General features: G+C 43.5%; 52 protein-coding genes and 1 riboswitch (1 of these 53 cut by a window edge). Of the genes, 36 read left to right on the forward strand and 16 right to left on the reverse strand.

Annotation, left to right across the window (positions count from 1 at the left end; genetic code table 11):
- On the reverse strand, nucleotides 1–143 hold the 5' end (the start) of the coding sequence (locus tag AC07NA_RS06580) for a glycosyltransferase family 2 protein (RefSeq protein WP_494896701.1). Its footprint begins 808 nt before the window's first position; the window shows 143 of its 951 coding nt (coding positions 1–143); its start codon is at nucleotides 141–143; its stop codon lies beyond the left edge, outside the window.
- Nucleotides 144–299: 156 nt separating this feature from the next.
- Between AC07NA_RS06580 and AC07NA_RS06585 the strand changes: the two genes are divergently transcribed.
- Both AC07NA_RS06585 and AC07NA_RS06590 read left to right on the forward strand, forming a co-directional pair.
- A complete protein-coding gene (locus AC07NA_RS06585) occupies nucleotides 300–2,906 on the forward strand; it encodes a M1 family metallopeptidase (protein WP_494896703.1) in 2,607 nt (868 codons plus the stop codon).
- 66 nt (nucleotides 2,907–2,972) lie between these two features.
- A complete protein-coding gene (locus tag AC07NA_RS06590; protein ID WP_494896704.1) occupies nucleotides 2,973–4,067 on the forward strand; it encodes a toxin-antitoxin system YwqK family antitoxin in 1,095 nt (364 codons plus the stop codon).
- 111 nt (nucleotides 4,068–4,178) lie between these two features.
- Here the strand turns inward: AC07NA_RS06590 and AC07NA_RS06595 are convergent, their stop codons facing one another.
- Nucleotides 4,179–5,675, reverse strand: coding sequence for a malate:quinone oxidoreductase (locus AC07NA_RS06595; RefSeq protein ID WP_494896705.1), 1,497 nt, complete (start codon nucleotides 5,673–5,675; stop codon nucleotides 4,179–4,181).
- Nucleotides 5,676–6,236: 561 nt separating this feature from the next.
- On the opposite strand from AC07NA_RS06595, the gene AC07NA_RS06600 reads away from it, so the two are divergent.
- Both AC07NA_RS06600 and AC07NA_RS06605 read left to right on the forward strand, forming a co-directional pair.
- Nucleotides 6,237–7,244, forward strand: a complete 1,008-nt coding sequence (locus AC07NA_RS06600) for a glutamine synthetase beta-grasp domain-containing protein (RefSeq protein ID WP_345210046.1) — start codon at nucleotides 6,237–6,239, stop codon at nucleotides 7,242–7,244.
- Nucleotides 7,245–7,473: 229 nt separating this feature from the next.
- Nucleotides 7,474–7,836: a DUF5655 domain-containing protein gene (locus AC07NA_RS06605; protein ID WP_494896706.1), complete on the forward strand. Its 363-nt coding sequence runs from the start codon at nucleotides 7,474–7,476 to the stop codon at nucleotides 7,834–7,836.
- A 149-nt stretch (nucleotides 7,837–7,985) separates the two neighbouring features.
- Here AC07NA_RS06605 and AC07NA_RS06610 read toward each other — a convergent pair whose 3' ends face one another.
- On the reverse strand, nucleotides 7,986–8,390 hold the full coding sequence (locus AC07NA_RS06610; RefSeq protein ID WP_494896708.1) for a gamma-glutamylcyclotransferase family protein: 405 nt from the start codon (nucleotides 8,388–8,390) through the stop codon (nucleotides 7,986–7,988).
- 90 nt (nucleotides 8,391–8,480) lie between these two features.
- On the opposite strand from AC07NA_RS06610, the gene AC07NA_RS06615 reads away from it, so the two are divergent.
- The 7 genes from AC07NA_RS06615 (at nucleotide 8,481) to AC07NA_RS06645 (ending at nucleotide 16,045) form a co-directional block, all read left to right on the forward strand.
- Nucleotides 8,481–9,839: a glutamine synthetase family protein gene (locus AC07NA_RS06615; protein ID WP_494896710.1), complete on the forward strand. Its 1,359-nt coding sequence runs from the start codon at nucleotides 8,481–8,483 to the stop codon at nucleotides 9,837–9,839.
- Nucleotides 9,840–10,054: 215 nt separating this feature from the next.
- On the forward strand, nucleotides 10,055–10,453 hold the full coding sequence (locus AC07NA_RS06620; protein WP_494896712.1) for a GxxExxY protein: 399 nt from the start codon (nucleotides 10,055–10,057) through the stop codon (nucleotides 10,451–10,453).
- A gap of 229 nt (nucleotides 10,454–10,682) precedes the next feature.
- Nucleotides 10,683–11,720, forward strand: coding sequence for a hypothetical protein (locus tag AC07NA_RS06625; protein ID WP_345210039.1), 1,038 nt, complete (start codon nucleotides 10,683–10,685; stop codon nucleotides 11,718–11,720).
- Nucleotides 11,721–11,723: 3 nt separating this feature from the next.
- Nucleotides 11,724–12,593 (forward strand): HAD-IIA family hydrolase, encoded by an 870-nt coding sequence (locus AC07NA_RS06630; RefSeq protein ID WP_345210038.1) that lies wholly within the window; start codon nucleotides 11,724–11,726, stop codon nucleotides 12,591–12,593.
- A 135-nt stretch (nucleotides 12,594–12,728) separates the two neighbouring features.
- Nucleotides 12,729–13,763 carry a glycoside hydrolase family 43 protein gene (locus AC07NA_RS06635; protein WP_494896714.1) on the forward strand — a complete coding sequence of 345 codons (1,035 nt, stop codon included), beginning with the start codon at nucleotides 12,729–12,731 and terminating at the stop codon, nucleotides 13,761–13,763.
- 14 nt (nucleotides 13,764–13,777) lie between these two features.
- Complete coding sequence (locus AC07NA_RS06640; RefSeq protein ID WP_345210036.1) at nucleotides 13,778–14,854, forward strand: glycoside hydrolase family 2 TIM barrel-domain containing protein; 1,077 nt, start codon at nucleotides 13,778–13,780, stop codon at nucleotides 14,852–14,854.
- Nucleotides 14,855–14,872: 18 nt separating this feature from the next.
- Nucleotides 14,873–16,045, forward strand: a complete 1,173-nt coding sequence (locus AC07NA_RS06645) for an aldose epimerase family protein (protein ID WP_494896716.1) — start codon at nucleotides 14,873–14,875, stop codon at nucleotides 16,043–16,045.
- 80 nt (nucleotides 16,046–16,125) lie between these two features.
- On the opposite strand, the gene AC07NA_RS06650 is transcribed toward AC07NA_RS06645, so the two are convergent.
- Nucleotides 16,126–16,653, reverse strand: coding sequence for a hypothetical protein (locus AC07NA_RS06650; protein ID WP_494896718.1), 528 nt, complete (start codon nucleotides 16,651–16,653; stop codon nucleotides 16,126–16,128).
- A 219-nt stretch (nucleotides 16,654–16,872) separates the two neighbouring features.
- Between AC07NA_RS06650 and moaA the strand changes: the two genes are divergently transcribed.
- The 5 genes from moaA (at nucleotide 16,873) to AC07NA_RS06675 (ending at nucleotide 21,879) form a co-directional block, all read left to right on the forward strand.
- Nucleotides 16,873–17,862: a GTP 3',8-cyclase MoaA gene (gene moaA / locus AC07NA_RS06655; RefSeq protein WP_494896720.1), complete on the forward strand. Its 990-nt coding sequence runs from the start codon at nucleotides 16,873–16,875 to the stop codon at nucleotides 17,860–17,862.
- Between the two features lie 5 nt (nucleotides 17,863–17,867).
- Nucleotides 17,868–19,073, forward strand: coding sequence for a molybdopterin molybdotransferase MoeA (locus AC07NA_RS06660; protein WP_494896722.1), 1,206 nt, complete (start codon nucleotides 17,868–17,870; stop codon nucleotides 19,071–19,073).
- 139 nt (nucleotides 19,074–19,212) lie between these two features.
- On the forward strand, nucleotides 19,213–19,683 hold the full coding sequence (gene moaC, locus AC07NA_RS06665) for a cyclic pyranopterin monophosphate synthase MoaC (RefSeq protein ID WP_494896724.1): 471 nt from the start codon (nucleotides 19,213–19,215) through the stop codon (nucleotides 19,681–19,683).
- Complete coding sequence (locus tag AC07NA_RS06670) at nucleotides 19,643–20,827, forward strand: NTP transferase domain-containing protein (RefSeq protein WP_494896726.1); 1,185 nt, start codon at nucleotides 19,643–19,645, stop codon at nucleotides 20,825–20,827. The genes moaC and AC07NA_RS06670 overlap by 41 nt, the downstream gene beginning before the upstream one ends.
- Complete coding sequence (locus AC07NA_RS06675; RefSeq protein WP_494896728.1) at nucleotides 20,827–21,879, forward strand: ThiF family adenylyltransferase; 1,053 nt, start codon at nucleotides 20,827–20,829, stop codon at nucleotides 21,877–21,879. The genes AC07NA_RS06670 and AC07NA_RS06675 overlap by 1 nt, the downstream gene beginning before the upstream one ends.
- A 141-nt stretch (nucleotides 21,880–22,020) precedes the next feature.
- On the opposite strand, the gene AC07NA_RS06680 is transcribed toward AC07NA_RS06675, so the two are convergent.
- Nucleotides 22,021–22,413, reverse strand: a complete 393-nt coding sequence (locus AC07NA_RS06680) for a molybdenum cofactor biosynthesis protein MoaE (protein ID WP_494896730.1) — start codon at nucleotides 22,411–22,413, stop codon at nucleotides 22,021–22,023.
- A 137-nt stretch (nucleotides 22,414–22,550) separates the two neighbouring features.
- Nucleotides 22,551–22,793, reverse strand: a complete 243-nt coding sequence (locus AC07NA_RS06685) for a MoaD/ThiS family protein (RefSeq protein ID WP_345210028.1) — start codon at nucleotides 22,791–22,793, stop codon at nucleotides 22,551–22,553.
- 371 nt (nucleotides 22,794–23,164) lie between these two features.
- Between AC07NA_RS06685 and AC07NA_RS06690 the strand changes: the two genes are divergently transcribed.
- The 6 genes from AC07NA_RS06690 to AC07NA_RS06715 all read left to right on the forward strand — a co-directional run bounded on the left by AC07NA_RS06690 (nucleotide 23,165) and on the right by AC07NA_RS06715 (nucleotide 28,390).
- The gene (locus AC07NA_RS06690) at nucleotides 23,165–23,791 is read left to right on the forward strand and encodes a peroxiredoxin family protein (RefSeq protein ID WP_494896732.1); all 627 of its coding nucleotides are present in this window, start codon (nucleotides 23,165–23,167) and stop codon (nucleotides 23,789–23,791) included.
- Nucleotides 23,792–23,821: 30 nt separating this feature from the next.
- Nucleotides 23,822–24,430 carry a beta-class carbonic anhydrase gene (locus AC07NA_RS06695; RefSeq protein WP_345210026.1) on the forward strand — a complete coding sequence of 203 codons (609 nt, stop codon included), beginning with the start codon at nucleotides 23,822–23,824 and terminating at the stop codon, nucleotides 24,428–24,430.
- 101 nt (nucleotides 24,431–24,531) lie between these two features.
- A complete protein-coding gene (locus AC07NA_RS06700; protein WP_494896734.1) occupies nucleotides 24,532–25,983 on the forward strand; it encodes a phytoene desaturase family protein in 1,452 nt (483 codons plus the stop codon).
- 26 nt (nucleotides 25,984–26,009) lie between these two features.
- On the forward strand, nucleotides 26,010–27,272 hold the full coding sequence (locus tag AC07NA_RS06705) for a putative sulfate exporter family transporter (protein WP_494896736.1): 1,263 nt from the start codon (nucleotides 26,010–26,012) through the stop codon (nucleotides 27,270–27,272).
- A gap of 126 nt (nucleotides 27,273–27,398) precedes the next feature.
- Nucleotides 27,399–27,764, forward strand: a complete 366-nt coding sequence (locus AC07NA_RS06710) for a hypothetical protein (RefSeq protein WP_345210023.1) — start codon at nucleotides 27,399–27,401, stop codon at nucleotides 27,762–27,764.
- A 95-nt stretch (nucleotides 27,765–27,859) separates the two neighbouring features.
- Nucleotides 27,860–28,390, forward strand: a complete 531-nt coding sequence (locus AC07NA_RS06715) for a ferritin (RefSeq protein WP_345210022.1) — start codon at nucleotides 27,860–27,862, stop codon at nucleotides 28,388–28,390.
- A 7-nt stretch (nucleotides 28,391–28,397) separates the two neighbouring features.
- Here the strand turns inward: AC07NA_RS06715 and AC07NA_RS06720 are convergent, their stop codons facing one another.
- Complete coding sequence (locus AC07NA_RS06720) at nucleotides 28,398–28,664, reverse strand: (2Fe-2S) ferredoxin domain-containing protein (RefSeq protein WP_494896739.1); 267 nt, start codon at nucleotides 28,662–28,664, stop codon at nucleotides 28,398–28,400.
- A 180-nt stretch (nucleotides 28,665–28,844) separates the two neighbouring features.
- On the opposite strand from AC07NA_RS06720, the gene AC07NA_RS06725 reads away from it, so the two are divergent.
- Nucleotides 28,845–30,062 (forward strand): sterol desaturase family protein, encoded by a 1,218-nt coding sequence (locus AC07NA_RS06725; RefSeq protein ID WP_345210020.1) that lies wholly within the window; start codon nucleotides 28,845–28,847, stop codon nucleotides 30,060–30,062.
- 9 nt (nucleotides 30,063–30,071) lie between these two features.
- Here AC07NA_RS06725 and AC07NA_RS06730 read toward each other — a convergent pair whose 3' ends face one another.
- Nucleotides 30,072–31,268 (reverse strand): PAS domain S-box protein, encoded by a 1,197-nt coding sequence (locus tag AC07NA_RS06730; RefSeq protein WP_494896741.1) that lies wholly within the window; start codon nucleotides 31,266–31,268, stop codon nucleotides 30,072–30,074.
- A 286-nt stretch (nucleotides 31,269–31,554) separates the two neighbouring features.
- Between AC07NA_RS06730 and AC07NA_RS06735 the strand changes: the two genes are divergently transcribed.
- Nucleotides 31,555–34,452: a DEAD/DEAH box helicase gene (locus tag AC07NA_RS06735; protein WP_494896743.1), complete on the forward strand. Its 2,898-nt coding sequence runs from the start codon at nucleotides 31,555–31,557 to the stop codon at nucleotides 34,450–34,452.
- A gap of 109 nt (nucleotides 34,453–34,561) precedes the next feature.
- Here AC07NA_RS06735 and AC07NA_RS06740 read toward each other — a convergent pair whose 3' ends face one another.
- From AC07NA_RS06740 to AC07NA_RS06755, 4 genes are all read right to left on the reverse strand, one after another.
- The gene (locus AC07NA_RS06740; protein ID WP_345210017.1) at nucleotides 34,562–34,726 is read right to left on the reverse strand and encodes a hypothetical protein; all 165 of its coding nucleotides are present in this window, start codon (nucleotides 34,724–34,726) and stop codon (nucleotides 34,562–34,564) included.
- A 292-nt stretch (nucleotides 34,727–35,018) separates the two neighbouring features.
- Nucleotides 35,019–36,458 (reverse strand): RagB/SusD family nutrient uptake outer membrane protein, encoded by a 1,440-nt coding sequence (locus AC07NA_RS06745; RefSeq protein ID WP_494896745.1) that lies wholly within the window; start codon nucleotides 36,456–36,458, stop codon nucleotides 35,019–35,021.
- A gap of 24 nt (nucleotides 36,459–36,482) precedes the next feature.
- Complete coding sequence (locus AC07NA_RS06750) at nucleotides 36,483–39,533, reverse strand: SusC/RagA family TonB-linked outer membrane protein (protein WP_494896747.1); 3,051 nt, start codon at nucleotides 39,531–39,533, stop codon at nucleotides 36,483–36,485.
- A gap of 339 nt (nucleotides 39,534–39,872) precedes the next feature.
- Nucleotides 39,873–40,580 (reverse strand): DsbA family oxidoreductase, encoded by a 708-nt coding sequence (locus AC07NA_RS06755; RefSeq protein ID WP_494896749.1) that lies wholly within the window; start codon nucleotides 40,578–40,580, stop codon nucleotides 39,873–39,875.
- 249 nt (nucleotides 40,581–40,829) lie between these two features.
- On the opposite strand from AC07NA_RS06755, the gene AC07NA_RS06760 reads away from it, so the two are divergent.
- The 6 genes from AC07NA_RS06760 (at nucleotide 40,830) to AC07NA_RS06785 (ending at nucleotide 45,251) form a co-directional block, all read left to right on the forward strand.
- Nucleotides 40,830–41,309 carry a response regulator transcription factor gene (locus AC07NA_RS06760; RefSeq protein ID WP_494896751.1) on the forward strand — a complete coding sequence of 160 codons (480 nt, stop codon included), beginning with the start codon at nucleotides 40,830–40,832 and terminating at the stop codon, nucleotides 41,307–41,309.
- A gap of 113 nt (nucleotides 41,310–41,422) precedes the next feature.
- Complete coding sequence (locus AC07NA_RS06765; protein ID WP_494896753.1) at nucleotides 41,423–41,959, forward strand: DUF4199 domain-containing protein; 537 nt, start codon at nucleotides 41,423–41,425, stop codon at nucleotides 41,957–41,959.
- 176 nt (nucleotides 41,960–42,135) lie between these two features.
- Nucleotides 42,136–42,639 (forward strand): RICIN domain-containing protein, encoded by a 504-nt coding sequence (locus AC07NA_RS06770; protein WP_494896755.1) that lies wholly within the window; start codon nucleotides 42,136–42,138, stop codon nucleotides 42,637–42,639.
- Between the two features lie 18 nt (nucleotides 42,640–42,657).
- Complete coding sequence (locus AC07NA_RS06775) at nucleotides 42,658–44,112, forward strand: PQQ-dependent sugar dehydrogenase (protein ID WP_494896757.1); 1,455 nt, start codon at nucleotides 42,658–42,660, stop codon at nucleotides 44,110–44,112.
- 369 nt (nucleotides 44,113–44,481) lie between these two features.
- Nucleotides 44,482–44,925: a hypothetical protein gene (locus AC07NA_RS06780; RefSeq protein WP_494896759.1), complete on the forward strand. Its 444-nt coding sequence runs from the start codon at nucleotides 44,482–44,484 to the stop codon at nucleotides 44,923–44,925.
- 26 nt (nucleotides 44,926–44,951) lie between these two features.
- Nucleotides 44,952–45,251 carry a hypothetical protein gene (locus AC07NA_RS06785; RefSeq protein WP_494896761.1) on the forward strand — a complete coding sequence of 100 codons (300 nt, stop codon included), beginning with the start codon at nucleotides 44,952–44,954 and terminating at the stop codon, nucleotides 45,249–45,251.
- Between the two features lie 17 nt (nucleotides 45,252–45,268).
- On the opposite strand, the gene AC07NA_RS06790 is transcribed toward AC07NA_RS06785, so the two are convergent.
- On the reverse strand, nucleotides 45,269–45,664 hold the full coding sequence (locus tag AC07NA_RS06790; RefSeq protein WP_494896763.1) for an iron chaperone: 396 nt from the start codon (nucleotides 45,662–45,664) through the stop codon (nucleotides 45,269–45,271).
- Entirely contained in the window at nucleotides 45,664–46,113 is a 450-nt protein-coding gene (locus AC07NA_RS06795) for a VOC family protein (RefSeq protein WP_494896765.1), read from the reverse strand. The genes AC07NA_RS06790 and AC07NA_RS06795 overlap by 1 nt, the downstream gene beginning before the upstream one ends.
- Before the next feature lie 246 nt (nucleotides 46,114–46,359).
- On the opposite strand from AC07NA_RS06795, the gene AC07NA_RS06800 reads away from it, so the two are divergent.
- The 3 genes from AC07NA_RS06800 to AC07NA_RS06810 all read left to right on the forward strand — a co-directional run bounded on the left by AC07NA_RS06800 (nucleotide 46,360) and on the right by AC07NA_RS06810 (nucleotide 49,510).
- A complete protein-coding gene (locus tag AC07NA_RS06800) occupies nucleotides 46,360–47,538 on the forward strand; it encodes a DUF5005 domain-containing protein (RefSeq protein WP_494896767.1) in 1,179 nt (392 codons plus the stop codon).
- A 36-nt stretch (nucleotides 47,539–47,574) separates the two neighbouring features.
- Entirely contained in the window at nucleotides 47,575–48,393 is an 819-nt protein-coding gene (locus AC07NA_RS06805) for an alpha/beta hydrolase (RefSeq protein WP_494896769.1), read from the forward strand.
- A 100-nt stretch (nucleotides 48,394–48,493) separates the two neighbouring features.
- Nucleotides 48,494–49,510, forward strand: a complete 1,017-nt coding sequence (locus AC07NA_RS06810; protein ID WP_494896771.1) for a LacI family DNA-binding transcriptional regulator — start codon at nucleotides 48,494–48,496, stop codon at nucleotides 49,508–49,510.
- 297 nt (nucleotides 49,511–49,807) lie between these two features.
- On the opposite strand, the gene AC07NA_RS06815 is transcribed toward AC07NA_RS06810, so the two are convergent.
- Both AC07NA_RS06815 and AC07NA_RS06820 read right to left on the reverse strand, forming a co-directional pair.
- Nucleotides 49,808–51,250 (reverse strand): SusD/RagB family nutrient-binding outer membrane lipoprotein, encoded by a 1,443-nt coding sequence (locus tag AC07NA_RS06815; protein WP_494896773.1) that lies wholly within the window; start codon nucleotides 51,248–51,250, stop codon nucleotides 49,808–49,810.
- Between the two features lie 5 nt (nucleotides 51,251–51,255).
- Nucleotides 51,256–54,438, reverse strand: a complete 3,183-nt coding sequence (locus AC07NA_RS06820) for a SusC/RagA family TonB-linked outer membrane protein (protein ID WP_494896775.1) — start codon at nucleotides 54,436–54,438, stop codon at nucleotides 51,256–51,258.
- A gap of 455 nt (nucleotides 54,439–54,893) precedes the next feature.
- A riboswitch (SAM riboswitch) is annotated at nucleotides 54,894–55,002 on the reverse strand.
- A gap of 190 nt (nucleotides 55,003–55,192) precedes the next feature.
- Between AC07NA_RS06820 and AC07NA_RS06825 the strand changes: the two genes are divergently transcribed.
- From AC07NA_RS06825 to AC07NA_RS06835, 3 genes are all read left to right on the forward strand, one after another.
- Complete coding sequence (locus tag AC07NA_RS06825) at nucleotides 55,193–55,537, forward strand: hypothetical protein (protein WP_494896777.1); 345 nt, start codon at nucleotides 55,193–55,195, stop codon at nucleotides 55,535–55,537.
- Nucleotides 55,538–55,691: 154 nt separating this feature from the next.
- Nucleotides 55,692–56,141, forward strand: coding sequence for a KTSC domain-containing protein (locus AC07NA_RS06830; RefSeq protein ID WP_345210001.1), 450 nt, complete (start codon nucleotides 55,692–55,694; stop codon nucleotides 56,139–56,141).
- A 946-nt stretch (nucleotides 56,142–57,087) separates the two neighbouring features.
- A complete protein-coding gene (locus AC07NA_RS06835; RefSeq protein ID WP_494896779.1) occupies nucleotides 57,088–57,594 on the forward strand; it encodes a cupin domain-containing protein in 507 nt (168 codons plus the stop codon).
- Nucleotides 57,595–57,671: the final 77 nt, after the last annotated feature.

Genomic DNA, 57,671 nt, shown 5'->3' on the forward strand with positions numbered 1-57,671 from the left:
CACGATCCATCCTTGCTGCCATCATCAACCAATAAAATTTCGTACGAAAACTTATTGTCGTCCATTACCTTGCTTATCCATGAGGTTAGCTCGGGCAATGATTCTACTTCGTTGTAAAGAGGTACTACTACTGATATATCCATTTATAGGGATGTACTGTGCGATGCTGTTATTATTTCGCCACAATTGGCAAAAATATAAAAAACAAATAATGCTTTGGCAAACCTTAATATAAATCTGCATCTACTAAACTTAAACAGACGCTAAATATTTTTATCTTGGCGTAAATTATTAACGAAATGAAACTCATCCGACCTCTTTTATCACTTTTATTTTGTGCCGGGGCCATCAGCAGCTATGCCCAAAAGGCCGAAAAGCCTAAAAACGAATCAAAATACGATCAGCACAAAGTGTTTAACCCGCTTTTTTATCCCGGCAGGGGTAACGAGGTGCGCACAGCCGGTGGTTCGCCGGGGGCCAAATACTGGCAAAACCGTGCCGACTACAAACTAAACGTTACCCTTGATACGGCAAAACACCGCATCACAGGTTCAACGGTAATTACCTACACTAATAACAGCCCCGATCCGCTGCCCTTTGTTTGGTTACAGGTAGATCAGAACATTTACCGCGAAGATTCGCGCGCTATTGCCGTTACGCCGGTAACAGGCGGTCGTTTCACCACTAAGGCTTATACCAAAGGCGCCGAAATTAGTTCGGTAACGCTTATTAAAAACGGCAAGCCGGTAAAAGCCAACTACCTGGTGAACGATACCCGTATGCAAATTAAACTGCCCGATACCCTGAAAGCAGGTGGCGGTAAATTGCAGATACAAATTAACTACGCTTTTGACGTGCCCGAATACGGTACCGACAGGTTAGGCCGCTTAAAAACCAAGAACGGCTGGATCTATGAAATTGCCCAGTGGTACCCACGCATGGAAGTATATGATGATCTTTCCGGCTGGAACACCATTCCTTACATGGGCGCATCCGAGTTTTACCTGGAGTATGGTAATTTCGATTATACCATTACCGCGCCTGCCGACCTGTTGATTGCAGGTTCGGGCGAATTGCTAAACCCTAATGAAGTACTTACGCCAACCGCTATTGCACGTTTGGCTACCGCTAAAGCGAGTGAGAAAACGGTATTTATTAAAGATACTGTTGATGTAAAAAGCGGAACGGCTTATCTGAAAAAGCCATCGTTAACCTGGCACTTCTTCTGTAAAAACTCGCGCGATGTGGCCTGGGCTGCTTCAAAAGCATTTATATGGGATGCCGCGCGCATTAACCTGCCAAGCGGTAAAAAAGCGCTGGCGCAATCAGTTTACCCGGTTGAAAGTAAAGGCAATATCAAATGGGGCCGCTCAACCGAGTATGTAAAAGCTACTATTGAGCAATGTTCAAAAAACTGGTTTGAGTATTCATACCCTGTAGCTACCAACGTAGCCGGTATTGTTGGCGGTATGGAGTATCCGGGTATCGTATTTTGCGGTTATACCAGCAGCGGCGGCGGTTTATGGAACGTAACCAACCACGAGTTCGGTCATAACTGGTTCCCGATGATCGTTGGATCAAACGAGCGCAAATTTGCCTGGATGGATGAAGGCTTTAATACCTTTATCAATGATGTGGATACCCGCATTTTCAACAAAGGCGAATATTATGAAAAGGAAGATGTAAACGCGACCGCGAGCTACATGTTTGGCGATGGGGTAGAGCCTATTATGAACACGCCGGACGTAATACAACCTAATAATCTTGGTATTGATGCTTATCAAAAACCTGCGTTGGGTCTGACTATCCTGCGCGAGCAGATCTTAGGCCATGAGCGTTTTGATTATGCTTTCCGTACTTACATCAAAAGATGGGCATTTAAACATCCGTCACCTTACGACTTTTTCCATTCAATGGATAACGCGGCCGGTGAAGACCTGAGCTGGTTTTGGAATGAGTGGTTCTTTACCTCGTTCAAGCTTGACCAGGGTGTGAAAGATATTAAGTATATTGATAATGATGCAGCTAAAGGCTCGCTGATCACCATTGAGAACCTCGAAGAAATGGCCCTGCCGGTAACCATTGCTATTAAACAAGAGAATGGCAAAACAGATACCGTTAAATTGCCTGTAGAAATATGGCAGCGCGGCGGTACCTGGACATTCGCGCACAAATCAACCTCAAAAATTGTTTACGCCATTATTGACCCCGACCATAACCTGCCGGACATTAACCCGGATAACAACTCGTTCAGCGGGGTAGCCGTTCCGCAAGGTACTACAGCCGAAAGCATTATTAAAAAATACCTGGATGCTATTGGCGGTGCCGATAAAATAAAAGACCTGAAAGATTTAACCATCACGTCTACAGGTAGCATACAAGGCACAGAGGTGAATAAGGTAGCTAAGTACAAAGCGCCGAATTCGGTATTTCAGGATGTTACCTTGCCACAGGCAGGCGGCAGGCAGGTGTTTCATTTGGTATCTGTAGGTGATAGTATCACCATTACGCAGTTCGGCCAAAAATCGCCAATGGATAAAACAACCAGTGCCAATGTACGTACTAAAAATAAACAGTATCCTGAACTTGATTATAGCAAAGCGGGTTACAAGCTGGAGCTATCACCAAATGCCAAGGTAGTGAACAAACAACCGGCATACCTCATTACTGTAACTACGCCTGAAGGTGTACCTGTGAAAAACTACTACGATATACAAACCGGCTTAAAAGTTAGGCAATTGCTTGATGTACCTAACGCGGCGCCAATAGAGTGGGATAATTATACCGATGTAAAAGGTATAAAAGTACCTTATACCGAAAAAACAAGTGTGGCCGGTTACCCGATAGAATTTAAAGTAAAAACAGCGGATATTAATACCAATATCACTGCCGATACTTTTAAATAATATTTTTAATTACTTTTGTAATACCCGTGTGCGCTAACTGCATGCGGGTATTTTTTTGATTGAATTATGCCTAAACTATTAACTGCTTTTCTTTTTGCGATGTTCTTCGCAAATTCAATACATGCCCAGGAGGATACCAGTAAGGTTGCCTATACCGTAAACGTTGGATTTAGTGCCGGCAATAATGTTGCTGATGAGCCCAGTAATACTATTATATTAATGAATGGTGATGATAATCCGGTTAATACTATAGAAGAAGCCGTGTTTGTCCGTACAATATCGCACCAAGCCGGCGACTCATTTTACAACGTTACAGACGTATTTACCGATGGGCGTTTGCGTGCCAAAAATAAGGCACTAAATAATAATTGGCGAAATCTTTCCTACATAGGCGATTATGTGGAATATTACCCAAGTGGTAAAACCCATATTGTAAAAAATTACCAGAATGGGGTGATTTGGGGAACCACTACAGAATACTTTGAAGATGGAGCGATAAAGCTGCTTGCAAATTATAAGAATGGTATGCTGGTTGACGATGTAAAGGCATTTTATCCTACCGGAAAACTTCATACTATTAAACGGTTAGACGACAATAAGTGGCTTGTAATGGAAGAATGCAGGGATTCAACAGGTAATATATTAGCAAAAAAAGGTAAAGGGCGTTGGATTGAATATGATAACGATTATAAAAAAATAATTAAACAAGGCGAAATTAGAAACGGACGACGTAATGGAACGTGGACCATACAAATTGTTGATTCTTTGAAAACCGTTGTGAATTATAGTGATGGAATGTTAGGTTCAGGTGTGAGTTATCATGATAATGGAAAAAAATTTCCTTTTAAATATGAGAATGAACATGTACAATCAAAATCTGTGCTTTCAATCATCAAAAAAGTAGTAAGTAAGTATGTTTACCTGGCAGAGCGTGATAGCGAAATCGCTAAAATTATTGGAAACATAAGTATAAACATCACGGTAGGCGATAACGGTTTAGTAAGCGATGTTGAAATTAAAAGTGTATTGCCAGAACAGGTTAATACAGATATATCCAATTCGATAAAGGCAATAGCTGATTGGGAGCCTGCAAAATATGTGGGTTACCCGATAGAGGGTAAGCTCGAAATGTTGTTAAATTATTATAAGTTGAGAAATTAAGTATTTTAAACACTATCGTTAATTTAACGTTTGCTTCTTTATTATTAAATTGATCCATAAAAAAAGAGCAGCTTTTGTACAAGGCTGCTCTTTTATGATAATCTGCTTTTTTTAAACCAACTCCAATACTTTGCTTGTGCGTGCGCGTGTGGCATCTGCCAGTTGCTCGTCCTTAACCATCGACAGGCCGTACGACGGTATCATTTGCTTCAGTTTAGCCTGCCATGCCGCTGATGTCGCTTTGCCTTTAAAGCAGCGCTCTATCAGTTGTATCATGATAGGTACTGATGTTGATGCGCCCGGCGATGCCCCCAGTAGGGCTGATATGCTGCCATCGGCAGAGGTTACCACCTCGGTGCCAAACTCCAGCTTGCCACCCAGTTTGTCGTCTTTTTTAATGATCTGTACACGCTGACCGGCATGTTCAAGTACCCACTCGCCTTGTTTGGCGTTAGGGAAATACTCTTGCAGGGCCTTCAACCTGTCGGCAGGCGATTGCAGCACCTGGCTGATGAGGTATTTGGTCAGCTTCATTTCGTGCATCCCTACTGATAGTAGCGGTTTTATGTTATTGAACTTGATAGATTTGAAAAGATCAAGCAGCGAACCCTTTTTAAGAAAACGGGTAGAGAAACCCGCATACGGGCCAAACAGCAATTCTTTTTTGTTATTTACGGTACGGGTATCTAAATGCGGTACCGACATTGGCGGCGAACCCACCGATGCCTTACCATATACCTTGGCATTATGCTGCGCTATAACGGCCTCATTGGTACAAACCAGCCATTGCCCGCTCACCGGGAAACCGCCAAAGCCTTTACTCTCCGGTATGCCCGATTTTTGCAGTAACGGTAAAGCGCCGCCGCCTGCACCCACAAATATAAATTTAGTGTTCAGCTTGCGCGATGCACCTCCGGTTTTATCGGTTACTTTAACCTGCCAGCTGCCATCGGTAGCTCGCTTTATATCATCAACCTCATGGTTGAGGCTTAGGCTAACGCCCGGTAATTGTTTCAGTTTATCAAAAAGGGCACGGGTAAGGGAGCCAAAGTTTACATCGGTGCCAATATCCATATAAGTTGCCGATACCTTTTCGTTAGCCGCGCGGCCTTCCATTACCAAAGGGATCCACTGTTTTAACTGCGCGGCATCTTCCGAGTACAGCATATCTTTAAAAAAGTGGTGTTTGGTTAAGGCCTGCTGGCGTTTTTTAAGGTATTCAACATTTTCGGCACCCCAAACAAAGCTCATGTGCGGAACTTTGGTAATAAATGCCTTTGGCGATGTAATGTATCCGCTTTCAATCAGGTACGACCAAAATTCCTTGCTTATTTCAAATTGCTCGGCAATATTGATAGCTTTTTTTATTTCGATGCTACCATCAGGTAATTGGGGGGTGTAGTTGAGCTCGCAAAACGCGGAGTGACCGGTGCCCGCGTTGTTCATAGCATCCGAACTTTCGGCAGCAATAACATCCAGTCGTTCAAAAATCTCTATTGTAAGATCGGGCTGAAGCTCTTTTAACATTACGCCCAAAGTAGCGCTCATTATTCCGGCGCCTATTAAAACCACATCTACCGTACTGTTTGAAACTGTGCTGTTATTCATTATAAATATAAAAGCCTTATGTAAAAGGACTGCTCAAAATAAACTGATTTATGATAGAACGGTTTGAGGGCAGATGTAATAAATGCTAACCCCGGGTATTGAGGCAACCGAAAATTTAAATCAGGCAATTTTAAGAAAATTTTATAAAAGATGTTTCCTGATTTTGTAAAAATATACCATGTATTTATCTCCTTTTACTATGCAGGCAATGGATTGTTTTGAATAAAAAAGTTGTGCATAGCACTTTTTGTTAATAAGAAGCATTGACTTTACATTAATATAATATATAAGTCAGTGCATTATTTGTTGTTATCATTCTTTTTGATAAATTATTTTGATTAGTCGGCAATATTTTAACTATTAATGATGTTTTGGTAATTAGAATAATGGCTTTTGTGTATTTGTGAAGGTTGATTGTCAGAATTTCAAAAAAAATATAATTTATTTAACATTTTGTTATGAATTTTATAAAAATAATTTAAATTCGCCTCTATAATTAGTTGCAGAAATGCAAAAGCTATATTAAACCCCAACAACAATAAATAAAAACGACAAAAAACAATGGCAAAACTTGAGTACATCTGGCTTGACGGCTACAAACCAACACAAAGCCTTCGTAGCAAAACAAAAATTGAAAAAGATTTTAGTGGTAAATTAGAAGATCTGCCACTTTGGAGCTTTGATGGTTCATCAACCGAGCAGGCACCGGGTGGTTCATCTGATTGTGTATTGAAACCTGTTTACGTAGTACCTGATCCGCAAAGAAAAGACGGTTATTTAGTAATGTGCGAAGTATTGGATTCAACCGGTGCTGCACACGAATCAAACGGCCGTGCTTTGATCCAGGATGATGATAACGATTTCTGGTTTGGTTTTGAGCAAGAGTACTTCCTTTGGGATCCTGCAACCAACAAACCACTTGGTTTCCCGGCTGGTGGTTACCCGGCTCCGCAAGGCCCTTACTACTGTTCAGTAGGCGCAAACAATGCTTACGGTCGTGAAATTGTTGAAGAGCACTTAGATGTATGTTTAGAAGCAGGCTTAAACGTTGAAGGTATCAACGCTGAGGTTGCTGCCGGTCAGTGGGAATTCCAAATTTTCGCTAAAGGCGCTAAAGAAGCTGGTGACCAAATCTGGATCGCTCGTTACCTGTTAGAGCGTATCGGCGAAAAATTTGGTGTATCAATCAACTGGCATTGCAAACCGCTTGGTCAATTAGACTGGAACGGTTCTGGTATGCACGCTAACTTCTCAAATACTACTTTACGTACTGCTAACAGCAAAGCTACTTTCGAAGCTATCTGTGAGTCTTTCCGTCCGGCTGTTGCTGAGTGTATCGCTGTTTATGGTGCTGATAACGATCAACGCTTAACCGGTAAACACGAAACTGCTTCTATCACCGACTTTAGCTATGGTGTATCTGACCGTGGTGCTTCTATCCGTATTCCACTTTACACTGTAGATCACGACTGGAGTGGTTACCTGGAAGATCGTCGTCCTAACTCTGCTGCTGATCCATACAAAGTAGCTGCAGTGATCATCAAAACTGTAAAATCAGCGAAATTATAATATTCGCTTTTACAATACTTAAAAGTCCTCTTCTCTTAATTGAGAAGGGGATTTTTTGTTTTTGGGACTGACATAAACTAAAAAAAAACGCGTCATTGCTGGCACGAAGCAATCCCCAACTTACCGAGCGGCTCTGCAAGTCGGGGATTGCTTCACTACGTTCGCAATGATGACAATGCTGGCATATTAGCCCAATTCACTATCTTTAAATGCACCAATTGCCAACAAAATGAGCACCGATGAACAATTAAACGCTTTTTTACAAGGAAAATCGGAATATACGCTAATGTTGTTTGATCATTTTATTACAGCATACAAAAACTTAAGTGATATCGGCATTTATCCAACAAAAAGCATGATCGGTATTACAGCGCCTGACGGACGACGAATTGCCTGGGTAACACAGTTAGGCAAAAGCTTTATTCATGTGGTGTTCCCGTTTAAGCAACCGTATAATGATAACACCTGCTTTCAGAAAATTGCACAGGTACCGGGCGATGATCAGTATAATCACCATTTCAGGATGTTGCAGGTTGATGATATTAATGATGAAGTGATCGGTTTTATGAAGCTGGCCTTGCAGCAGGAGTGACTCACCCCGACATCGCTTCACTGGTCGTCCCTCTCTTCACAAGTGAAAAGAGGGTTAGGCTTATGTTGAATTGTATCTTCAAAACTTACAAATCCCTCTTTACGAAGTAGAGAGGGAAGTCGAGGCGAAGCCAAAGACAGGGTGAGTCCCTAAAATTTATGCTTCAAATAATCTCCACGCTCAATAAATACCTTACCTTCCAGTGGCCAATTGTATAGGTATACCCAGGACGGGTAGCTGCCGTCAGTTGTATCTACCTCCAATATTTCCCGGGTATATAAATTGGGTTGTATCTCGTTTTCGCCTACGCCTTCGTATTCATCTAAAATTTTCAATACTTTATCGGCATTATGCAGTTTATAAATGCTGCCGTGTACATAATGTTCTCCGGATTGATCAATGATGGCTCCCGGGTATTCTCCGATATCAAATAATTTACCTTTGAAACTGCCGTGGCTAAAAAATGTGCAGTTATTTTTAAGATATCTTCCAAATTCGTTATCGCTTAACAGCAAAGTTCCGTATACAAACAAAAATGGAGTGGCTATCGGCATCAGCATGATTTGAAGCCACAATTTATTACTATTGCATCGCGTTTACAATTATCTTGCTTAAATTAAACCGGGCATATACCTTTACACTATATGAATACAGACCAGATCCTTACTTATATTAAGGAAAATAACATCCAAAAAATAAAATTCGCTTTCGCTGATATTGATGGCGTTTTACGCGGAAAAATGATCCACCCTAAGAAGTTTACCGAAGGTTTGCAGGATGGTTACGGTTTTTGCGATGTTGTTTTTGGCTGGGATGTAAACGATGCCGCTTATGATAATGTAAAACTGACCGGCTGGCACAGCGGTTACCCCGATAAAGATTGCCGTATTGATCTGTCAACACTGCGCAACATACCGTGGCAGGATAATATCCCGTTCTTTCTGGCCGATTTTAGCAAGCCCGATGGCAATGATCTGCCTGCTTGTCCGCGGAGTTTGCTGAAACATATTGTTAAGCAATGTAGCGAGATGGGCTTCCACGCCGAGTTCGCGCAGGAATTTGAATGGTTCAATTTTAAAGAAACACCGCAAAGTCTGCAAGATAAAAACTTTACCAATCTTGAGCCGCTAACGCCGGGCATGTTTGGTTATTCTATATTACGTACCTCGCAGCAGAGCGCGTTTTATAATGATTTGTTCGATCTGCTTACGCAATTCAATATCCCGATAGAAGGTTTGCATACCGAAACCGGTCCGGGAGTATATGAAGCCGCCATAATTCACGATGAAACTTTGGCTGCCGCCGATAAAGCCGTTTTGTTTAAAACCGCGGTTAAAGAAATTGCCAGCAAACACGGCATCACCGCCACCTTTATGGCTAAATGGAACGCTGATCTTCCCGGATGCAGCGGCCACATTCACCAAAGCTTATGGGATAAAGAGAAAAAGAATAACCTCTTTTATAATCCTGAAGATGAGCATAATATGAGCGATTTGCTGAAGCATTACCTGGCAGGTCAGCTATATTGTTTTCCGCATTTATTGCCAATGTACGCCCCAACCATCAATAGCTACAAACGACTGGTTGAAGGTGCCTGGGCACCCACCACTATTACCTGGGGTATTGATAACCGTACCACGGCTATCCGTATCCTTAACGCAAACGAAAAATATACCCGCCTCGAAACCCGCATCCCGGGATCGGATACTAACCCATACCTTGCCATAGCGGCCTCGCTGGCATCGGGTTTATATGGTATCAAAAATAAGCTTCCGTTAAATATACCTGCAACCGAGGGCAATGGTTACCAGGATACCCGCAACGGCAAACTGCACAGCAACCTCTTTGATGCATCCATCGCCATGAAAACTTCGCCTGTAGCCCAGGAACTCTTCGGTGCCGGCTTTGTAGACCACTTTACCAACACCCGCCTATGGGAATATCGCCAATTTGCCAAAAGCGTAAGCGATTGGGAGTTGAAGAGGTATTTTGAGGTGATATAAGTTGTTTTACCGCTGAGGTAGCGGAGGTTTACGCGGAGGACGGGGAGTTTTATATGAGAGTGATTTTTGAGGAATGGAGTTTGCATGGTGTTTTTTTACCGCTGAGGTAGCAGAGGTTTTCGCGGAGGGCGGGGAGTTTTATATGAGGGCAATTTTTCGAGAATGGAGTTTTGGGAGGTACATTTAAATGGAAGTTATATTACGTGAATGAAATTATGGGAGATAGTGAATTAACAAGTAATATTATAGGTATTGCAATTGAGGTACATAAAGCGTTAGGTCCCGGATTGTTGGAGAGTGCATATAAAGAATGTTTGTTTTATAAATTGGTTAAAGCCGGCTTCTATGTTGAAAAGGAAAAACCTATGCCACTGATATATGAAGAGGTTAAGCTTGATGTAGGTTACAGAATAGATCTGTTAGTTGAAAATAAAATAGTGATAGAAACTAAAAGTGTTGAGGCTATTAGTGATGTGCACATGGCACAGGTGTTAACTTACATGAAATTGGGTGGATACAACTTGGGCTACCTGATGAATTTTAATGTCACCCTTTTAAGAGATGGAATAAAACGTGTAGTAAATAATTATAAAGAAAGCCCAAAACCTCAATAAACTCCATAAAACTCTAATTATTCAAACTCCCCGTCTTCTGCGTAAACCTCCGCTACCTCAGCGGTAAAAAAATATCACTCAAACTCAAGACCTCAAAAAACTCTAATTATTCAAACTCCCCGTCCTCCGCGTAAAACTCCGTTATCTCAGCGGTTTTAAAAATGTGCTTATCCCTCCACCTATCAAACTAAATAAAATGCTTTCCTTTGCAATCTATTATAAATTCTAAATGGACTATTCAATTATTATTAAGAAGGCCTGGGAGGGATATGACGCTTCGAAAACCATTCGTACTATAGAAGATATCAGCGCGAGGGTTTCAACCAATCATGTTTACCGTATCACCTTTGATGACGACGATATCATCATCGCCAAGCTATCGTACTTTGGTAAGTACGAGCATTTTAAAGAAGACCACCGCCTTATTCACTCCTTATCAAACAACCTGCTTTATCCGTTCGAGAACCTGCTTGCCAAATCGCTGTTAAAAAACAACAGGGTATATATTTACCGTTACAAGCAGGGCAAAACCGACGCCTGGGTGGTGTTCTACAACCCAACCCGCATACTCGACAGGTTGCCGCGCCAGCTGGAAGAAAAACATATCCGCAAGCTGGGTCAGCAGGTCGGTAAGTTTCATAAAGCCTGTTCAAGGGTAAAGAACGTACTGCCCAAATCATCTAAAACATTACGTACCGATATCAATATATTGCTCGATCAGCTGGCGACCAACGAGAAGCAGTTTGGCTCGCGCATGCAGGCCGATTACCTGAAATACCAGTGTGAAATGTTCCTGAAAAACAGGTCGAAATATAACCTGAACTCGTTCGAGATCATCCCCGTATTTATCGACTGGAACATCGGCAATTTTTCGGTAACGCCCGATCTGGAACTGTATTCGCGCTGGGATTATGATTGGTTCCGGATGAGTTACCGGATATTGGATTTTTACTTTTTCAGCCGCGTGGTATCATCCATTGGCGACCGCACCGTGTTTAGCTACGTAATTGATACCATGATGGAAGACAGGTTTATCCTCTTCCTGAAAGAGTACCATAAAGTGAACCCGCTAAAAGCGGATGAGATAAGGTTTTTGAAAGAAAGCTACCGCTTTTTTATATTGAACTATGTAATAAAAGATGGTAAACACTTCTTCCATGAGCAATATGCCAAAAAGCTGCAAGCCGAAGCCTTTGATATTTACCTGCCATCTGTTGACAGGGATTTTGATGCCGAAAAGATAATAAGCGCCCTAAAACTAAAATAATAAATGAAGCGGATAGATAATTTTAAATCCATAATAGATCGTTACGAGATAGTTTTTTTTGATGCCTTTGGTGTACTTAAAACCTACAAAGGTTTGTTGCCGGGTATTGAAAAAACGTTTGAATACCTGGAACAGCAGGGCAAAGAGTACTACATAGTAACTAATGATGCCTCGCGCAGTCCGCTGCAATTGGCGCAGTCGTATCATAAATATGGTTTAAACATTATCGATCCGGAACGTATTGTGTCTTCGGGGATGCTTACCAAAGAGTACCTCGACCTTAAAGTTAACGGCGGTATTGTTGCCTACCTGGGTACGCCCGAGTCGGCACATTATATTGACGCGGAGGGCAGGCAAACCCTGCCTGTAAGCGAGGTGAACAGCACCAATATTGATAAAGTGAACGCGCTGGTGTTTATGGATGATGAGGGCTTCGACTGGTTTGAAGATATCAATAAAACCGTTAACCTGCTGCGTAAACGCACCATTCCGGCTATTGTGGCCAATACCGATTATGCTTACCCGCTGTCAAAAAATGACATATCAATAGCCGTTGGCAGTATTGCCAACATGGTGGAGAGTATAGTGGGTAAAGAGTTTATCCGCTTTGGTAAACCCGATTCGCAGATGTTCATGTTCGCGTACGATCTGATTCGCGAACGCAGGCCGATCAACAAAAAGAATATAGTAATGGTGGGGGATACCCTGTTTACCGATATTATAGGCGGCAACAAATTCGGGTTAGATACCGTGCTGGTATTATCGGGCAATACGCTGCCGGGCGATGCTGAATCGAGCATACATGCTACAGGCATAGTACCTACCTACATTTGCGAAAACGCTGTAGTTGAGACGGATGGCTTCGGATTTTAGCAAATCCGTTTTAGCAATTTACATGCAGGCCGCGGCGGTAGCAAAAAATTAGGCGACTATATATAAATTAAATGTATGATTTACATTTGTTTTTGCCCGAATAATATATATTTGCACTACCCGATTTAGCCTGATATGAAAAAAACTACCGTTTTCCTCTTTCTTGTATTGCTATCTTCTTTTGGTTTTGCACAAAATGCACCCTCAAATACGTTCACTAATCCCTTGTTACCCGCAGGGCCTGATCCGTGGAATATTTACAAGGATGGCTATTACTATTACACCAACTCTACAGGTGGTAACCTGGTTATCTGGAAAACAAAAGACCTGACCGACCTTAAATCGGCAGAGAAAAAAGTAATATGGGTACCGCCAACCGGTAAAGAATATTCTAAAGAACTTTGGGCTCCCGAGTTGCACTTCATCCGGGGGAAATGGTATATGTATTTTGCTGCCGATGATGGCGATAACAATCATCACCGCATGTACGTGGTCGAAAATCCATCTCCCGACCCAATGAAAGGCGAATGGACGTTTAAAGGCAAAGTGGCCGACGATACCAATAAATGGGCCATTGATGGTTCTGTTTTTGAAAACAAAGGGAAACTCTATATGATATGGTCGGGCTGGGAAGGCGATAAAAACGGTATGCAAAACATTTACATAGCCGAAATGAGCAACCCATGGACAATCAGCAGCAAACGTGTTAAACTATCATCGCCAACGTACAAATGGGAAACTAACAGCGGTATAGGCGTTTTGGTGAACGAAGGCCCCGAGATACTGGCACACGGCGATAAGCTTTACCTGATCTACTCGGCCAGCGGCTGCTGGACAGATTTTTATGCCCTGGGTATGCTTACCGCGTCAAGCAAAAGTAACCTGTTGGACGTAGCCTCATGGAGAAAATCGGCAGAACCGGTGTTTCAGCAATCACCAAAAAATGGCGTTTATGCGCCGGGGCACAACTCCTTCTTTAAATCGCCGGATGGTAAGGAAGACTGGATCTTATACCATGCCAACGCTAATGCCGGTGATGGCTGCGGTAACAAAAGATCGCCAAGGGCGCAAAAGTTCACCTGGAATAAAGATGGCAGCCCAAATTTTGGAACGCCTGTAAAGTTGGGTACAGCACTGGCGCTTCCATCGGGTACTAAAAAGAGTAAATAACACATCAAATTTATATGAACCTATTAAAAAAACTAACCATCGCGGGTGCCTTACTGGTATCAACAACGTCGCTTTGGGCGCAAAAAGTAGAAGATGTAGCACCGGGTAAAAGGTGGTCTATAGAAAAAGCCAACACCTGGTATGCGCAACACAAATGGATCAATGGTGCCAACTTTATACCAAGCAGTGCCATTAACCAGTTAGAAATGTGGCAGGCCGATACTTTTGATCCTACCACTATTGATCGTGAACTGGGCTGGGCCGAAGGGATTGGCTTTAACACCATGCGCGTGTTCTTGCACAGCATCGCCTGGAAAGAAGATCCGCAGGGATTTAAAAAACGTGTGGGCGATTACCTTACCATTGCCGATAAGCACCACATACAAACCATTTTTGTATTTTTTGATGATTGCTGGAACGCTACGCCTAAAGCGGGTAAACAACCGGAGCCAAAAACCGGAACGCATAATTCTGGCTGGGTACAGGATCCTGCCAATATCGAAACCAAACCCGCAGACTACCCTGCATTGCAAAAATACGTAACCGATGTGCTTAACACGTTTAAAAACGACAAACGCATCCTGTTATGGGATTTGTACAACGAGCCAGGTAACTCTAATAAAGGCAATAAATCTTTCGATCTGCTGAAACAGGTATTTACCTGGGCACGCGCGGTTAACCCGTCACAACCTATCAGCGCCGGTCTATGGACATGGGATGCATCAGACCTGAACGCTTTACAGGCCATCAATTCGGATGTGATCACTTACCACGATTACGAAGCACCAGACTGGCACAAACGCGTGGTAAAAATGCTGAAATCGCACGGTCGCCCGCTGATTTGTACCGAATATATGGCCCGTACCCGTAACAGTACCTTTGCCAATACTGCGCCTTTGCTTAAAGAGGAAAATGTTGGCGCTATTAACTGGGGACTTGTTGCCGGTAAAACCAATACCATGTACGCCTGGGATACCCCAATGCCTGACGGAGCCGAACCTAAAGTTTGGTTTCATGATGTGTTCAGGAAAAACGGCGAGGTATTTAGCCAGGAAGAAGTTGACCTGATAAAGAAACTAAACAACAAATAATAAACCTGATTTAAAGTTATGAGAAACAAATTAATCAAAGGCTTGTCGGCTGTGATCATACCGGCCATTATGCTATCGGCTTGTGATCAATCCGGCAAAAAAAAAGAAAATTCTGATATGACTGATTCAACATCTGCTGCCGCCCTGCCAGCGGCATCTGCATTCGAAAAAACAATAGATGGCAAAGAAACTCACCTGTACGTATTAAAGAACAGCAAAGGGGCCGAAGCTGCCATCACCAATTATGGCGGCCGTATAGTTAGCCTTTTAATACCCGACAAAAACGGTAAACTTACCGACGTTATAGTAGGTTTTGACAGCGTTGAGGGTTTCAAAAACTCAACTGAGCCTTACTTTGGTGCTACCATCGGTCGTTATGGTAACCGTATAGCTAAAGGTAAATTTACTTTAGAAGGTAAGCAATATACCCTGTTCACCAACAATGGTGTTAATACGCTGCACGGTGGTAAAAAAGGTTACCAGGATGTAGTTTGGGATGGTAAACAAGTAGATTCAACTACTTTAGAGCTTACCTATCTTTCAAAAGATATGGAAGAAGGTTTCCCTGGCAACCTGAAAGTGAAGGTAACTTACCAGTTAACTGATGATAACGCGGTTAAAATAAGCTACGAAGCTAGTACCGATAAAACTACAGTGGTTAACTTAACCAATCACGCTTTCTACAACCTTAATGGTTCAGGCAGCAGCGAGATTTTGAAACATACTTTATACATCAATGCTGATGGTTATACCCCGGTTGATTCAACTTTGATCCCGACAGGTAAAATTGAAAAAGTTGCCGGTACCCCGTTCGACTTTAACAAATCAACCGAAATTGGCGCACGTATTGAAACTGATAACGAGCAATTGAAAAACGGTAAAGGTTACGATCATAACTACGTGTTGAACAAGCACGATGCCACCAAACCGGTTGCAGCTATCACCGGCGATTTAAGTGGTATCACTATGGAAGTTTACACCGAAGAGCCGGGCTTGCAGTTTTATAGCGGTAACTTTATGCAAAGCAAAAACACGCTTAAATTTGGTAAAAAGGATGATCTGCGTACTGCCTTTGCGTTAGAAACTCAGCACTTCCCTGATTCACCTAACCAACCGCAATTCCCAACCACGGTATTAAAACCGGGTGAAACTTATAAAACCAGCACTACTTACAAATTCTTTGTTAAGTAATGAAGGGTTTTAAATTAAAAAAAGCGGATGGCATTATAACCATCCGCTTTTTTTATGGGATTTTGATAGATAGATTAAAGCTATTTTTTGCCTATGAAAATTTCTCCCTTCTTTTTTCTATCCCTCATACTTTTAACTTCGGGGTAGTCTATAGTTATAAGATTTGTGAAAAGACCCTTGCTGTTCTTTATCATTTGAACCGAGGTTATTTGGTTTGGGGAGGCCAATAGCGTTTCAGGTAGATTCAGAACCTCATCATTAAGCATAATTGTCGCTTTTTGGTACGCCTCAGGAATGCTGCATATCCGGAAAATATCAGCTAAAGTAAATAAGCGGCTTTTAGGCTTCAGTTTTATAACGGCTATTATATCTACTTTTAGATATTTGCTCAATCCCCAGTATTGATCTCCATGTAAAATTTTAATATACTCACGTGCTTTTGGATCTACCAACGCATTTAACGTAATAGCAGAAGGTTTATCATCAGAATTAATGATCCATAAAATTTTGACATCCTTCTCTGTGTGGGTGTCCTGCGGAAATTGCTGCGCTTTGCAAATGCAACTGATAATAATAAAGCAATGTATTAAAAGGAATCTTTTCTTCATGATAAGGTTTTGTTGGGTATTGCAAATAATGTTATGATAAATATATCAATGAGTTATGTTATTGTAACACGCTATGTTTAATTTTTTTAATAACCATAGAAATTGAAAATATGGCCTTATTTGTTAAAAATACGTAATCCTTACAAACAAACACGGCCTTAAAATAATTACTAAGGCAGTATTTTGTACTTTTACACAAAGCGTTTAAACGGATACCCATTGCTAACAGATAATCACGGTCGGCCAATAAATTACCTTCGCCTCGCGGTGACAGACAGGTGTAACCTGCGCTGTTTTTACTGCATGCCCGAGCATGGTTTGGATTGGCTTTCGCGTACCGAATTGATGAGCTACGAAGAAATGCTGCGCTTAAGCAGCCTGCTGGTAAAAATGGGGATTCAAAAGATCCGTATTACCGGCGGCGAACCTTTTGTACGCAAGGATATTATGCAACTGCTTACCGCGCTTTCAAAATTGGATGGGTTGGACGAGTTGAGTATTACCACCAATGGGGTACTTACCGCGCCTTACATTCCGGAGTTGAAAAGGATAGGGGTGAGGTCGGTAAATTTAAGTTTAGATACTTTGGATGCCGGCCGGTTTTTCGCCATTACCCGCAGGGATGAATTTGATATGGTGATGAATACCCTACACCAGTTGTTAAAGCACGATATAGAAGTAAAGATAAACGCGGTGGTAATGGCCGGTCAAAACACGCAGGACATTATCCCGATGGTTGAACTGACGAAGGAGTTGCCGGTGAGTGTGCGTTTTATTGAAGAAATGCCGTTTAACGGCGACAGCCATATTTATACGGGTTTGCCCTGGGATCATCTGCGGATACTGGAAGAGATCAGGGATGGGTTTCCGGATATTAAAAAATTGATCGATCCGGCACATTCAACATCATACAATTATCATGTACCCGGCCACAAAGGCGATGTGGGTATCATAGCAGCTTACTCGCGCACTTTTTGCGGCACGTGTAACCGTATTCGTATCACTCCGCAGGGCACGTTGAAGAATTGTTTGTATGATGATGGCGTGCTTAATATTAGGGATGTGATGCGTAAGGGCATAACAAATGAAGAACTGGAAAAGGTGTTGACCAATGCCTTTAACCACAGACCGCAGGATGGCTACGAAGCTGAGCGGTCGCGAATAGAAAAAACAGGTGTTCACGAATCAATGGCCACAATAGGAGGCTAATACTTATGATAACAGTTGCAGAAGCTGAAGAAATAATACAGGATAACAAAGGCGATTTTGGTAAAGAGATAGTGCTCTTTAACCAGGCCGCGGGCCGTATACTTGCCGAAACCATTAAAACCGACCGCGACCTGCCGCCTTACAACCGCATTACTGTGGATGGTATAGCGGTGAGTTACCAGGCATTCGCAAGCGGGATGAGATCGTTCAGGATAAAGGCCACCCAGGCCGCGGGTGATGAACCCGTGGATACAGAAGCTCCGGACGAATGTATTGAGGTGATGACCGGCGCCGCCTTACCGGCAACGCTGGATACGGTGATACGCTATGAAGACATCGAGATAAAGGATGGTATTGCTACCATTTTAACCGACAATATTGCGCAGGGCGGAAGTATCCATTATAAGGGTGCCGACAGGAAAGAAGGTGATGTTGTAGCGATACCCGGCCAGGTGATCAGTCCGGCGGTGATCAGTTTGATCACCTCTGTTGGCGAAACCGAAGTAAGGGTGAAGAAAACACCGCGTGTGGTAGTTATTTCATCGGGCGATGAGTTGGTGCCGGTAGATAAAACACCTACTGAATACCAGGTAAGGCAGTCGAACAGTTTTACTGTACAGGCGGCTTTGAAGTTGCAGGGAGTAAATGCCGATGTACTGCATGTACCCGATGATGTGGAGAAGATAACCGACCACTTACAGCAATGCCTGCACGCGTACGATGCCATTATTTTAACCGGCGGCATATCAATGGGTAAGTTTGACTACATTCCGCAGGTATTAAAAAATTTAGAGGTAGAGCAGCTTTTTCATAAAGTGCAGCAGCGCCCCGGCAAGCCGTTTTGGTTTGGCAGGCACGAGGGCGGTTCGTTCGTTTTCGCGTTCCCCGGTAACCCGGTAGCGGTATTTTTGTGTATGCAGAGGTACTTTTTGCCTTGGCTGCATACCTCAATGGATATGCCCGAGAAACCACCTGTGTACGCCATGTTAGATAACGACCTGGAGTTTAAACCCGATCTGCAATACTTTTTGCAGGTTAAACTACGGGTGAACGAGCAGGCGCAAGTAACAGCCATCCCCTTAAACGGAAATGGTTCAGGAGATTTCTCTAACTTAGCCGACGCGGATGCCTTTATGGAACTCCCCGCCGAAAAAACATTGTTTAAAAAAGGCGAGGTCTACAGGGTATACCTCATCTCATCCATCACATAACAAACAGGCAATATCATCCCGAATCAGCATAATCAATCAAAAAAGAATCGGGTAATCAAAAAAGTATAATCGGCGTAATCCAACAAAAAAATCGGTGAAATCGCCAAACAACAAATCGGTGTAATCCAAAGAAAATAATATGTTAACCCACCTCGATACTAACGGCAACCCAAACATGGTAGATGTAAGCGAAAAGAAAGTTTCATTACGTACGGCTGTGGCACGTAGTGTGGTGGTGTTGCCCGATGAAGTATTGGTGCTGTTGGCCGATGGCGAATTGCAAACTAAAAAGGGTTCGGTATTTCAGATAGCTATAATTGCAGGTATAATGGCCGCTAAAAAAACCGGTGATCTGATACCGCTTTGCCACCCGTTGGGTTTGGATAACTGCAATATCAGCATCAGTTTAAACGAGCAGCAGGAGGTGTTAATTGATTGTACGACCAGCATCACCGCTAAAACCGGGGTGGAAATGGAGGCCTTGGTTGGCGCAAGTATGGCGGCACTCACCATTTATGATATGTGCAAGGCCATGAGCCACGATATAGTGATTAAAGAAACCCGTTTGATTGAAAAGACAGGAGGGAAGCGTGACTTCAAAAGAGCATAAAAAACATACCGCGCTGGCTAAACCGTCTATCGGTAACTATGGGCGCAACGAGTGGGCTATTGTTGGCGCGCCTTGTACGGTGATTAAGCTATTGGCCGATGAAGTGATCAAATCACTATCAACCAATTACAAGTGCGCTTACATTGATACCACCCATACCGATGATATTGTACTGCCGCCGGGCAGGCTTGCAGCCGGTGCCAATATGGAATATACCGATCAGATCGATTACCGGCAGATCAACTTTGCAGGTCAGCTGAACAGTTTTGAGATGAAGCAACAATTGGCACAGGCCGATGTAGTACTCATTAACGGTAACCATCATAAAGCTGCGGCGCAGATTGTTATTATCGACGAAAATAAACGGGCATCGCTAAAAAAACGTGTAGCGGAGCTTACTAACGTGAAGATGATTTTACTGGCCGCTAACAGTACCGAAGTTTTTGAGTTTATACAGGAGGCTATTCCTTACTGGCAAAATTTGCCTATATATAGTTTAGACGAAACGGGCAAGAGCATCGCTTTTTTTGAGCGGCAAATGCAGGAAGCCAAACCCAAGCTGAACGGACTGGTCCTTGCAGGTGGACAAAGCCTGCGTATGGGTTTTGATAAGGGATCGGTAAAATGGCATGGCCGCGAACAGCGCTACCATGTTGCCGATATGCTGAAATCTTATTGCAAGGATATCTTCATCTCCATCCGCAGCGAACAGAAAGATGATATTTACGGCTATCAAACGCTGGAAGATACCTTTACAGGTTTAGGGCCTTATGGCGCTATACTGTCGGCATTCAGGGCGCAGCCCGATGCGGCCTGGCTGGTAGTGGCAAGCGATTTGCCTTTGCTGGATGATGGTACGCTGCAATACCTGTCGGCAAACCGGAATACGGCATCTGTGGCCACGGCCTTTAATAGTGCTTTCGATGGTTTTCCGGAACCTTTGATCACTATTTGGGAGCCTAAAAGTTATCCTGTTTTATTATCCTTTTTGGCGCAGGGCTACTCGTGCCCGCGTAAGGTGCTCATCAACAGCGATACTACTTTGCTTAATGCCCCCAACCCCGATAGCCTTACCAATGTTAATACACCTGATGAACTCGACAATATAAAACGCCGGCTTCATCAACAAATAGCTGCTGAATAATGGAAACCGGTTTTGAAAGATATAGTTGCCAAATAGCCCTGCCGGGCTTTAGCGAAACTTCGCAACGTTTGTTACAACAGGCCAAAGTGCTCGTAGTAGGCGCAGGCGGACTTGGCTGCCCTGCCGCTCAATATTTAGCCGCGGCCGGTATAGGCACGCTGGGTATTGCCGATCATGATAATGTATCGGTAAGCAACCTGCACAGGCAGGTATTGTTCGGTCCGGCGGATGTAGGCCGTAACAAAGCCGAAGTAGCCGCCGAAAGGTTACGCTTGCAAAACCCGGCGATAACGATAGTGCCCTACAACCAAAAGATCGTCCACGAAAACGTATTGCAATTGGTCGCGGAGTATGATATAGTAGTTGATTGTACCGATAACTTCGCCACCCGTTACTTATTGAACGATGCCGCCGTGTTGGCAGGTAAGCCGGTAGTGTACGGCGCTATTTACCAGTTTGAAGGGCAGGTGGCTATATGGAACGTACGTAACAGCAATGGTTACTACACACCCAACTACCGCGATCTGTTCCCGAAGGTTAATGAATCACAGATACCAAATTGTACCGAGGGCGGGGTTATCCCGACACTGGCCGGTATTATAGGTTGTATGCAGGCCAACGAGGTGATCAAATACATCAGCCAAAACGGCGAGTTGCTTACCGGTAAGGTGCTGATATTTGACGCGCAAAGCATGCGCAGCCACATTATTAAAATTGGCAATATTACCCAAACTTATATTACGGCATTACCCATCAGTATAGAGCAACCTGTAATTACAGTAGCCGATTTGAAGCAGGCACTCGCCGCTAACTCGGTTGAATTGATAGACGTACGCAATGCCGACGAGCGCGAACTGTTTGATATTGGCGGCAGGCATATCCCTCTAAACGAACTCGAAAATAATATCGATCAGTTAAATACTGATACCGTGAAGGTGTTCTACTGTGCATCGGGCATAAGAAGCGCCGAAGCCGTACGCTTGTTTAAGCTGAAATATCCCGAAGTTAAAGCGTTTTCTTTAGAAGGCGGGTTAAAGGCGTGGCGGGGGTAAAGGGAAATATATTTTTCTCTTACCTGTCATCTTGAACGTAGTGAAAGATCTTCTTCGCCATGTAAGTCGGCTACTTGTTCGAAGCAGAAGATTTCTCCTCGTTCCTCGTCGAAATGACAAGATTTTATATGGGTGAGTTCTTCACGGGTGCGCAGCCACCCAAATTTCACCATCCTCAAACACTTCTTTTTTCCAGATGGGAACAGTTTGTTTCAGTGTATCGATAACGTAGCGGCAAGCCTCAAAAGCGGCATCGCGGTGCGCGCATGATACGGCTATGATCACCGGTATTTCGCCAACTTGTAAAACACCCGTACGGTGTTGGATCAGTAATTTCTGCACCGGCCATTTCTCCATTGCTTGTTGCGCTATCTTTTCCATCTCACGGATAGCCATGCTTTCGTATGCTTCAAACTCCAGCCTTAATACTGTTTTACCTTTGGTAGCATTGCGCACGGTACCAATAAATACATCAATGCCGCCGCTTTCGGGAGTGATCACCCAGTTAATACAAGCCTGGGGATCTAAGGGCAAGGGCGATATACTGATTTGGGTGGACAAATTGAGTTGTAAGTTGTGGGGTGTGAGTTGTGAGGAGATGGTTAATGTTGTATAGTTAGTGGTGGGTGGTCAATCGTCAATACGCTTAACCGGTTGATCGGGCTCCTGTTCTATCCGCCGCTTACGGGGGGGATGATGGCTATTTCGTCGCGTTCGTGGATGGTATCGCCGGGTAATACGTATTCGTTATTAACGGCTATCATATATGATGATAGTTGCTTCAGGCGCGGATACTGGTTTTCCAGCAGGTATTTTAAATTATATACGGTAGCGTCGTTGGTGATCTCCATACTGATGGATGGTTGGCCAAATATATCCTTAGCTACACCAAACGCTAAAATGTCTACCCTCATTATCTGTTGTTTTTTAGTTTTTGATAGGCGCAAATTAATCAATTTGATGTTAAATCAACATGATTATTGTGCATCCGCCTAAATAACAAACGCTATAACTAATTGTTATTTTATCCATATCTAAAAATTTAGTTTAAAATATTCTACTAAATATATAGACAATATAGTATATTTGACCATTCAATACTCAAATGTCACTTTACAATAGCAATATCAGCCATTTAAGCTTTACATATCTTTACACTGCTAAAGGTATAATGTGTTGTTGTCACTGTTGCTAATACAAGCCTTTCTGCGCTGTATTTACCTATGTTGCCTGCGGGCAATCATCCAATTAAAGTTTATTCTATATCTATACCTGTAACACTACCATGTTAGCATCTGTCAATTATCCTGTTTTTGAACATCCAACTGAAATTTCTGCTTCGGCTTACACTTATGATCATGCCTTTAGCCCGGTACGGGAGGGGCATTTTGTATCCTTTAACCTGCTGAACGATCTATCGCGCTGGCAGCATTTTTATAATGGCGCCGAAATCCGCGGACCATTTATCACTAAAAATCTTTTCGCACGGCCGCTGGTTATCGCGTTCTATTCAAACTATTGGGGCAAGGGTAGTTTAGAGCAGTTAAAGCACTTCAACGAAATTCAGCACGAAATAAAAGTTTACGGCGGTAACCTGCTGGTAATTGCCGATGAGCGCGATATTAAACTGGAAAAACTGGCATGGGAACATAGCCTTAGTCTTAATTTTTATTTTGATACCGATGGTGGCGTGGCCGAAAAATTCCGGGTTTACCCGGGTGGTACCACAGCTTGGAACCGGCTTTCGGTGATCGATCCGCATATTCATTTACCCGCTGTTTACGTGCTAAATACTGCAAGGCAGGTAGTTTATCACCATATAGATCATGATCTGCAAGGTAACTATCCCGAAAAGGATATCATCAACGCGGTGCACCAGGCAGTATTGACCGATAATAAACGATCTGCATAGAAAATCATATAAACCCTTAAATCATCAAATATGGCATCCCTACTCCAAAAAGAAAACAGCGTTGTTCATCAACAGGTGCTAAGCGCCAATAGTGAATATGTTAAGCATTTTGGCGATAAGTCAAAACTGACCATTCCGCCGGCAAGGCAGTTCGCTATTTTAACCTGTATGGATGCCCGGTTAGACCCGGCCCAATATGCCGGACTTGCCGAAGGCGATGCCCACGTGATACGTAACGCAGGCGGCCGCGCAAGCGACGATGCCATCCGTTCGCTGGTGATATCGCATAAGTTATTGGGTACAAAAGAGTGGTTCGTTATCCATCATACCGATTGCGGCATGGCCTTGTTTACCGATGATATCATCCGCGATTTGTTAGCTACCAGTTTAAAAACGGCTACGGTTGATGAAAATGGCTGGCGAAATGTGCAGGAAGAAGGTGGTACCGACGAAGCGCGTTATATATCTTTCCTTACCTTTAAAAATTTGGAAACCAGTGTTACCGATGATGTGGTACGGATAAAGAATCACCCGCTGGTAGCGAAAGATATACCCGTTTATGGCTACATTTATGATGTTAAAAGCGGCAGCCTTATTGAAGTGCCCGAGGCTACAAAAGCCGGCGTGGCAGTAAACTAAATGCACAATTGTTCAATTATTAAACAAAATATACCTGTAAGGGGTAAATATTACATTGGCCCCTTACTTAAAAAGGAATATATCTTTACCACCGGATATAAATGAAGCTTGAAAAACGTGATTACGATGCGGTAATAGTGGGTTCGGGGCCAAACGGTTTGGCGGCAGCTATCTTATTGCAGCAAAACGGATTATCAGTACTGGTACTTGAAGCCAAACCAACCATAGGCGGTGGCTTACGCACAGCCGAGCTTACACTGCCCGGTTTTAAACATGATATTTGTTCGGCCGTTCACCCGCTGGCGGTGGGTTCGCCATTTTTTAAAACGTTGCCGCTGGAGCAGTTTGGCCTGGAATTTTTATACCCCGAGGTTGATGCAGCCCATCCGTTTGATAATGGAACAGCAGCTTTGCTGAAAGGCTCGGTAGAGGATACCGCGCGGCTTTTAGGTGCGGATGAACAAAATTATCTCGATCTTTTTAACCCCATAGTACGCGACTGGCCTTCGCTGGCAGCCGATGTATTGGGGCCGTTGCATTTTCCGAAGAACCCGATAGGCCTGGCAAAGTTTGGTTTATCTGCACTACAACCGGCTACCCTGCTGGCCAAACGCTTTAAAACGGTGGAAGCCAAAGGCCTGTTCGCGGGGATGGCGGCACATTCCATTCAGCCATTAACCAATATCGCTACATCGGCCATTGCACTGGTGCTGATGGCTAACGGGCACCTGAAGGGCTGGCCAGTACCCAAAGGCGGTTCGCAGCAAATAGCCAATTCGCTGGCGGCTTATTTTGTATCATTAGGGGGCAAGATAGAAACAGATACTTATGTACGGTCGCTCAACCAGCTGCCTTCATCACATGCGGTGCTGTTTGATATAACGCCCAAGCAACTGCTGCAAATAGCCGGGCACAAATTTTCATCACTATACAAATGGCAGCTGGAACGTTACCGCTACGGCGATGGCGTGTTTAAGGTAGATTGGGCGCTTGACGAGCCTATTCCGTTTACCGCTGCCGAAGTACACAAGGCGGGCACGGTGCATATTGGTGGCACCATTCAGGAATTGGTACTATCCGAGCAAACATCGGCCAACGGCCATCATGCCGAAAAACCTTACGTGTTACTGGCGCAGCAAAGCCAGTTTGATGCAACACGGGCACCGGCGGGTAAGCACACCGCATGGGCCTATTGCCACGTACCCAATGGTTCAACTAAGGACATGACCACCATCATCGAAAACCAGGTAGAGCGTTTCGCGCCCGGGTTTAAGGACACCATACTGGCCAAACACACCTTTAATACCCAACAGATAGAAGAGCACAACCCCAACTACATAGGCGGGGATATCAACGGGGGTATTATCGATATAGGCCAGTTGTTTACCCGGCCTGCATTGCGCTGGTCGCCGTACAAAACATCGGCCAAAGGCCTGTATATCTGTTCCTCATCAACCCCTCCGGGTGGTGGCGTGCATGGTATGTGCGGTTATTATGCCGCCAAAAAAGCGCTGGCCGACGTGTTCGATATCAAAATAAAACCACTCAATTAATCACAATTACCACACACTAAAATTTTATGTCAACTAATGAAAGTAAGTTTACACTGCACGAAGACTGGACGGTTGTAATACTTGGCGCGCTTGTTATTATTCTCTTGCTTTCGGGCGTATTGTTGCCCGTTCCGGTTTTTAGCTGGGCCACCGGTGCCGATCTGGCCGATAAAGTATTTAGCATAGCCAACCTTCAAATATTCGGTCTGCAATTTTTATTTGTACTGTTTATAGCTGGTTTAGGTGCTTTGCTTACCGGCAAAAACCTTAAAAACTACCTACTGGGCTTTCCGGCGGTGTACGTGCTTACCATTATCGCTTTAATAATTGCAGGCAGTAAGGAAGCCAAGGCATTAAATCTGGAAGGGGTGATCTTCAGTTTGGGATTGGGCCTTATCATCGGTAACTTTTTTAAGCTGCCCGAATGGTTTAAATCTATTTTAGCCACTGAATTATACGTTAAGATAGGCCTGGTGCTGTTGGGTACCAGCGTTATCTTTTCAGATATTTTAAAGGCCGGTTCACTGGGGCTTATCCAGTCGCTGGTGGTGGTTACTTCGGTTTGGTATTTTGCCTACTGGGTATGTAAAAAACTAAAGGTTGATGATGAGATAACCATGATGATCTCCAGCGCGGTATCTATTTGCGGTGTATCGGCCGCCATTGCTACTGCTGGAGCTATTAAAGGCGACCCTAAGAAGTTATCTTACGTAATATCATTGGTGTTGATCACCGCTATACCTATGATGGTTTTTATGCCCATTATCGCAGCTTACTTCCATTTTCCGCAGCAGGTAACGGGGGCATGGCTGGGTGGTAGTATTGATACTACCGGTGCCGTAGTTGCATCAGGCACGCTGGTAGGCGAGGAGGCATTGAAGATCAGTACTATTGTTAAGTTCTCACAAAACGTACTATTGGGTTTAGCAGCTTTCGCTATCTCTGTTTACTGGACGTATACCAAGCATCCCGCCGCTAAAGATGCCGACAAGAAACCAACCCTTAAAGTGATATGGGAACGCTTCCCTAAATTTGTGATAGGCTTTATAGCCGCATCGCTGCTGTTCTCTTTCTTTTTACCAGAAACCGCAATAGCCGAGGTAAAAGGCAGTCTGAAAAATTTGCAGGGCTTATGGTTCGCGCTGGCCTTTACCAGTATTGGTTTAGAAACCAACTTTGCCGACCTGTTTAGCCGCGAGAACAAGAAACCTTTATACGCTTTCCTGATAGCGCAGGGCTTTAACGTGGTGGTAACACTGGTAATTGCCTTTGTGTTGTTTAACAAATAGTTAGCCATACATGCCTCCGGTTGTATAAAACAATTGGAGGCATGTTGATAATTTCTTTAGATTAATTCTCGATAGTGTTTGGATTTAATCTAAATAGTGTTAGTTTTGCATTACACATTTAAGTTAATGCAGGTAAGAGAAGTAGTAGCAAGCACAAATTGGACAGATGTATTCGCCACCAACGCGGGGGCTATTTACCAATGTGATGCAGAAAATTGCTGGTATATTGATTTTGCAGGCAAAGTAGCCAGGTTTGATTACCGCTGCCTCATGAAACTGCGCAAAGCAGTTAACAACATCGATATTGAAGGCCTTCTTTTAGATAATACCAAATCGCCCGATCTGGAAATTATATTTATTTGCGCTTGTGATGATACCTACGTGTTAACCCTTACCGAGATCATCAAATTTAAAGAGTTACTGCAAGGTACTTTCGTGATGCTGGACCTGAATCACATCATCTACAACAGACTGTATAGAGTAGCCGTTTAACTATACTTAGATTGTTTCCATATTGTTAATATTTGGTTGCTTTATTGTATATAGCACTATTTTTGTATTGTTATAAATGATTAAACAATCAGATCATGAAAGATATTATCAGAATAAAAAGTTTACTATCTACCGAGATAGAAACTGTTTTAAATCAACAAATTAAAAAAGAAGCAACTTCTTCATCTATATATTTAGCCATGGCTTCATGGTGCGATCGTAACGGTTTTGATAACTCAGCTGACTACTTTTTTAAACAAGCTGAAGAAGAAAGACAACACCAGCTTAAATTTTACAAATATGTGCTTGATATGGGCGGTACCGCTATATCACCTGAAGTAACCAATATCAAAATTGAGTACAACTCTTTCCGCGAAGTATTTGAGGATGCTTTGGATCAGGAGATCAGCGTAACCGAATCAATCAAGAACATTGCAGGCCGTTGCTACAAAGAGCAGGATTTTGTAACCCTTGAATTTTTAAACTGGTTCTTTAAAGAGCAACGCGAAGAAGAGTACAAAGCCCGCCGCGCGCTGGAACTGTTCGAAATTATTGGCGAACAAGGTACTGGCAACTGGGAAATTGACAAACACGTTGGCAAAATTCACTATAGCAGCGAAGCTTAATACTCCGCTACTTTTCCATAATGCCGGCTAAAAGCCTGAGCACTTCTCTTTCAGAATATTCTTTTAACCAGATATTATCTGGTTGAATGTTACAGACCGGTGCAAACTTGCACCGGTCTGTGCATTCTATACGTACCACTTCTACTTCGTATTTTCCCTTCACATGTTTCACCATGCTGCCGGCCATCTTATAAAGATCTTTCCCTCCGCGCTTACCGCATTTGCTCCCGGTGCAAACGTATAACACCTTATCTGGCACTTCAAACTTCCCCATACTACAACAAAGTTAGTTAAACGTATCAACAATAATAAATTTTAAACCCTGAGCGTTAATAAGATGTCCAATTAAAAATCACACTTTTTATAAATTTGACAAGTATTGATTTATATTTGACGGTTTTTTAGGTGAACTGTTTGCCACAAAATTGCCCATGACAAACGAAAAATTGACATCATGAAGCTCAATATTCTCGCTTTTGCAGTACCGCTCTTCGTAGTATTTATGCTATTGGAGTATTATGTAGCGCGTCGCAGAAAGATGCAGTTATTTGATCTGCACACCTCAATTGCCAATGTAAGTATTGGTATAATGGAGCGCCTTACCGATGTGCTTACAGCAGGCACCTTCTATTTTGTATACGATTATCTCCAAAAGAATTTCGGTATTTTCGACATAAAGCCCGGCGTAGCCGTTTGGATCCTGCTTTTGCTCGGTACCGATTTTATATGGTACTGGTATCACCGCCTCGCGCATGAAATGAATGTGTTTTGGGCTGTGCACGTGGTACATCACCAAAGTGAAGATTTTAATTATACCGTATCGGCACGTATCACGCTGTTTCAGGCTATTGTACGTACCGGTTTTTGGTGCGTGCTGCCTATTATCGGCTTCCCTGCACCCATGATCACCGTAATGCTGCTGATCCACGGTTTATATCCTTTCTTTGTGCATACACAGGTAATTGGTAAGCTGGGTATATTGGAGTATTTTTTGGTAACCCCATCGCACCACCGTGTGCACCACGCCTGTAACGATCAATACCTGGATAAGAACTACGGCGATGTACTCATTATTTGGGATAAGCTGTTCGGTACATTTGAAAAGGAAGACGAAAAGCCTGTTTACGGCTTAACCAAACAATTGCATACATACAGCTTTTTATGGCAGCATTTTCACTTTTTGGTGGAGCTGTGGCTTACCGTAAAGCAGCAAAAAACCTTTAAGGATAAATTTAAAGTAGTATTCGGCAGCCCTAATCTCATAGACCCTGAAGTGCGCGGCAAGGCCGAAATAATATTCGGCATTGAAGAGCACCACGAGCCTTTACAGCAGCGCCTGAGTAATTATGTGGTATGGCAGGTGATAGTGATGCTGGTGGCCTTATTTGCCTTCATATTGTTTGAACACCAGTTTGGCTACAGCGCCAAATTCCTGTTTACATCTTTCACTATACTTACGCTTATTAATTGCGGCGCTATAATGGAGCAAAAGCAGTGGATCTTCGCGGTGGAGTTTTTACGTATGCTGGTAGTGGGCAGCGCCCTCTGGCTGTTTAATGCCGATTACCATATCGTTACCTTCTTTATTGTTACCGCGTTATTACTGTTGGTATTGTTCTACCGCACGGTGGAGGAACGTTATCTTTCGGTAGTGTATACGGTTAAGGAATAAGCAGGCTAATTATTCAGCCCGTTTATTCTGCTCAATGGTATTGATCTTGGCGGTAAAGTGTCGCACAATATTGTCGAGGTCTTCTACGCATGATACCAGTACATCCACGTATTCATCTTTTTCTTCGCGACTTGAGGCATGTTTGGATAGTTCGGCAAGGGCGAGTATAGACGCTACCGGTTTCCTGATCTCGTGCGATGTCATCCAGGCTACTTCATTTAACAAGGTGTTTTGATGTTGTAGCTTTTCCTGGTAGGCCTTTTTCTCGGTAATATCTACCTGTATAGTAATAAAACCACTTAACCTGTTATCGGTAACAATAGGGGTAATGTTCACTTCAACCCAATATTTCTCACCCGTTTTAGTATAGTTCAATATCTCTACCTTGGTATAACGCTCGTTTATAATGTCCTGCTGAATGGCATTAAATGCTTCTGCCGAAGTTTCCGGTCCGTGTAATACCTGGCTGGGGCGCTTGCCTGCCATATCTTCCAGTGTATAACCTGTGCGTTTGGTAAAAGCCGGGTTTATCCAGGTTACCAAACCGTTCTTATCGGTAATGATCACCATGCTTTTTATTTTGCTCATAATATCCAGCAGGTGCTGATTTTCCTGGCTGGTTTTGGCGAGGGTATCGCGCAGCTCAATAGTTTGTGTAATGTCCTGTACGGTACCTCTTACGAGGTATGGTAAACCATCTGCATATTCAATTTTGGCAATTTGTTCAACAAACAGTACCTGCTCATCGCCTGTAATGGCGCGGTGCACCAGCCGCAGGTTGGTATGGTTGGTAACGGCTGCGCTAAATTTGTCCCTTACCAGTTTAATATCGTCGGGGTGTACATAATCAGCCACGTCGGTAACGTCAAAGTCGCTTTTGTGGTTTGCTATTTTAAGTATGCGGCGCAGTTCTTTTGATATCACCATCCTGCGTTCGGCAGGGAAATATTCCCAGCCGCCAATATGGGCCAGCTCTTCGGCATCGGCTATAAACTTTGTCTTTTTTAAAAGCAACTTATTATTGCTTTTCACCATGGAGTGCAGCAATACAGATATTACTATCATAAAGAAATACCCCTTGTATAAATTTACCTCTTGCAGGATAGTTTTATCGTTTATAAAATAAAAAGCCAGCGCATCGCTAAGCGTTACCCACAATAAACCTATAAATAAAAAGATCAGGCTAATTCGTAATGCACCAGACATAGTTTGTTTTTCAGCAATGATAAGATAGTTGGCCGAAATATAGCCAAAAGTTGTAAACTATCTTTTTCTAATTAAGAAAAACGATTTATCAATTATTAACTCATTGCCTATTAAACAGGCATAATTATCATTTTGTTAAAAATTTACAGCCTTGCATTCAGTAATTTAAACAGACAGCCGAGAAATGTTTAAAAAATATTAACGCCAAAAGTTTTTTTTGAGATAAATTCTATTTACGTTTGAATTTTTTGTTGATGTAGCTTGCATTAATTTTTAATATAAATTGATGTTACGCGTAGATAGTACCAAGCCCTGCCAAATAATTTATGCCATTGCAAAGCATGAATACCTGGGCTATGTTATTGAACCGCATATTGTTCAGCTAAACCCCAACGGCGAGTTTTCGCTAACCCACCAGCGCTTATTCAGTAATACAGCCAAAGAGTTTGTACACTGTATTGATGAGGTTGATATTAAGCTGGTTAAGGTGCTTGAGGAGATGGAGCAGGGCAATGTTATTAAAAAGTATTACAAAAAGCCAATCCGTCCGTTCGAGTTTTTTTCCAAGATATTTAACGAGCAACTATACGATGTTATACGCCCCAAAATGGAGAAGCGTATGGCCGAAGCTTTGGGCTTATTAGGCACTAAAGAAATTTACCTGATGAGCAAGGAGGGCTACCCAGCCGAACGCAAGTTGCACATTGCGGCAGAAGCGGCTTCTGTTCTTTTCCATTTCAGGCGTGATGATACCGAGATCCGTTATTTCCCTACCATAAAATACCAGGGAATGCGTATTGAGTTTATGTTTAAGAACGCCGAAGTTATATGTAACCACCCGGCATGGATGCTGCTCGATGATACCCTTTACTTTTTTGATAAAGAGATTGAAGGTAAAAAGCTGGTGCCTTTCCTTAATAAACGCTACATCGCAATACCGCGCTCATCAGAGCAATCATACTTTGAACGCTTTGTTGCCCCGCTGATAGAAAAACACAACGTATACGCCGAAGGCTTTACCATTAATACCGAAAAGTACGATGCCAGGCCGGTGCTTAAACCTATTTATATTGAAGGCGGCACTTCGCAGCTGCAATTGTATTTTAAATATGCCGGTTATATTTTCCCTTACGGGGATGGCAGGCATGTATCGGTACGTATTGAGCGTAATGGCGATGAGTACCTTTTTCATCGCATAAAGCGCTCCTTAACCTGGGAGCGTAATAAAATGGCTTTGCTGGAAGAGAAAGGCCTTAAAACAACCTCTTCTCTGTTCCAAAACCTGGAGGTTGCCGCGGCCGATGATGAGTCGGCAGATCAATCTTTTTCGGTATTCGAGTGGATGAACCATTACCACGATCAGCTGATTGAGGAAGGTTTTGAACTGGAGCAGCCCGAAGGGCAAAAACGTTACGTTTTCGGCAATACCAAAATTGATTTGGAGGTAAAAGAAAATAACGACTGGTTTGATATCAACGCTGTTGTTTATTTCGGGCCGTACCGCATCCCGTTCATCGAACTTAAAAATCATATTTTAAATAATAAGCGCGAGTTTACACTGCCATCGGGCGAGGTTGCCATAATACCCGAAAAATGGTTTTCGCAATATGGTAACCTGCTGCACTTTACCGAGGGGACTAACGAACTTAAATTGCGCCGCCATCATATAGGCCTGGTAAACGAACTGGCTGAAGGCGAAATGGCGCACGTTACCATGAACCGTAAGCTGCAAAAGCTGAACGATTTTGAGGAGCTGGAAGAAATACCTATGCCGGTTGATTTTGCAGGCACACTACGCCCATACCAAAAGGCGGGTTACAACTGGTTCCACTTTTTAAAGCAATACCATTTTGGCGGTTGCCTTGCCGATGATATGGGTTTGGGTAAAACCATACAAACGCTGGCGCTGCTGCAAAAAAATAAAGAGGATATAGAGGCCGCAGGCGGCAAAAGCACATCGTTACTCATAATGCCTACCTCGCTGATATATAACTGGCTTAATGAGGCTAAAAAGTTTACACCTAAGCTTCGTATGATGGTGCACACAGGCACGTTCAGGTATAAATCGCCGGAGGTGTTTAAAAACTACGATGTAATTGTTACCACCTATGGCATCAGCCGGATAGATATAGAACTGTTTAAGGAGTACTTTTTTGATTATGTGATACTGGATGAAAGCCAGAATATCAAAAATCCGTCGTCTAAATCGTACCAGTCGGTTAAGCAGCTGCGCTCACGCTTTAAGCTGATATTGAGCGGTACCCCGGTAGAAAATTCGGTGAATGATTTGTGGACACAAATGTCGTTCATTAACCCCGGCTTATTGGGTTCGCAGCAGTTCTTTTTGAACGAATTTGTAAACCCTATAGAACGCAAAAAGGAAGAAGATAAGGCCCGCCGTTTACAGGCGCTGATAAAGCCTTTTGTAATGCGCCGTACCAAAGAGCAGGTAGCTACCGAGTTGCCGCCAAAAACCGAGAACCTCTTCTACAGTAAAATGAGCGAAGAACAGGCTGAGGTTTACGAAAAAATAAAATCAGAATACCGCAACGAGTTGCTGAAAAGCATTGAGGATGGTACTTACGCCAAGCAACAGATACAAGTATTGCAAGGCCTCATCAAGCTTCGCCAGATAGCCAATCACCCCATCATGATAGATAATGATTACGAGGGCGATTCGGGTAAGTTTGAAGATGTGGTGCATACGCTGGCTAACGTGCTGGAGGGCGGGCATAAGGTGCTTATCTTCTCGCAGTTTGTGAAACAGCTGTCTATTTACCGTGCTTATCTGGAAGAAAAGGGAACACCGTTCGTATACCTCGATGGCAGTACCCAAAACCGCGGCGACGTGGTGAAACGTTTCCAGGAGGATGAAAAAACACGGGTGTTCTTGATCTCTATAAAAGCGGGTGGAGTAGGCCTTAATCTTACCCAGGCAGATTACGTGTTCATCCTCGACCCATGGTGGAACCCGGCTGTGGAACAACAGGCTATTGACCGTACACACCGCATTGGCCAAACCAAAAACGTGTTTATCTATAAGTTTATCACCAAAGATACTGTAGAAGAGAAGATACTTGCCCTGCAACAACGCAAGCTAAGTGTGGCGCGTTCGCTCATCACTACCGAAGAGAGCTTCATCAAGTCGCTGTCTGCCGAGGATATTAAAGAAATTTTAGGCTAAGGGCAAAGAGAGTAGAGGTGAGGCAAAATAGTTGACCAGGCTGTTTGCTGCCGGCCTGATCAACCTTTGTAGTGCATTATTTATACAATGCCATAAACTTTTGTAGCGTTTAGCAATAAACAGTGGTTTTATGAGGTGCCACAACAGCTGTTGATTTTTTGTAGTGTTTTGTCGATTTGCAACGTGGTTTAGGGTTGTCGCGCTCTGAACTATCCGGACTGTACGAGTATGCGAACATACTTCCGGCTGCAGCTATAATTATAAACTTTTTCATGTAAGGGTTGATTTATTTAAAGAGACGCACAAAAAAATTAAATGTTACACTAAGGGTGCGAAAAGTGATTTTCGCACATTTTTAAATGAGGAGGACGAGCATAAAAAAAAGTCAATCACCTCGCGTAACTGACTTCTTTAATTAACTATTAACTGACCAAATGTTTTAACGATAACTATCTGGTTCGGTAGCAAACATACTAAGATGCGATGCGGCGCTATATGTGAAAATCACCTATTCGCAACGGTATAATAACGATAGGGCCTAAACCCTACCGTTAATTGTGCTTGTATTAATACCCTGTATTTTGCGAAATGTTTTTGTTGGCGTTAATTTCTGCCTGTGGTATAGGCAGCTGGAACAACTTATCCTTAGCGGCTACAGTTTTTACACTGGCCGGTATACCTGCGCCATCAGCTTCGTCGCCAAAATTAGAGCGTTGTACAGGCAGGTTCAAACGTTTTAAATCAAAAAACCTTGAGCCTTCAAATGCCAGTTCAAGCCTGCGCTCCAACAATATGGCGTTATATAAAGCCGTGCCGGTTTCGTTAGCCGTAGCCGGATCGAAGTTGGTATAACGGTTGCTGCGCAGCTTGTTAAGCGCTGTAAGCGCATCACCTTGTTTGCCTAAGTTATACTCCGCTTCGGCAAGGTTAAGATAAACTTCACCCATACGTATCAGCTTCACATCCACCACATCGGCATCACCCGCTGCGCGGCCATTGTACTTGTATACGTAGTAATAGTCGGTTTCGTTATAATTTGATTCATCAATGTAAGCGGCTTTGCGTACGTCTTCATCTTTAAACAAATTGTAAAAAGCGAAATCAACACTATACTCCGGTATTACACCGTTAGGGCTGCCTTGTTTATAGCCTACACCTATAGGGTCGTTATCACTATCCAGGTTTTTCAGTTTTAAAAGCACATCCTTCTCCGTTCCATCTAACCATATAGCCGCAAACTCACCGGTGGTAGCCAGGTCATTACTTGCATCAACGTTGGTGATGGTACGGTTTGCAGCATCAGCCGCTTTTTGCCAGTCGCCCATATACAGGTACACTCTCGAAAGCAAACCTTCAACAGCCGCTTTTGTAAAATGCCCTACCGAATTTTCAGTAGCGATAATACCTTCTGCCTTAACCAGGTCGGCCACTACGGCATTATAAGCTTGCTTAAGCGGTGTACGCGATGGTAGCTGGGTATAATCGGTAGAGGTAACAATTGGCACTCCCGGATCAGCATCTGTGGCTGATGTGTATGATTTAGCGTAAACCCGCAGCAGATCAAAATGCGCCAGCGCGCGTATAGCCAAAGCTTCGCCTTCTATATTATCCTTAAATTCATCTGCTGGTAGTTTGTCTACATTTTCGAGAATAAAATTGGTGCGCAATATGGTTTTGTAGGCGTCGCCCCAAAGATTCCAGGTATTGCTGGCCACGTATTTAAAGTTAAAGAATGTAGATTGCGATTTACGGCCCGATTGATTCAGAATAAGGTTATCCGCCAAAATATCAGGCGTGCTGATCATGGCGCCACCATCCTGACCGCCGTAGTAAACCGATCCTCTTAACGCTACATAAGCGCCTCTTACGGCATAGGTATAATCCTCGGGAGTTTTAAATGTATCACCGTAAGGTATGGCGTTGTGCGGTTTCTGATCTAATTCCTTTTTACATCCGCCTGCAATTAAAAGCAGTGCTGCCGATGCGTATATATATATCTTTTTCATCTTTATTTCTCTGTTAATGGATGGTTAAAAGGTTAAATTAACTCCAAAGGTGAACTGGCGGGTATTAGGATAACCGAATAAGGTTGCCTGGCCCGGTATGGTAGTAGTAAAGCTTTCGCCGCTGCCTACACCCACTTCAGGGTCGCCAAAAAAGTGGTTAGGGTTAATGGTAAGTAGGTTTTGGCCTGTAACAAATACTCTTAAACCCTGTACTTTATATTTTTTGGTGATCTCGGCCGGAATGGTGTAAGCCAGCGTTACGTTACGCAGCCTGATGAACGATGCTTTTTGCAGGTAGAGGTCGGTATCGTAAGTGGTATTGTTCGGGTCGGCTTTTGGCAACAGGGTTTTGTCTCCCGGTTTCTTCCAGTAATTTAAGGCTTCTTTTGCCTGGTTAATGTATACTTGGTCGCCCCATGCTACTAAGGTTTCTTTGTTGTAATTGAAAACATAGTTACCCAAAGTGTAAGTGAAATCAGCAGATAGATCAATGCCTTTATAGCTTACATTGCTACCAAAACCACCAAAGAATTTAGGGTTAGGGCTTTTGCCTTTCAGTATAACGGCATCATCGCTTGAGTAATCTTCGGTGATGTTGCCATCTTTATCATAATACTGCGCCGCGCCTGTTTCTGAATTTACACCCGCGTACCTCACCAGCTTAAAGGTATTGATAGCGTAGCCCGGTTTAACCACACCAAGGTTGTTGGCATCTACAATTTCGGTAGAACCGTTGTTAAGTTCGGTAATTTTGTTGCGGTTGTAGTTGATGTTGCCATACACGGTCCATTTTACCTCTTTGTTGCGTACCACATCAACGCTGATGGCCGCGTCGATACCGCTGTTGTTCATTGAACCAACGTTTTTGATAACCGATTTATAACCTGTGGTTTGTGAAAGCGGTACATCCAGTAATAACGAGGTAGTGTTCTCATTATAATAATCTAATGAACCGATTACCCTCGAAGTAAACAATTCAAAGTCGATACCGATGTTACGTTTCAATTTTTTCTCCCAGGTAAGATCGGGGTTAGGCAGTTGCGACGGGAAAGCGGTAAGCAGGTTGTTGTACTGCCCGAAAGTAAATAAACCCAGCGATTGGTAATTGCTGATGCCGCTGAAGTTACCGGCAGTACCGATAGATCCGCGCAGTTTCAACACGTTGATCCAGTCAACTGATTTTAAAAAGCTTTCTTCACTTACCAGCCACGATAAACTGGTTGAGTAGAAGTTACCATATTTATTATTTTCACCAAACCTTGATGAACCATCGCGGCGTAAGCTACCGGTTACAAAATACCTGTTCTTGTAGTTGTAATCCAGTTCGCCCAATAATGAGCTGATGGTCCAGTTGGTTTTATTGGTAGTGTTAACACCGGTGTTGGCAGCGCCTGCACTTTGTGTATCTACATAATCGCTCAGTACGAAGCCTTTTTTCTGTAAGCCATAGCTGCTGAACATGTCTTTTTGAAACTCTTGTACAGCAAGTATATTGAAGTGGTGATCGCTTTCTACATCAAATTTGTAGGTCGCCTTGTTCACCCAGTCATACGAAAACTCGGTAGAGCCATTGTCAACCTTTGAGCCGGGAGCTGTAGAGTCGCCAATGTATTGATCAAGTATCGAACCCGGTTTAATGTAATTTTCGCGTTTATAATCATCGTATGTCATACCGAATTGGGTGGATACATTCAGTCCTTTAATAGGGTGAACATCCAAAGTGGTGGTATTATAACCGTTGATGTATTTCTGCGTTTCAGGGTTGTTCTTTATTGCCTCCAGAATAGGAAAGCCCTGGTTGGTTAAGTTAAAAGTACCATCGCTGGCGTAAACTGGCTCGTAAGTATTATAACCGTATACCGCGAAGAACGGATTTTGCGCGTTGTAAATATCGCGCAGCTCGTTAGTAGCTCTTTGGCCAAGGCTTAGGTTATTGCTTAAAGATAACCAATTGTTTACATCGGTTTTCAGATTGATCTTACCGGTATACCTCCTGAAATCAGAACCTACGGTAATACCATCGGCATCATATTTTTGGAAAGATACGTAGTAACTGGTTTTGCCTTCGGCACCGCTGATGGCAATTTGATGCTGCCTTATTTTACCGGTGCGCAAAATGTCGTTTTGCCAGTTGTGCGATTGACCGATCAGGCTATTCCAACCGGCCTGTCTTTGTGCCGAGGTAATATTAAAAAGGGTAGCCGTAGCCGGGAAGTTATTATCGGCAAGGTAGGTAGTGAAATCGCCGTTCTCGTAACCCAAATCGTACTCGTATTGCAGCTTTTCGGCAGGCGACATCAGCTTAAAGTTATCAGCAATTTTGGCATTGGTACCATACTGAAAGCTATAAGTGATCTGGCTTTTGCCTGCTACACCTGTTTTAGTGGTGATCACCACAACGCCGTTTGAACCACGTGCACCATATAATGATACGCCCGCGGCATCTTTCAGTATCGAAATATTCTGAATGTCGTTGGCGTTAAGGGTGGTATAAACCTGTGGCGCTACATCGTCAGGTATTTGAACACCATCAACCACCAACAGCGGTTGCTGACCGGCATTTACCGAACCCACACCACGTATACGGATAAAGGCGTTAGCACCCGGGCGACCATTTTCGGTAGTGATCTGCACACCGGCTGCTTTACCTTGTAACAGGTTATCAATGCTTGGTACAGGCTTATCGGCCATTTCGCGACCGTTAACTACCGATACCGCCGACGATACATCTGAACGGGTTTTGGTTTGATAGCCGGTTACCACCACCTCGGAGAGCTGGCGGGCATCACTTACCAAAGCAAGGTTGATCTGCGTTTTGTCGCCAACGGGTACTTCGGTAGTTTTGTAGCCTATGTAGGTGAATAACAGCACTGCCGATTCAGGCACCGAAATGCTGAAAGCGCCATTGGCATCGGTTTGGGTGCCGGTTGAGCTGCCTTTAATAATAACGGTTACGCCGGGCAGGGGTAAGCCATCGTCGGCACCGGTTATGGTGCCCTTCACAGTTTTGTTTTGTGCCCATGCCGACGTAAATGCCAGCAGACAAAACAGTATAGAAAGTAATTTTAGTTTCATAGTGTTAATAATTATCAGTTAATAAATTATAGCCAAATGGCCTTGCGAAGAATGGTTTGTGGTGTGGTTTAGGTAGGGTGATCTTTTGTCATAGAGGATTAATAGTTAATATAAGCGGATGATGTATACCCGATGTGGCAGTATTACATATATGCGTTAAATGTAATTGTAGCGAAAACGCCGTTATGCGGATATGCGATAATCACCCTTTTCACAGTTTTCGCACATCCGTGAGAAGCAAGTGACAAATGGATAGGTTTCTTTGTAAGAAAATAAAGGGCACAAAAAAAGCCGGATGCATTTGCACCCGGCTTTTTTATAAGCGGAGAATATTAAGTATTAGTTACAAACACCATCGGGCGTGCAAAAGCCGCCGTCGGTAGCTTCTTCTACCGGTTTTTCTTCGGCCCAAACTTTGTCCAGTACCTGTTTGAACAATTCGGTAGGCTGAGCGCCGGATACGGCGTATTTACTGTTGAATACAAAGAATGGTACACCTTGCGCGCCTACCTGGTTTGCCTGGTATTGGTCTTGCCGCACATCATCTTTATAAGTGTCGCTTTGCAGCATAGTGCGTATTTCGGCTGCGTTGAGGCCGAATGAAGTGCCAATTTCTACAAGGGTTTCGGTATCGCCAATGTTTTTGCCCTGCGTGTAATAAGCAGCAAAAAGTGCTTCCTTTAATTCGCTCTGTACGCCATGCTCTGCTGCCAGGTGCAATAAGCGGTGAGCATCAAGTGTATTATTAAGGATGGCTTTATCGAAATTGTATTCCAGGCCAACTTCTTTAGCTACGCCGCTAGCGTAATTGTTCATTTCGCGGGCTTTATCTACGGATACGCCTTTTCTTTTCGCCAAATATTCGCTTACCGATTGCCCTTCAACATACTCCATATCAGGATCTAACTGAAAGCTTCGCCAAACTATTTCAACCTTATCTTTCTGATCAAAATCTTTCAAAGCGTTTTCAAATTTACGTTTACCTATATAACAAAACGGACAAACCACATCCGACCATATCTCTACCTTCATCGTATACTTTTTCATTGTAACCTAAAGATACGCAAAGCCCTAAACTGTTTGGTTATGGCAATGTAAGGTTTGTGAGTTGTGAGTTGTGAGTTGTGAGTTGTGAGTTGTGAGTAATTTGGGGAGTGTAAGTTAGGTAAATGGCAATGTGGTTCAAAATCCCCTCCTCGGAGGGGCGAGCGTAGGCCTGTGAAGTGGCGGGGTGGGTTCTCTGCGCAAAACCTCAACAAATTTCTTATTTTTGAGATACGAGCCACATTCCCATACATGCAAACCAAAGCCAATATATTCAATCGTAACAAGCAACTGATATTATATGGTATATCGCTGGCTTTGTTGTTGTTTTTGCTGCGGTGGCTGGAGCTGAAGTTTATAATTATTGATAACGCCTTTGAAATTTACGCGGGTGCTATCGCGATAATTTTTACCGCTTTAGGTATTTGGCTGGCGCTAAAGCTGACGAAACCCAAGGTGCAAACAGTGATTGTAGAGAAGGAAATCTATATTAATCAAAACAACGATTTTGTACTGAATGAGGATGAGCTCAGTCGCTTAAACCTGAGTAAGCGCGAACTGGAAGTATTACAGCTGATGGCCACAGGCCTGAGTAACGATGAAATTGCCGAACGTTTGTTTGTATCGTTAAATACCATTAAAACCCATTCGTCAAAAGTATTTGAAAAGCTGGACGTGAAACGCCGCACACAAGCCGTTGATAAGGCCAAAAAACTAAGCTTGATTCCCTGAAAAGCATCATGCTTTAGTACTAAACAGGACGTTTTTAAGCAAAATCACCCTAAAGTATGAGCCCATTTACAAACCGATAGAAGACATTTGAGCCATCAAAAACATAAAACAACATGAAAAAAAATGTAATTGTATTTGGCCTTATTGCCGGTGTGATCGTATCGGTTTGGATGGCTATAACTACACTGAATTGTCACGACAGTAAAACGTTCGACCCGGGGAACAGCATGGTGCTGGGCTATGCATCTATGCTGCTGGCTTTCTCGCTGATATTTGTGGCAGTGAAAAATTACCGCGATAAGTATAATGGCGGAGTAGTAAGTTTTGGCAAGGCTTTTAAAATAGGATTCTTTATTGCGTTGATCGCTTCTACCATGTATGTATTGGTTTGGCAGGTAGAGTTTTTCTTTTTCGTGCCGGATTTTGCCGAGAAGCTATCCGAGTACACCATAAAGAAAATGCAACACGATGGCAGCAGCGCCGCCCAAATAGCCGCCCAAAGAGCCAGCATGGCCAACTTTAACCAGAAATACAAAAATCCGCTTTTCAACATGCTGATCACCTATGTAGAAATACTGCCCGTAGGTTTGATAGTATCATTAATAAGCGCCCTGATTTTGAAGAAGAAGAAAGGTGCTGTAGCGGTGTGAGGGGGTAGAAAGTTGTGTGTTGTGAGTTGTAAGGAGTATGTCGGTCCGACGAAAACTTATTAGATAAATACATACAACCTGCAACACACAACTTACAACACAAATTCCCCTTGCTCTTCTCGCTAAAACCATTTATATTAACCGTGTGTTATACGGTTAATTATATCTGCTTAAAAATGAGAAAAATACAATGGGTGCTAATCGCTTTGCTGTTCGTGGTTACGGGCAGTTTTGCGCAGGATATTAAAGGGACTTACGCCATTAAAAACGTGAAAACAGGCATGCTGCTGCGTATTAAAGATGCCAATGGTAAAAACGGCACACCGCTGGTAGCCTACTATCCCGAAAACTGGAAGTGCATGACCTGGGATTTTAAAAATACCGGAAAAGGTACCTACCAATTACAAAACCTGTTCACCAAAAAAACATTCCAGCCTTCGGCAGATGCAGCCGCTGATGTGGCTTTTGAGGAACAGCCTTTGGTTGCCGAAGCCGCGAACCAGCAATATGAGTTTGTGGAAGTGAAAAAAGGCAACTACCTCATTAAGTTAAAGGGTACTGAATTGTACGTAACGCCATCAGATGTTGAGGGTACTGTAAATTCATCTATCATACTGGCCAAAAAAAAGGATGTGCCTGAGCAATTGTGGACGATTTACAAGCAAAACCCAACCATGTAATTTTTATTACAGCTAATCATGAAGATAAAAAGGGGGATCATAGCTATTGGTATATTAGGTATCATAGCCAGCGCGTTTGTGTATAGCAATCAGCCTGTGGGGCAAAACCTGCCGCCGGATGGCTTTAAAATTGATACCCTTGCCGAAAACCTGATAGTGCCCTGGCAGCTTACTTTTTTGCCCGATAACAGCATGCTGTTCACCGAACGGGCAGGCCGGGTGCGTATTTATCGTAACGGAAAGCTGGTTGTTAAGCCTGTATTTGTGGTAAGCGATGTATTTGCCGACCGTAAAACCGGTTTGTTGGGGCTTTGCCTTCACCCCGATTTTGCCAGGAACAAGTTTGTTTACCTTGCCAATAATTACACCGACAGTAACCGTAAAATGCGGCTGCGGGTAGTACGGTACCAGTTTGGTAATGATACATTGACTAATCCCTTTACTATCCTCGAAAATATCCCGGCCAATCAAAACCATACCGGGTGCAGGTTGGTGTTCGGGCCGGATAAAAAGTTGTATGTCACCACCGGTGATGCCGATCAGCCGATGCAGGCGCAGGATTTAAAAGCTTATAACGGTAAAATTTTAAGGGTGAACGACGATGGCAGCATTCCGGCTGATAACCCGTTCGCTAAAAATGATACCGCGCGCAAAGAGATTTGGACTTATGGACACCGTAACCCGCAGGGACTGGCTTTTCAACCCGGTACCAACGTCTTATACGAATCTGAACACGGGCCGACAGGCGGCGACGAGATCAATATTATTGAAAAGGGGGCTAACTACGGCTGGCCTGTAATCCACCACCAGGATACAAGGCAGGGCATGGTATCGCCGCTTTCGGAGTATACGCCGTCTATCGGTCCGTCGGAAATTTTGTTTTATAACAACAAGGCATTCCCGCAATTGCAGGGTAGTTTGCTGGTAGCCTGTTTACGCGGTGAATCGATACTCAAAATTCAATTGGTTGATAATAAGGTAGCCAGTCAGGAAGTGTTGCTGAAAAAACAATATGGCCGCATCCGCTCGTTGGTTACCGGGCCCGATGGTTACATCTATTTTTCTACTTCACTGAACGACCCTCCCGAAGGTAACGGACGCGAACATTACGACATGATATTGCGCATGCGCCCTGAAGGAAGTAGTAACGCGCCATTGTCGTCAACCAAACTTGCCGCGAGTACCGATGTTGCCAATCAGGGTAAAAAGATGACTCCCGCGTTGATGTTTCAGCAGCTATGCGCAAGCTGCCACGGCGATAAATTGCAAGGCACTGAACGTACAAGAGGCTTCATCAACGGTTTTCAATACGGTGCCGACAGGGCTTCCATCATCCGTAACATCACCAACGGCATTACCGAAAAAGGTATGCCCGCCTGGAACGGCGCTATCAGCAAAGCCGATATTGATGGCATAGCAGCTTTTATTATCAATAAAACACAAAAAGTTCCGGTAAGGAAAAAGCGGTATTAAAAACAATATTAAAAAGGTTGTCATTGCGAGGTACGAAGCAATCACGTCGCGTTTTAAGCCTCTATATAAACCATCGTCATTGCGAGGTACGAAGCAATCTCTAAGCTATACAGAGCTAATTTGCATACGTAGAGATTGCTTCGTTCCTCGCAATGACGCGTTTAGTTATCTCCTCCCAACGAATTATCCATCAAAATATAAGTAATAGTCTATTTCAGTAAATGGGCTACGGTTATAATTTTAATTTTTCTCATACTAATCTATAAATCGGAGCATCCGGCTTGGGCGAGCCGGGCCGGATGCTTGTTTATCTTACCTGATGTATGTGCTTTTCTTTTTTTATCTTGCGTTAAATCCATCACTTTACCAATGCAACGATTTTTCATCATTATACTGCTATTGGCAGGCTTTACGGTAAGCGCGCAATTAGGCAATCATCAAGCCAAACAAACCGAAAAAATACCCGCTTTTTTAGTTGGTAATTTTGTAGATGATTACGGCATAAAGTACAGCATTAACGATACCCTTTGGCTGCAAAAACCACGTTCAAAATTCCACATCATTAAATGGAATATTAAGGATCAGTACCTGATAGCCCATAACGATGACAAAAATCCCGGCGAAGGAGGCTTGTACACCCGCATCGATTTTATGCAGTTTAGCAACATGGAACCCTGGCTTTGGGGCTATTGCCTAAGTGTGTACGATGCCCAAAACGATTCAATAGCCGAAGTTACAGCCCATACCGACAGGCAAAACCCGAAGAAGGGTTGCAACGGTTACCCGTTTTCGAGGATGAAGAGAGTGCAGTAAGAAAAATGAAATAGCCTAACCTTACCATGTTAAAAAACAGGAACTTATTGATAGCCGCCTCCATAGTGCTATTCTTGCTTGTGAATGCAAGACCTTATTGGGCAGGTATTTTTAATTTAAGCAGTGTAGTTGGCGTGGCGGGATTGATAGCAACAGTACTTTTAGTATTCGTTATCGCAGGTGTATTGGCTATCGCGCTTTTTTACGAATCGCATTTTCTTATTAAAGAAAGATTTAGAAATAGCCCAAGATTTTGGTTGGTGGCTATAATGGCGACTTCATTGAGCGTATTTGCCTGGAAGTTATTTAGTGTTGAATACTTTTAAAACCGGCATACAGTCAATTACTTACTCTTTTTCTGCCTATACAATAACTCATTTTCGGCAACCCGAGCCAACACAATCTGCTGTATAAGCTCAAGGGGTAAAGGTAACCGGAGCGCAAAGTGAATGGTTGACCCGGCTACCTTGATGCTTTTGTGCTGCTTAAGTTCGCTTTGCATTTGCTTTAGCAGCGACGGACTCATCACATACATACTGCACGAGTTTTTATTTACCCCCATACCCACCAGCATATACAGGTACTTAAAGCAAGGTACACGGTAACTAATGGTTTCCGTAGCCTGAGGTACCACGCCTTTGATAATAGCGCGCAACTCGGTCAGCGTTTCGCGGAAAGCTTCGGGTTGCTGCGCTATATATTCGTCGATGGTTTGCGGTACGGGTGTGTCGGTATTCATTATCCTTTGGCGGCTGCTTCTAAATCGCTGATGATGATTTTGTCCATTTGCATCATGGCCTGCATTACGCGTTGGGCTTTAGCAGTGTCTTTGTCTTGCAATAGCTCAACCAGCCTGGTGGGTACTACCTGCCACGATAAACCGAACGGATCTTTCAGCCAGCCGCATCTTGATTTTTGGCCGCCTTCTGAAAGTTTTTCCCAGTAATGATCAACTTCTTCCTGCGATTTGCAGTCGATAGAAAATGAAACAGCTTCGTTAAACGTGAAATGCGGGCCACCATTGAGGGCTATAAATTCCTGGTCTTCCAGTTTAAAGGTAGCGGTTAACACATTGCCGCCGGCGCGGGTTACGCTGAATTTTTCGGAGTTTTTAAACACGGCGGTGTAAAAATCTATGGCTTCTTCGGCGTTGTTGTTAAACCACAGGAACGGGGTGATCTTTTTCATGGTATTGGTTTTTTGGTTAGTGGGGATGATTGTTTATTTGTTGTTGATTTACATTACAAACATACAAGCAAAAACAACAGCGACGCAGGGGATAAAATGCCAACTTAAAGGGTTGATTGTGCCAATACTGTTACATGGTAATTTTTTCTGTACTCGATTTAGCAAAATCATAAACTTATTTTTTACTATTGCATTAAACTTTAAACCAATTATTTGCAATACCGGTAACCCTACATCCCATCACCCATGAAAAAACATATCTGTGCCTTATTATTAGCGGCTACCATTAGTATACAAGGCTACGCGCAAAGTGCCGACGACTGGCAAACCGTAAAATTTACCGTTGCCGAAGCCCCCGAATGGACTAAGCTATTGAACCGAGGCGATGGCTGGTTTGGTGCCGATGGGATCTATACTATTCCGCTGAACGGGCAGGAGGGGAAGCCGGCCGGTAAAAATGATAAGACCTTGCTCATATTTAGCGATACCATGATAGGCACTGTGCGCGATAATACCCTGGCGCCCGGCAGCCGCATGATCCATAATTCAGCAGCTATATTAAAGGGAAACGTACCTGACGAAAAGGCTATACAGTTTTACTGGGATAAGAACGCAAAGAACGAAGCCGAGCCGCTATTTGTACCCACATCACCGGCTACCAAAAAAGGCGAATACTTTTGGCTGGGCGATGGCTTTGTAAATAAAGATCAGAACAATAGCCTGTACATATTCGGTTACCGCATATTTAACGTTAGCGAAGAAGCATTCGGTTTTAGGGAAGTAGGCAACACGCTGATTAAGCTCAACGCTAACGATGTACCTAAGTTTGCCAATCAAAAACAGGAGGACACACCTCTGTATCTTTTAGATAGCAAGGGCGATATAGGATCGTTCGGGGCGGGAATTTATGCCAATACCAAAAGCGCGGGCGCGCCCGATGCCGATGGCTATATCTATGTTTATGGTGTGCGCGGCATGGCCAAGCAGCTTGTACTGGCACGGGTTCCGGCTAAAAGTTTCGACGATTTTAAGCAGTGGCGCTATTGGGATGGCAGCGATTGGCAAACTGACATTAACAGCTTGGCGAACATTACCGATAAGGTATCGAACGAATTAAGCGTTACCCGCCTTGCCGATGGCAGGTTCGCACTGGTTTTCCAGGTGAATGGCATGAGCCCTATTGTGGGTATGCGGATCGGTAAAAGCCTGACTGGTCCGTTCGGGCCAATTATAAAACTGTGGGATTGCAGTAAAGACCTGGCCAAGAAAAGTTATACCGTATACAACGCCAAGGCGCATCCCACACTCTCAAAACCCGGCGAACTGCTGATCAGCTATAATATCAACTCGGTTGAGTTTTTGAAAGACCTGCAAGAGTATCCTAACCTTTACCGTCCAAGGTTTATCAGGGTAAAGTTTGAATAATTATATTGCCATCACCTAAAATGAAACTTATACATAATGCTTAATAAATTATTACCTATACTTTTTTTAGTTGCCGCAAGCCTTAGTGTTAAAGCTGCAAAAGTTGATACCGTGCTTACCCACAGCGATATTATGCACAAGGATATTAAAGCGGTTGTGATAATGCCTCAAACCTATAAAAAGAAAACCCCTTATCCGGTGCTGTACCTAATGCACGGCTTTAGCGGTAACTATGCCGACTGGGTATCAAAAGTACCCTCAATAAAGCAATTGGCGGATGTCTATAATATGATCATCGTATGCCCTGATGGTGGTTTCTCCAGTTGGTATATGGATAGCCCTGTAAATAAAGATTGGATGTATGATACCTACATTTCATCAGAACTGGTAAAGTATATCGACGGGCATTATGCTACAATCCGTGATCGAACCGGGCGGGCAATTACCGGTTTAAGCATGGGTGGGCATGGCGCTTTGTACCTTGCTATCACTCATCAGGATGTTTATGGCGCTGCCGGATCAATGAGCGGCGGGGTTGATCTTAAACCTTTCGCTAAAGATTTCGGCATCAGTAATATATTGGGCAAGTACGAGGATAACCCCGATAGCTGGGCCAAACACAGCATAGTAGGCATGATAGATCTGCTTAAGCCCGATGTGTTAAAACTGACGATTGATTGTGGCGCGGGCGATTTTTTTATGAACGCCAATAATCAATTGCATGATCTGCTGTTAAAAGCTAAAATAGGGCACGATTTTACGGTTCGGCCCGGCGGGCATTCGTGGGAGTATTGGGGGAATTCGGTGCAGTACCAGGCTTTGTTTTTTAGCCGTTTCTTTAACAAATTGAACTAAACCCGCTATTGAGGCGGTATTTTATTATATTGCATTAGCGATGTGTTGCTTTACACATTTGCCGATCATTACATTTACCATTAACTGATATAACCAAACCTTGAGCAAGAATATATCTATTGCTGATATTGCCGGCGAGTTGCATTTATCAAAAACCACCGTATCATTCATACTGAATGGTCGCGCCGAAGAAAAGCGGATAAGCGATAAAGTGGTTAAACGTGTGCTGGCTTATGTGGAGGAGGTAGGCTACCGGCCAAACTCGTTAGCCAAAAGCCTGCGGACAGGTAAATCAAATACGATAGGGCTAATGGTGGAGGATATCTCGGGCCCGTTTTTTGCCAGCATAGCCCGCCTCATTGAAGATCGTGCTTATGAAAATGGCTACAAAATAATTTATTGCAGTACCGATAACAATACCGCCAAAACACACGATCTGATAGGGATGTTTCGCGACAGACATGTGGATGGCTACATCATAGCGCCCCCACCCGGAATTGAAAATGATATTGCCGAATTACTGAAGAATGATCTGCCGGTAATCCTGTTCGACCGTTATTTGCCTTTGATAGATACCGATCATGTAATTGTCGATAATCAGTTTGGCACTTATAATGCCACCCGCCACCTTATCGAGCAAGGCTATAAAAATATTGCCTACATCACTTTTGCATCCACCCAAACCCAAATGACCGACCGCATGCTGGGCTACCACAACGCGATTGACGAGCATAAGCTGAAGTCCAATGTTAAAGAAATTGTTTTTAACCGCGACGATGCCGAAGTGATAGAACCCTTAACACGCTATTTGCAAGAAAATAAACATTTAGATGCCGTACTTTTCGGTACCGACCATATTGGTACCTGTGGATTGAAGGTGATCAATAAACTCGGTTTGAGGGTACCCAATGATCTGGCAGTGGCATCGTTTGATGATTATTCGGTATTTGAACTGTACACCTGCCCGGTAACCGCCGTAGTCCAGCCTATCACCGCCATTGCCGATAGTATTATCACCCTGTTGTTAGCCAAGCTCAATGCCAAAACAAAAGCACCTGTTCAAAAAATAACGCTGTCAACAGAGTTGATTGTGAGGGACTCATCCAAGGCTAAGTAGCACCGTATATTGATCAACTTAAAATGTGTTCGATGGATTGTTCGTTATGTCGACTCACCCCGACATTGCTTCGCTCGCCGCCCCTCTCTCCGCAAGCGGAACGAGGGGCAATGTGTTTTTCGTTCCTTTCCCGCCCTCTTTGTGCTCGCACAGAGAGGGCAGGTCCAGCGAAGCGTAGACCGGGTGAGTTAACTATACAATTTGCTTTCGCCTCTAATTAAGTATTACACATTTATACAAAAAAGGAAAAGGTCACGATTTACACCGTGACCTTTTCCTTTTTATAGTTCCGAATGATTAGTTCACATCAAACCAAAGTTTGGTGGTGAGCACATCGGCACCCTGGCGTGCTACGGCTTCGCGGTAGCTGGCGCCATTAATGGCTTGTTCGGTACCAGGGTAAATAAAACGTACAGGTAATTTACCGCTTAATACACCGGCTACGGCAGGTTGTAATTGAGGGTAATCTAAGCGGCGCCATTCGGCAAAGGCTTCTAAACCCTCACCAAAAAGGGCTATCCATTTTTGGTTACCTATTGATTTGCGGAAGTTTGTTGCATCATACTTTACAGTAGTTTGGGCAAGGTAGCTGCTGATAGTGGGAGCATCGGTTATGCCGTATTGGTTAAGGGATGCTGTTACCGCTTTATTGTACAGGTCGGCGGCATCTTCGTTAGTAAAGCCGCGTGCTGCTGCTTCGGCACGGTCAAACAATACCTCGGCATAGCTTATAATTACAGCAGGAGCGGTTGGCGCGGTGAAGTAAGTGCCCGGTTTTGATGTTTTGGTAAAACCAAGATTACTTGCATCACCTACCAGTAAACCATTAGGTATCCCTACATAAGTTTGCGGGGTAGTATCTTTTGTTTTAGCCGAAAATATTGGCAGACGCGGATCATTCAGCGCAAAAAGCTGATCGACAATGGTTTTGCTGATACGGTAGTCATCGCGGGTATCAAACAGGTTGCTTATCGGGTTTTGGTTTGGCGATGCCAGGTATACCAGTTGAGCGGTTTCGGTATTAGTGCTGATGTAGCCACTACCTTCAGCCTGTATTTCGGCAATAGTTTGTTTAGCTTTTTCGGGTTCGCGGTCGGCAATGCGCAGGGCAATGCGTAAGCGTAACGAGTTGGCAAACTTTTTCCACGAGGCGATATTGTTATTGTAGATCACATCGCCCAGTATGGCTTTGCCCGATGGGTCGAGCGAAGTTTGGGCTGCTTTCAAATCATCCAGCAAAGCATAATAAACATCTTTTTGAGGGTCGTAAGCCGGGGTAAGGTCTTCCTCAATATGGGCAGCCGATTTGTACGGAATATCACCATAAGCATCTGTTAACAAAGTAAACACCCACGAGCGTAATACCAGCGCCACACCTTTGTAGTTAGGAGTAGCCTGCGCATCAGCCAGCTTAATTATTCCGTTAAGGTTGATAATGCTTTTGGCATAACCCGACGACCATAAACTTTGAAAATCGTTATTAGTATAAATATACCTGTCGGGATCGGTGTATTGTATTTTGGCCCAGTGCTGTACAAACAGCAGGCTTGAGTTCATGTTATTATCGGTTCCCCAATAGCTGTCGGCAGTTGTTTTAATGGCACCGGTGAGCAGGTAATCGGGTTGCGCGGTTGGTGAATTGTTGGGGTTGGTATTGAGTTCTACCAGGCTCTTTTTGCACGATGTAAGCGCGATCAACGAAAGGCCTGATAATATTAGCGGTATATGATTAAGTTTCATGAGTGTTAGAATTTAAGGTTAATGTTAAAACCAATATTACGAACGGTAGGCAAGGTAAGGTCTTCTAAACCCTGACCGTTACCGGTGTTAAATGCCGTTTCAGGGTCGATGTTTGGCACGTTCTTGTGGATGATCCACAGGTTGCGGCCTACTAATGATACCGTTGCGCTTTGCAGTTTAAGGCCTTTTATCCAGCTGGTTGGCAGGGTATAGCCTAATTTTATCTCGCGTAGTTTTACATAAGTAGCATCGTACACAAAAGCCTCGTCAACATTGGTAAAGCCTTTGTAGTATGATTGTGCCGGTAGTATGGTAGTGTTTTTGCTGCCATCAGCTTTTACACCATTAAAAATTACACCGTCATCATACACTGTTTCGCCGTTAGGGGCAGCGGTACCGGCATTAATAGCTATCGCTTTGCCCGTAGTTGTGTTGTTGGCATAGTAATAGCTTAAACCACCGTTAGCAGCACCACGACCGGGTAGGGTAGAAGCCAGCACGCCGGTATAAGTACCGGTACGGTTTGTGTTGGAGTAGATTGAACCGCCAACGTGCGCGTCGACCAATACACTCAGGTTAATGCCTTTGTAGGTAAAGCTGTTGTTAATGCTACCCAGCCAGTTAGGGGTAAATTTACCCAGGTTTTGCTTGGTTGGGTTAATAACCGGTGTACCGCCATCGCTTACAATAATATCGCCATTGGCATTACGCAGGTAAGCGTTGCCATATAGTGTACCATAAGGCCTGCCAACGGTAACCAATACCTGTACGGTACGGTTAGTGCCCAATACGTAGCTTTGCAGATCCTGGTACAATGAAACTACTTTACTGCGGTTAAGCGAGTAGTTTGTGGTGATATCCCAGGTGAAGTCTTTAGTTTTTACAGGTGTTAAGCCCAACTGAACCTCTAAACCCTTATTGTTTATTTTACCGCCATTGATCAGTTTTTGGGTGAAACCCGTAGTAGGGCTTACGTCAACATTGAAGATCTGGTCGGTACTGTTGGTGTTGTAAACGCTTACATCTAAGCGGATGCGGTCTTTAAAGAAACCGAGTTCAAAACCTGCCTCTGATGAAGTAGTACTTTCCGGCTTCAGGTTAGGGTTAAGATCGGTATTGGTAATAGCCTGCTGCGGACTTGTGCCGAAAGGTGCTGTAAACGTGTAAAAGTTGATGAGCCTGTAAGGGTCGGTCGCTTTACCTACTTTTGACCACCCGCCACGTAGTTTAGCGTAGCTTAAAACATCGCTCTTAATATCCAAAGCTTCGGTAAGTATTAAACTTCCGTTTACCGAAGGATAAAAGTATGAAAGGCTGGAAGCCGGTAACGTAGACGACCAATCGTTACGGCCGGTTACGTTAATAAAGGCGTAATTACGGAAACCGATTTGGCCGGATGCGAAGTAACTGTAAGTTTTATACTTATAAAATTCGTTATATGATATCAGCGGATCACGCGAATTGCTTAGTGTATACAAACCGCTTACGGCTAATTTTGGCGCTAACTGATCGTTGCGCTCATTTTGCCAGGTAGCTATGTTACCACCTGCTAACAGGTCGATACTGAAATCGTCGTTAAGTTTTTTGGTGTATTGTAAACGCCCCTCGGCATTGGTTTCGTTAAAGTTGTAGGCATCTTCTTCGTACGAGCCAAATGGGGTTCCGTTTGTACCGTAAGCGACTTTGATCTTGCGCCTGTCGGTATACTGATCTGTACCTATACGGAAGTTGGCAGACAGTCCGTCGATGATCTTATAGTTTAACTCCACATTACCCAAAAAGTGATTGCGGTGTTGTGCAACGGTATTTTCGTATGCTACAAAGTATGGGTTACTGTAATAGCTGTTGTTCCAGTTAAAAGTGCTGCCATCAGCATTGCGATAATTTCTTAACTGGTTAATATCAACCTGGCGGCCGAACCATGTAAATTGCAACATGGTACTTGTGGCACGCTTGCCATAAGCGCCGGGCAGGTTATCGGCATCATCCTTAATGTAGTTGGCCACCGCGTTAATGGTGAGTTTATCGTTTACACGATAGGTAGTATTGAGCGCGAAGGCGTTTTTACCTTGCGATGAGTTTGGCACTACACCTGTTTGGTGCAGGTTATTGTATGATACACGGTAGTCAAACTTTTCATCAGAACCGGTAACGGCCACACCATTGTTGTAGGTATAACCTGTGTTAAAGTAATCTCTAACATTGTTTGGGTGGGCAACAAAAGGCTCGGCTTTACCCTTCGAAAAGAATTGAGGGACTAAACGGCCATCCAATGCCGGGCCCCAGCTTTCATCCACACCATCGTTAATACCGGCACCTTTACCATCTACGTAGCTGAATTTGCCGTTAGAGCCTTGTCCGTAAGCATTCTGATAATCGGGCAAAGTAAGCAGGCTCGAAAAGCTGGTGTTTGAGTTAAGCGTAATGCCTAAACCTTTGCTATTCTTTCCCGATTTGGTTTTGATGAGGATAACACCATTTGCCGCACGTGAACCATATAATGCCGCCGCGTTAGGGCCTTTCAGCACGGTTAACGATTCGATGTCTTCTGAGTTTAAGTCGGACAGTACGTTGGCGAAATCCCTTGATCCGTTGGTGCCTTGATTTTGGGCATTATCCACAGGCACACCATCTACCACAAATAACGGCTGGTTGTTATTGGCAATAGAAGTTTCGCCGCGTATAATGATACGTGCCGAACCCATATCGCCCTGGCTGCTGGTAACGTTTACACCGGCAATTTTACCCGATAAGGCATTGATAATGTTAGTTTCTTTAGCCTCTGATATATCCTTTGATTTTAAACCCTGAACTGCGTAGCCCAATGATTTTTTCTCTTTAGATATGTTGAGCGCCGTTACTACCACCTCGTTAAGCGAATTGGCCTGTTCATCAAGCACAATTTGCAAGGTAGTTTCGGTTTCGCTTATCACAATTTCCTGTGTTTTGTAACCGATGTATGATACATTTATAATATCCTTCGGTTTGGCGGTAAGGGTAAATTTACCATCCACATTGGTTTGGGTACCGCTGGTGCTGCCTTTTATGGAGATGCTAACGCCGGGTAGGGGCAGGCCATCGGTTTTGGCGGTTACCGTACCGCTTATTTTTACCGATTGCGCATAAAGCGTTTGGGCAAAAAGAAGTGGCAAAAGCAGGGCCACTAATAATTTGTAAGTTTTTAACATGACAATTGTTTGTGAGTGTTTGTGTTTCCCCATTTGTATTGATGTTGCCGTAAAACAAGCGCATAGCAAAGCCCGTCCGCTTAAAAACAGTATCAATTTTAGGGTGTTAAATATTTATTGTTTGGCGTTATTCGCTGTGATAGCCTGTATATTAAGACTGATGCAAATAACCTGGCAGCCTGTTAGCTGCAACAACACATGACAGTCATGTGCGCGAAAATGCATGTGCTTAAGGCACCGTTAGATGTGGTTTTTAAGGTAGGTAAACTTAAGTGAGTACTTCGTTTTTTCATTTACTTATTTATTATATTAAAAGTGGGGAATATGCTTGTTATTATTAATTAATGCGTCGCACCCAATTATGGATGAACGGAAATAAAATTTTTAATTAATTATACAGATTGCCGGAGATAAGCTGAGATGCTTGCTTGTAGTGCAAACAGTTTGCAGAGTTAACATTATCTTTTCTGCCACGGGGCAGATAGGAATTAGCACCTTTATACCAATGGCGTACAGGTTGCTAAGACATCACAGGGCCTTTCCCTCCGTCTTTCTGGATAATTAAATGATGTATAAGAACGATTGACGCTGCAAATATATAATATATATTCTACTAAATCTATAGATATTATATTTTATTGTCAGATTATTGTCAGTTTGGGTTTATAGGGTGATTGTCGATACGATAATTGCTTGTTTGTATGGTATTTATTATAAACTTTAAAACCGCAGCGTTTGTAATTATATTTACGGTATGACAATAGAACAGGCTAATTATATCCTTGAATATTATAGCAAATTGTTACCACGCAAAGAAAATATGGAGTTACTTAGCCGAAGGTTTGCGTTGAATTTAAAGGATATGCCCGATTGCGAAATTCGTACGAAGCTTTATGTGCATAACAATTGGCTTACCGCCGATGCGGAAATACTGAACTATCTTGATCCTGAATATGTGCAATACCTGCTTGCAACCGCCGCCCGCATTTTAGAAAATCATCCGGCTGAGGTTGTCTTCAATTTATGCCCTCAATGTAACCAGCTTGCGCGCACACCTTATGCCCAACAGTGCAGGTATTGCAGTTATACCTGGCGCTAAATTTTAAGCGGATATTATCAAATTGATAATAGTGAGCCGGGGCTTAAAATTGTGGTGTAGAAAGCGTACCTTTGCAAAATTATTTTCGGGGGGAGATTGGGCTTAATATCAAGGCTTTCATCTTTTTACATAATAACATAAAACGAACGAAAGCATGAAAAAGATAGTAGACTACAGGAAATTATTGGGCGTTAACGAAGCCGCTGAACTACAGGAACTAAAATCGGTATACCGTGGTTTGATGAAAGCCTGGCACCCTGATAAATTTCAGGAAAGCGAAGAAAGCAAGTTAGCTGCCGAAGAAAAAAGTAAGACTATTATCGAAGCCTATCATTTTTTAGTGAGCATCGCTCCCGAAACCCGTGCCCAGTCTATCACCGAATATACCGCCACCACAACCGCATCGGCCATGGTTGATTTTGAATACAAATCACAAGTGCTTAAAGTTAGCTTTGCCGATGGTAACGAATACGAATATTTCGACGTGCCAAAAGCCATCTATGTAAAGCTCATCAACGCCGATTCACCCGGCCGTTTCGCCCGCAGGCATATCTTCAACAACTATGTTTACCGTAGTGTAAGCAAGCTGGTAGCATCAGCGTAGTTGGTTTAGATTCAAGAACAGAGATTCAGGATTTAAGAAAATATATGATCCCAAATTTTCTTTCCATAGGGGAGAAGGTTTGGGATCTTTTATGTAGGCCTGTCATCTGAGCTTGTTAAAGGGTGCGTGAGTTGATGGCCTCCGCGCACGATCTTTCGACAAGCTCATAATGACCCGTTTATAAGCATTTTTTAAAACTCGTCATCGCGAGAATTACAATTTTTTTTGGACTTTGAAGGTAAAATGACGATGGCCCACAACCCCTCTCCACTGTCATGCTGAGGCACGAAGCATCTATCGCAGATATGCATAGCAAAGAAGATTCTTCAAACGTTCAGAATGACAGTTTTTTTAACACGTCATGGGTAGGCACGAAGCAATCTCTATACGTTTAATTATTCTGACAATTCCCAAGTTGTCCTATTTTTACGGTAGTTGACAGCGCTATTAACTTGAAAATTTCAATACCACAGTTTTTTAATCCTGATTTAATACATGGGCGTTACCCTCCTTCGTCGGGTCAGGCTTTACGTTCATACGCCTACAGGCCTTAAGCGCTAAGGCCGGTATCCACTTCAATCCTTAACGCGAAGAATGGAAAATAAAACTTTACAGCCTGCGGTTGGTGTTATCACCACACCGCATCTTTAATATCACGACTTCCCTTCCCGCGTAAGGGATAATAGCGGATACCGGCCTCGCGCCTAATGCCTGTGCCGTATGAGCGGATAGCCCGACCCGTAGGGATACGCCCAAATTATATCGTCATTTTTGAATTATGCACTACGGGTTTACACGGGTGGACGAAAAGGCCGCAGATAATCCCACACCCGGCTAATTATTTTTTACAGGTTAAACTTTTGCCCAGTCAGACTGTTTTAAAGTCTGTGCCGACTAATTATACCGCACTGGCTGGCTTAAGTTTACATCACATAAATTATCCGATATGGAAAATTCAACTAACGTGCTTACTACCGTAGGTGCTCATGAGGGACAAAGTGTATCAATTGCCGGTGGCGCTTATCGCATTGTTATTAGCGGCGAGCAAACCGCGGGTGCCTACGCGGTAATTGAAATGCTGGTGCCGCCGGGTGGTGGCCCTGGGCCGCATGCTCATGCCGGTTTTCAGGAAGCGTTTTATATTTTGGAAGGGGAGGTTGAGGTGAAAACAGAAACGCTTACCTATACTGCCCAAACCGGGGCTTATGTAAATATCCCTACCGGGGGGATGGTGCATTGTTTTAAAAACAAGGCCGACAAAAACGCCCGATTATTATGTACCGTAGTACCTGCGGGGTTGGAGAATTTCTTTCTGGAAGTTGGACAGCCCATTACCTATGGTGAAATTTTGCCACCGCCACCAATGGATGCCGAAGCCATGAAGCAGCTCCAGGAAATAGCCGAAAAATATGGTCAAAAGCTTTATCCGCCCGATTACCTGGATAAAAAGTAGCAAATATTATTTATAGCCCACCGTTGGTGTTATCACCACAACGATTTTTTTAATTCAGGTCTAAATATCCTACAAAT

The organism is Mucilaginibacter sp. GW821-FHT07G05, assembly GCF_059418565.1.

Bases quoted from the DNA above. Each gene is read 5' to 3' on its own strand.
- AC07NA_RS06585 (WP_494896703.1), top strand. From the start codon at position 300: ATGAAACTCATCCGACCTCTTTTATCACTTTTATTTTGTGCCGGGGCC.
- AC07NA_RS06590 (WP_494896704.1), top strand. From the start codon at position 2,973: ATGCCTAAACTATTAACTGCTTTTCTTTTTGCGATGTTCTTCGCAAAT.
- AC07NA_RS06595 (WP_494896705.1), bottom strand. From the start codon at position 5,675: ATGAATAACAGCACAGTTTCAAACAGTACGGTAGATGTGGTTTTAATA.
- AC07NA_RS06600 (WP_345210046.1), top strand. From the start codon at position 6,237: ATGGCAAAACTTGAGTACATCTGGCTTGACGGCTACAAACCAACACAA.
- AC07NA_RS06605 (WP_494896706.1), top strand. From the start codon at position 7,474: ATGAGCACCGATGAACAATTAAACGCTTTTTTACAAGGAAAATCGGAA.
- AC07NA_RS06610 (WP_494896708.1), bottom strand. From the start codon at position 8,390: ATGCCGATAGCCACTCCATTTTTGTTTGTATACGGAACTTTGCTGTTA.
- AC07NA_RS06615 (WP_494896710.1), top strand. From the start codon at position 8,481: ATGAATACAGACCAGATCCTTACTTATATTAAGGAAAATAACATCCAA.
- AC07NA_RS06620 (WP_494896712.1), top strand. From the start codon at position 10,055: ATGGGAGATAGTGAATTAACAAGTAATATTATAGGTATTGCAATTGAG.
- AC07NA_RS06625 (WP_345210039.1), top strand. From the start codon at position 10,683: ATGGACTATTCAATTATTATTAAGAAGGCCTGGGAGGGATATGACGCT.
- AC07NA_RS06630 (WP_345210038.1), top strand. From the start codon at position 11,724: ATGAAGCGGATAGATAATTTTAAATCCATAATAGATCGTTACGAGATA.
- AC07NA_RS06635 (WP_494896714.1), top strand. From the start codon at position 12,729: ATGAAAAAAACTACCGTTTTCCTCTTTCTTGTATTGCTATCTTCTTTT.
- AC07NA_RS06640 (WP_345210036.1), top strand. From the start codon at position 13,778: ATGAACCTATTAAAAAAACTAACCATCGCGGGTGCCTTACTGGTATCA.
- AC07NA_RS06645 (WP_494896716.1), top strand. From the start codon at position 14,873: ATGAGAAACAAATTAATCAAAGGCTTGTCGGCTGTGATCATACCGGCC.
- AC07NA_RS06650 (WP_494896718.1), bottom strand. From the start codon at position 16,653: ATGAAGAAAAGATTCCTTTTAATACATTGCTTTATTATTATCAGTTGC.
- AC07NA_RS06660 (WP_494896722.1), top strand. From the start codon at position 17,868: ATGATAACAGTTGCAGAAGCTGAAGAAATAATACAGGATAACAAAGGC.
- moaC (WP_494896724.1), top strand. From the start codon at position 19,213: ATGTTAACCCACCTCGATACTAACGGCAACCCAAACATGGTAGATGTA.
- AC07NA_RS06675 (WP_494896728.1), top strand. From the start codon at position 20,827: ATGGAAACCGGTTTTGAAAGATATAGTTGCCAAATAGCCCTGCCGGGC.
- AC07NA_RS06685 (WP_345210028.1), bottom strand. From the start codon at position 22,793: ATGAGGGTAGACATTTTAGCGTTTGGTGTAGCTAAGGATATATTTGGC.
- AC07NA_RS06690 (WP_494896732.1), top strand. From the start codon at position 23,165: ATGTTAGCATCTGTCAATTATCCTGTTTTTGAACATCCAACTGAAATT.
- AC07NA_RS06695 (WP_345210026.1), top strand. From the start codon at position 23,822: ATGGCATCCCTACTCCAAAAAGAAAACAGCGTTGTTCATCAACAGGTG.
- AC07NA_RS06700 (WP_494896734.1), top strand. From the start codon at position 24,532: ATGAAGCTTGAAAAACGTGATTACGATGCGGTAATAGTGGGTTCGGGG.
- AC07NA_RS06705 (WP_494896736.1), top strand. From the start codon at position 26,010: ATGTCAACTAATGAAAGTAAGTTTACACTGCACGAAGACTGGACGGTT.
- AC07NA_RS06710 (WP_345210023.1), top strand. From the start codon at position 27,399: ATGCAGGTAAGAGAAGTAGTAGCAAGCACAAATTGGACAGATGTATTC.
- AC07NA_RS06715 (WP_345210022.1), top strand. From the start codon at position 27,860: ATGAAAGATATTATCAGAATAAAAAGTTTACTATCTACCGAGATAGAA.
- AC07NA_RS06720 (WP_494896739.1), bottom strand. From the start codon at position 28,664: ATGGGGAAGTTTGAAGTGCCAGATAAGGTGTTATACGTTTGCACCGGG.
- AC07NA_RS06725 (WP_345210020.1), top strand. From the start codon at position 28,845: ATGAAGCTCAATATTCTCGCTTTTGCAGTACCGCTCTTCGTAGTATTT.
- AC07NA_RS06730 (WP_494896741.1), bottom strand. From the start codon at position 31,268: ATGTCTGGTGCATTACGAATTAGCCTGATCTTTTTATTTATAGGTTTA.
- AC07NA_RS06735 (WP_494896743.1), top strand. From the start codon at position 31,555: ATGTTACGCGTAGATAGTACCAAGCCCTGCCAAATAATTTATGCCATT.
- AC07NA_RS06740 (WP_345210017.1), bottom strand. From the start codon at position 34,726: ATGAAAAAGTTTATAATTATAGCTGCAGCCGGAAGTATGTTCGCATAC.
- AC07NA_RS06745 (WP_494896745.1), bottom strand. From the start codon at position 36,458: ATGAAAAAGATATATATATACGCATCGGCAGCACTGCTTTTAATTGCA.
- AC07NA_RS06750 (WP_494896747.1), bottom strand. From the start codon at position 39,533: ATGAAACTAAAATTACTTTCTATACTGTTTTGTCTGCTGGCATTTACG.
- AC07NA_RS06755 (WP_494896749.1), bottom strand. From the start codon at position 40,580: ATGAAAAAGTATACGATGAAGGTAGAGATATGGTCGGATGTGGTTTGT.
- AC07NA_RS06760 (WP_494896751.1), top strand. From the start codon at position 40,830: ATGCAAACCAAAGCCAATATATTCAATCGTAACAAGCAACTGATATTA.
- AC07NA_RS06765 (WP_494896753.1), top strand. From the start codon at position 41,423: ATGAAAAAAAATGTAATTGTATTTGGCCTTATTGCCGGTGTGATCGTA.
- AC07NA_RS06770 (WP_494896755.1), top strand. From the start codon at position 42,136: ATGAGAAAAATACAATGGGTGCTAATCGCTTTGCTGTTCGTGGTTACG.
- AC07NA_RS06775 (WP_494896757.1), top strand. From the start codon at position 42,658: ATGAAGATAAAAAGGGGGATCATAGCTATTGGTATATTAGGTATCATA.
- AC07NA_RS06780 (WP_494896759.1), top strand. From the start codon at position 44,482: ATGCAACGATTTTTCATCATTATACTGCTATTGGCAGGCTTTACGGTA.
- AC07NA_RS06785 (WP_494896761.1), top strand. From the start codon at position 44,952: ATGTTAAAAAACAGGAACTTATTGATAGCCGCCTCCATAGTGCTATTC.
- AC07NA_RS06790 (WP_494896763.1), bottom strand. From the start codon at position 45,664: ATGAATACCGACACACCCGTACCGCAAACCATCGACGAATATATAGCG.
- AC07NA_RS06795 (WP_494896765.1), bottom strand. From the start codon at position 46,113: ATGAAAAAGATCACCCCGTTCCTGTGGTTTAACAACAACGCCGAAGAA.
- AC07NA_RS06800 (WP_494896767.1), top strand. From the start codon at position 46,360: ATGAAAAAACATATCTGTGCCTTATTATTAGCGGCTACCATTAGTATA.
- AC07NA_RS06805 (WP_494896769.1), top strand. From the start codon at position 47,575: ATGCTTAATAAATTATTACCTATACTTTTTTTAGTTGCCGCAAGCCTT.
- AC07NA_RS06815 (WP_494896773.1), bottom strand. From the start codon at position 51,250: ATGAAACTTAATCATATACCGCTAATATTATCAGGCCTTTCGTTGATC.
- AC07NA_RS06820 (WP_494896775.1), bottom strand. From the start codon at position 54,438: ATGTTAAAAACTTACAAATTATTAGTGGCCCTGCTTTTGCCACTTCTT.
- AC07NA_RS06825 (WP_494896777.1), top strand. From the start codon at position 55,193: ATGACAATAGAACAGGCTAATTATATCCTTGAATATTATAGCAAATTG.
- AC07NA_RS06830 (WP_345210001.1), top strand. From the start codon at position 55,692: ATGAAAAAGATAGTAGACTACAGGAAATTATTGGGCGTTAACGAAGCC.
- AC07NA_RS06835 (WP_494896779.1), top strand. From the start codon at position 57,088: ATGGAAAATTCAACTAACGTGCTTACTACCGTAGGTGCTCATGAGGGA.